Source organism: Gammaproteobacteria bacterium, assembly GCA_013697705.1.
Taxonomy (GTDB): Bacteria; Pseudomonadota; Gammaproteobacteria; order UBA6002; family UBA6002; genus UBA6002.
Map to the genome: position 1 here is coordinate 1 of JACCWJ010000045.1, position 57,671 is coordinate 57,671.

The following is a 57,671-nucleotide window of genomic DNA, read 5'->3' on the forward strand; positions in this document are numbered from 1 at the left end:
TCTAAATGGCTTAGTAACCATTTTAGCGACATGCTCGGGAAGCCCCAATATTTTTGCGGCGGTGTATATATAGTAATTCGTAGTTTCTAAACTCATGATCTTCCCTTCTGAGTTCTACATTAATAAATGTTTAGCTTATTTTTTCATAACTATTCAGTACTAATTTAGAACCTGGCAAGAACGGAGGGATTGGCGCGGGATTTCTAAAGGCGGGGTTAGGCTGAGAACACCTAACCCCTATAGTATTATTTCTTTATTATGGCTTGAACTTTAGTGCCTTGTTTACCAGCACCTGAAGTTCTCGCCCCAAATATGTTACGCACTTCAATTGTGGCATGATTTGGAACGTAATCTCTGAAGAATTCATAGCCTTCCTCATCATATAACACCACTTCCACGGCATCAAAATAAACGTCGGAAAGAATATCATCGACTTCACCAGGGTAAACCGTGTCATTTATTGATGTTCCAGGCACTTTAACAGTGATCATTTGAGAACTGTTATTGAAAACATGGACGTCTGTTTTTACATATGACGCAGAGCGTACCATTTTACTCGATTGGTCGTTGCTGTGTTTGCTGGTTCGAAGACTAGTCAAATCCGGTGCTGCCAATGCACTTACTGAGAAAAGGAGGCCTGCCAGAAGACAGATTGTAATTCTAATCATTTTCATAATTCACCCTATCTAATTATATTTGTATAAAAAGGCTGCCTATCATAGCAAATATAAGTATTTTGCCAAGTGAATTCTCTAGCAACCCCACGACGAGCTCAAATTGCGGGCTTAATTAAAATAGTTTATCTTACGGGCTTGCCCTATGGACATTTACACTACGGAGAAGAAACTTATGCAAGCAGCTACAGAAACACCTTCGGCAATCGTTGAGCCCAACATTCGAATTGATAAACTCCCCGCCAATGAAATTGGAGAGATGGAGGGAGGATTTTCTGCATCTATATTTCTACCGAATGTTACAATACAAAAAATACATACAATTTTTTCTAAAACAAAGATGTGGCATGAGATGTTTGCTCCTGTCACTCTTGCCTTGGAAGAACAGGGAACTATTCCTAAAGAAATCGCTGTTGGATTATCCGGTACTGCTCAATCCTCCCTTGAACCCGTTCCTGCATTTTACGAAATCGAAGTAATTGAAAAAGATGACGATCATATGCTTGTCAAAGTACGATTAAAAAAATGCGAGGCAAATACTCAAAATGACATTTATTTTAAAGACCTTTTAGGGATATTCCTGTTTACCTCTGGCAACCAGGGTGTTAATTATTCCGTCAACATGCAATATCTTCGCAACAATCTCCTTAGTAACAAAGCAAAAGATGTACTGTTAAATTTCGAAAACATTATGCAAGCGGCATTGAAAAATTCCATGCATACAGCATTTAGTAAAATTTGTGACCCCGCCTCTAAGGCACTGCGAAAAAAAATCAAAAACGAACTACAAATTACCCCCATCTCTGCAGGTGATTTGCCACAAGCTTACGCCGGTGGTGTTCAAGGCTCATGGCTAATTCCTACTACTAGTGATAAAGTTTTAGCAGTGCTTTGTGATGTTAAAGAATATAATAAATTACATCCTAATTTTCCAGCGATTGAAAAGAGTCACACTCAAGATGAGCAATCCCAACTAAGTTTTAATTTTATTAAGGTGAACTTTCCGCTGCGCCTCGAGAAAATTAACGAACAAACGATAGAATTAACGTCTCTCGATCAAAACTTTTTAAAAAGCATTTACAAGGGTACTTTTTTTTCCTCCCTGCTGGCGGATTTGAAACTCAAATTTGTAACTCAATCACAAGGTAATGAAACCTTGTTAACCATAAGCTTTATGCATAAGCTCATGTCATCAATAAGAGACCTCACTGGACCCGCGGTGAATGATGCTGCAAGTAAGCTTATCAGGACTATGGAGCGTCGTATGGTTCAGAAATTTATGCACGACCTGACCCCTGACAATAATAACAATAATACTTTACGATTAGAGGATGAAGTAAGTACTCCAAGTTTTACGGGTTAGTATTTGGGTTTCCTGGATTTCGCTTCGCTACATCCAGGCTACATGGCTGCATATTGTAGCCTGGATGTAGCGAAGCGAAATCCGGGTTCCTGGTTAATTAACTACCGTAGCGATATTAATTTGGAGGGGCCTTCTTGAATCTTTGGATATTACTTCACTCTTACCGACCAGATCTCCTTTCGCAGGTAATGCATTACCTGATTTCGACACTCTTGCTTCGACATAAAATTTATTAGCATTTGCTAATGATTTACCAGGTAACATACTTTGCAAGTCACCCAAGGCCAAGTGTACTGGAAACTGCTTAATGTCTAAACGCAGTGCTGCCAAAGGAATTTTAGATCCCCCCGCATCCAGCGCGTATACAAATAAAATATTACTTTGACTCAAATTATTTTTAAAAGTCGCTGACAAATTAATGGTTACCTTTATTTTAGCAAATGCATTATTAATTACAGGGAGTTGATTTTGGGCTTGGCTAATCATAGCTATTAATGATTTTGAATCATCAGAATCTATAGGGAAATATTTCAATAAACTTTCCCAATAACGAATTGCTTTATCAAATTGTTTCTGTTGGAACGCATCCAGCGCTAATAAATTCATTGCATTAATGTTGTTTGGATCGCGTTTTAACAATTTCTCAAGCAGCGTTGCATCTTCGGCGGTGAGTTTGTGGTTAATATAAAAATTGGCGGAGACAAATTGAAGCACATAATCAGGCTCATCAGGCTTTAACAGAACCGCTTGTTTAAATGATTGTAGAGCAGATACGTAGTTTTTTTCATTAAAATAAAGCTTGCCTAATAGATACCAACCTTTGGCGCTATTTTCATCTTTAGGGAGCTGATCCAATTTATGACGCAACGCAAGAATAATTTTATGACGAGAGCCATACTTTGCAATTTCTTGCCGCACATTATCATTGCGGTTTTTTAGAGTTAATTCTTGAGCCACTAATTCACTTTTACCCCAGTAGCTATACATCAACAGAGAAAAAAGTGGAAACAATACAATGATAAAAACTATGCTTAAGCAGAGTGATTTAACTGTTAAATTTTCAGAGGCAAAACGTGGAGAAACTTTCTTATAGCTAAGCAAGGGTATTATTAAAAAAGCGAGTGCGATAATTGTTAAAATAATAATGGCTGACCAAAATAAAATCATTTTCAACCTATCTGTTTGGTATTTTGTTGCAATGTAACACTGTCAATGTCATGGGTCCGTTGTCTTTGTCGATGTATACTCAAAAATAAAATTGCGAAAGCTCCGACTAAGAATATAAAAGGACCCAGCCATAAGATGAAGGTAGTATTATTAATGCTTGGTTTAAATAAAATATATTCCCCATATCGCTGCACGAGATAATGCTTAATCTGCATTTCTGAATAACCAGCACTGACCTGGTTATATACTTCCTTTTTTAAATCTTGGGCAAGTGGCGCGTTAGACTCAGCCAAGCTTTGGTTTTGGCAAACTAAGCATCGAAGCTCGCTAATTAAACGTTTAAACTGTTGCTCTTGTACGGGAGAAGTAAAGTGATAGTTATTTTCAACATTAGCCAATGTTACTGTAAAAAAAACAATGGCAGAAAAAAAGAAAACTACTTTAACAAAAAATTTCATTCCTCCTCCTGCTGTATTTTCTTAATTCTTGGCAGTAAGTCATTATCCAAAATTTCCACTGTCAGGGGGCCTACGTATCGATAGCGAACAATACCCCGCTTATCAATCAAAAATGTCTCTGGTGTACCATAGACGCCAAATTGCATAGCTAATTTTCCTTGAGGATCATAAATGATTTTGTGATAGGGGTTGCCTCGTTTAATCAAATAACTCAGCGCATTTTCTTGCTGGTCTTTATAATTTAAACCAAATAGTTGAATTTGATTTTTTTGGACAAGGTCAATTAATAAAGGATGCTCTATTTGACAGCTTTCGCACCAAGAAGCCCATACATTTAAAATTGTTATTTTGCCCTTAAACTGCCTGCTGTTAATCACCTCATGTAAATCATCTAAAGAAGGAGATGAAAAATTCGGGACAGGTTTGTTAACCAATAAGGAAGGCAATAAATTTGGATCTTTACCCAGCCCTTTCCAGAAAAAAAGAACAATCACCAAAAACACTACTAATGGACCTATAAAGCGCATTCGGAGAGTCATGGAATCACCTCTTTAAAAGGCGAATTTTTAACTCTAAAGGCTGCAATAATACCTCCCAACATCATGAGCAATCCACCCAACCATATCCAGCGTATAAAAGGTTTATAATAAACCCTCATTGACCATGCTTCATTTTCCAACTTTTCTCCCAATGCGAGATAGAGGTCATGAAAAGGATGAATATGTATTGCGGTTTTAGGAAGCGCCATTTGTTGTGCAGTATATCTGCGCATCTCAGGACGTAAAATGAAGTTTTGCTGATGTTTTCGCACCAAAAACTGACCTTGGGAAAAAGAATAATTAGGCCCCTCACCCCCTATCACTTTTTCAAATGTAATAGCGTAAGGACCAATCTTAAGCACATCATTTGGGGACATTCGAATATCACGTTGAACGCTGTAAACCGACGAAACGACTATACCTATGACACAAATTCCGAAACCCATATGCGCGATCATCATTCCCAGTCTTTTCGTAGAGAAATGGGGTTTTGAAACAACTACGCTATGTTGCAGCGTTGCAATAATGACCCAAAAGGCGAGCATCAACCCAATTAAAATACCCACGTGAAATTTGCCGGTCATCCATAGGGGCAGAATTAAAGCGAGCAATAGACTAATGGGTAAAGTGTATTTGAATCGTTTAACCACGAGTGAAACACGTGATTCCTTCCAGTGTAATGCAGGGCCGATTCCCATCATAAATAAAATCGGCACAACTAAGGGGATAAAGACAGCATTAAAATAGGGAGGCCCGACGGATAATTTTCCCAGCCCTAGCCCATCAATAATCAAGGGATAAATAGTCCCCAATAAAACGGTCAGCATGCAAGAGGTTAATAAAACATTATTGGTTAATAACATCGTTTCTCGGGACCATAATTGGAAAACACCACTATTTTGAATGGTATGTCCCCGCCATGCATAAAGCAGTAGCGACCCGCCAACCACAGCCACTAGAAAATATAAAATAAAGGCCCCTCGAGTGGGGTCAATAGCAAAGGCATGCACCGAAACTAATATTCCCGAGCGCACCAAAAAAGTTCCCATTAAGCTTAAGGAGAAGGTACAAACTGCAAGTAAAACTGTCCATGCTTTAAAGACGTTTCGCTTCTCAGCCACAATTAAGGAATGGATGAGAGCAGTGCCAGAAAGCCACGGTAAAAAAGACGCGTTTTCTACTGGGTCCCAGAACCACCATCCTCCCCAGCCTAAAACTCTATAGGCCCACCAGCTTCCCAAGGTAATACCTAAGGTTAAAAAACTCCACGCGATTAAGGTCCATGGGCGCGCAAATCTTGCCCACTTCGCATCAAATTTGCCACTGATAAGCGCAGCAATAGCGAAAGCAAAAACCACGGAAAAACCGACATATCCCATGTAAAGCATAGGAGGATGAATGATTAAGCCGGGATCTTGTAGAAGAGGATTTAAATCTCTGCCTTCCAAGGGAATAGAGGGAAGTAATCGCTGGAATGGGTTAGAAGTCGTTAATAAGAAAAGTAAAAACCCAACGGATATGCTGCCTAAAATTGATAATACCCGCGCTGTCATAACAAGCGGTATCTGGCTAGAGTATTTACCTACTAAGGCGGTCCAAATACTCAGTATTAACACCCATAGCAACAATGACCCTTCATGAGCCCCCCAGGTCGCACAAATGCGGTAAATAACTGGCAAATGAGTATTGGAGTTTTGAGCGACATACGCCACTGAAAAGTCATTAATTGCTAAGGAATAAGCTAATATGGCAAAGCTAATGCCGATGAAAACAAACTGTGCATAGGCAGTTGAAATCGCGAGATTAACCCACAATCCAGATTTATTAAACGACCCCCACATGGGCAGGATGACCTGCACTATGGCTAAGCACAATGCGATAATTAAACAATAATGACCAATTTCAGGTAACATTTGACCTCAACTTGAGCTTAACGATTAACGATGAGCAATAGTAAAAGAAAAGCGCAAACTACTCTTTTTTGATCCCCGGAGGCATATATTTCTCATCATGTTTGGCGAGCACTTGAGTGGCTCTGAAGGTATTAGAAATAAAATGTCCTTCCACTACCACGCCCTGTCCCTCTCGAAATAAAGAGGGTACGATTCCCGTATATTCAATGGTTACTTCTTTGACAAGATCAGTAATAATAAAATGCATTTTCAAACTATTTGGCTCACGATTCAAACTGCCTTTTTTGACTAACCCTCCAATACGAAGGTTGGTCCGGGGCAGCGGGTTCGTGTTCAATTGAGAAGGGGTATAATAAAGATTAATATTCTTATTTAAGGCAAACAGCACTAAGCTCACAGTTACCCCAACGCCCACTACCATCATCGTTAATAATACTAAGCGGTTTCTTCGCTTTGAATTCAATTTTCACTCCGTAACCTAGCCTTTATTCGATGGAACTTTTTAAACGATGACACCAGACTTACCAAAAAAAGAACGAGCATTAAACCATAGGCGGACCAGATGAAGGCGCCGTAGCCGTCCATTTTGAGAAAAAAGACTATATTATCGATTAAATGATGCATTATTTTCAGTAGCTAAGATGTTTTTAACCCAGTGAGAGCGATGTTCCCGAAGTAATAGTTCATTGCGCGCTCGCAACAGAAGAACAATAATATAAAATAGCAAAAAAGCCAATATCATCGCAAGAAGTGGATACAACATTGAAGGAGCGATTGAAGGGGAATTAAATTTTAGGATGCTCGCTTTTTGATGCAACGTATTCCACCAATTCACGGAATAATGAATGATAGGTAAATCCACCACTCCTACAATAACCAAAATACTACTGGCGCGAATCGCCTTTTCTTTTTCGACTATTGCTGACTGCAAAGCGATAACCCCAACATATAAAAACAATAAAATCAGCTCTGACGTAAGACGTGCGTCCCATAACCACCATGTCCCCCACGTAGGAAGACCCCAGAGAGCGCCTGTCACCAACGCTAAAAAAGTAAAGGAAGCCCCTATAGGTGCGCTTACTGCAAATAACACCTCAGCCAATTTCACTCGCCAAATCAAACCGATACTGGCCATTATGGCCATAAAGAGGTACACCCCTAATGAGAGCACAGCACTTGGGACGTGAACATAAATAATTCTAAACGCCTCGCCTTGCTGGTAGTCAGCAGGTGCCAGATATAGCCCTCCGACTAAGCCATAACTTAAAGTTATTCCAAACAGCACCATTACCCAGGGTAAGGATGCGGTACAAAAAGTATAAAAGTTCTTGGGAGCTGCAAATTTATAGAGTGTTGATAGCATAGGATCTCAGCAAACAAAAAAAAGGAGTGTACCATAACACTCCCAAAACGTAATGAGGATATATCCCTTCCCCACCGATTTGGTTCGGGGGACCCCGCAGAACAATGAGTGGAATTAACGTAGGGTAAGAAAACCGCAACGGTAAGCTTAAATCCTAATGCACTTCGTAAGTCTGGAATTTTTCGAAGGTTGCTTCCAGGGTTTGCAACGACCGAGTTTTTCCCGTGCGTTGAAAAAAGAGTTTTCCCGAATTCGTATTCAGCATCTTTGAAGACTTCGACAGTCGCAGAATAACCATCTTATCTTGGCTAGCTATATGACTATTATGCAAAACTTGAAACAAAATTTTGTTATAGGGGGTACCCACTTTAGGTTCAGCGGGAGCCTTGGTGGTAGCAAAAAAACGCGAGGCGATAGTATTTTTGTCAAAATTTTTGTGCATCATCAAACGTCTAAACCGGCTTTCTACTGACTCTAATTGCTGTACCGCTTCCGTATAACCATCAATGGTAGGGTCTTTCATAAAACTGTCTTTTTGGCTATTCAGTTCTATCTTGTATTGTTTTAGTTCCTGTATCTTCTGTTTAATAGCGTATTCTTTAAATAGGATGCTTTCCAATTCGCCACTTGCATTTTTGGCCTCTGCAATAATAATCTTCTTGCCATTTTGAAACATGGCAAATTGGTATAAAAGTTTATCTACTTCTAATTCGAGCTTTATGCGTTCATCACGAACGTATTTAAAGCAGGTCTGCAGGCTAGCTCGGCTAGTAATGTCGTCAGCATTTAGCATGGAAACCGCACTCGCCTGCAAGGAAATCTCCCCTGCGAATTTTTTAAATTCATCTTTAAATTCCAACTCTAACTCAAAAATATTTAAGGCTTTTTCGAATAAATTATTGAATAAGGAAATAGTATTTTCTAATTTATCGGTGGCTCCAGATTCTATTGCCAAATCAAACATTTCATTAGCACAATTTATTTCATCTATATAAGGGGAAAATCGCTGATCCTCTGTCAAAAAACTCGACAATAATTCTATTTCTTGGAGATTTTTTCTGAGTTTGAACTCTTTATTGATTTGAATAAGCGTAGGCAGCTCTGCCTCAGTCCCTTGGCTCAAATGGCTATTCAAAAGCAATTCTTTCTCTTGCAGAAATCGCAATTTAATTTTCTTGTTACAGAGGGTGGTGAACAGATCTCGATTTAAGCTCTCAAGCTCTACTGGATCATTACAATATAAATCACAACTTCTTTTTAGGGCATTAAGTGATTCAACTTTTTCTTTTAAATCAACTAAATGGCCATTGAGTTTATTGTGCTGTGTTAACAATGAGGTTATCTCCGCGTCAACTTCCATCTCAACGCGTAGAAAGACATTTTCAAGTTTTATAAGAATATTATTATAGACACTGTAAGTAGACATGTTGGTTCCCTCGGTATTCCCTTCAAATTAGATTTTGTGACTTGAGTATAGCGGAACAGTCTTTAGGCTCTCGTAGAGGGGATGTAATTAATCGATGAATAAAACAAAAAAAATTTCTTTATTCAAGGAGGTAAGGAAATGTTCTAAGACTTTGCTTACATTACAGCAGCAGTAATGCCTACACACCTTTCCGAGGTCGGCCCTGAGGTCAAAGTGGGGCGGTCGTTCAAATTAATCTAAACTGAGTTTTAAGCCAGCAGCAATTGCCAAGGGCGTGAAGGTTAAGCTAAGGGTCAAAAATGCAGCGAGAAAACTCAGTTGACTAATAACTGGCAAATGCAATGCTGCATTATTGACTGCTCCTGCTCCGAAAATAAGGATAGGGAGATAAAGCGGTAATACCATTAAGATCAGCACTATCCCGCGATTTTTCAAACCTACTGTTAATGCGGCACCCACCCCTCCGATGAGAATCAATGTTGGCGATCCCAACAATAAACTCAAAAAAAGCACTCCAACCACATGATTATTAAGAAAAAAAAGCTTGGCAATCGGCACACTGATGAACAGTAAGGGAACGACAATGGTCACCCAGTGCGCTAAGAGTTTTGCCAACACCAGTAATGAAAAGGCACAAGGCACTAAGGCTATTTGTTCTAATGTGCCATCATCAAAATCAGTTGCAAAAATATTATCAATGGTGAGTAGATGCGCAAATAAGAGAGCAATCCAAATGACGCCAGCCCCCATAAATCTTAATTTGTCAGGATCGGAAGTTATTGCTAAGGGAAAAAGTATAGTTACTAGTATAAAAAAAAGTACGGGATTCAAGAATTCCATCCGGTATCGATAGGCCATGAGTAAATCACGTTTAAGAATTAGCAGAAAACAATGAAACAATGCTCTACCTCTCTTTAGGCTTAAGATCTACCACAAAATACTTGCCAACATCTCGACTCAAAGGGTGATGCGAGGTAAATACAATCATTCCTCCTTTATCTACATGTTCCGCCATAAAACATTGAGCCATATTGAATCCAGCCGTATCCAGAGCATTAAAAGGTTCATCTAATATCCATAGCTTCGAAGGGAAAAGCAATAACCGCGCTAATGCTAATCTCTGCTTTTGACCGGAGGAAAGCTCGCCCGCAAAGACATGGATTTTAGTTTTTATGCCGACACGCTCCAGAGTCTCTAAGATAAGAGAGGTGCCTAGATCACTGTGTAATGAAGGGGATAATTGCAGATTCTCAAACACTGTAAGCATCGATTTGATGGCGTTTTTATGACCTAGAAATAGAAGGCTTTTTTTGTATTCTTCATTTGCAACAACATTTTTGTCTAGCCATGAAATATTGCCCGAATAAGGCGCTGAAAAACCGGCCAAACAACGCAACACTGTTGTTTTGCCTATCCCATTGGCACCACGAAGATGCAGTATCTCACCTGGGCTTAAAGAGAAATCGAGGGGTGAAAATAAAACTCTATCATTACGAGCGCATTCCACACCCTGGGCTAAAAAATATATCGACATGGGAACTTACTATAAACTCTATAAGGTTATTTCGGCGCTTTCATTTAATAAGTCTTTTAAATATCTTTTAAATTCGGCGCTCACTTCGGGATGTTTGAATGCATGGGCGACTGTTGCCTGCAAATAGCCTAACTTGGTACCGCAATCATAGCGTATCCCTTTAAACTGATGGGCATAAACGGTCTCTTCCTTCAATAAGCGAGAGATACCATCGGTAAGCTGTATTTCCCCTCCTGCACCCGCATCGATGGTTTCAAGAAGCTCAAATACTCGGGGGGTGAGAATGTACCGGCCCACCGCTGCTAGCGTTGAGGGTGCCTCTTCAGCGCGAGGTTTCTCTATTATATTTTTAATACAATCCGTGCCTTCCTGTAAATCGATGATGCCATATTTTTCAGTTTCGCTAGGCAACACTTGTTGGGCGGCTATGACACTACTTTGGGTTTGATCATACCTTTTTTTCATTTCGACTAAGCAGTAGGTAGGGCTGCAATCAATTAAATCATCCGCTAATAAAACAGCAAAAGGTTCATTTCCTACTACATTTTTAGCACAGAGAACGGCATGCCCAAGTCCCAGGGGGTTGGGCTGACGAATATAAACACACACTACGCCCCGGGGTATAATTTCTCTTACAATAGAAAGCAAACGAACTTTGCCTCGTTCCTCTAATTTTGATTCTAACTCATAATTGCAGTCAAAATGGTCTTCAATAGCACGCTTACTAATGCTGGTCACAAAGATCAGCTCTGTGATCCCTGCCGCAATCGCCTCTTCAACGGCATATTGTATGAGCGGTTTATCAACAATGGGTAACATTTCTTTAGGATTTGCCTTAGTAGCTGGCAAGAATCTTGTGCCCAAACCTGCTACGGGAAATACCGCCTTTTTAACTGTTGATGTTGCCATCTTTTACCCTTTTGCTGACTTTATATATACGTTAATCATTCTAGCCTAATTTACAAACCTAACAACAAGAAAAGCCAGCGAAACGGAGTAGAGGGAGGATTTAAGAAGTCCCCACAATAATCTTAGGATTTTTCTCCATAATCTTAGCTACCACTTTCCCAGTGAATCCTTTAATTTTCCCGAGCTCATGAATGTCTTTAAAAGGACCATGCAAACTGCGATACTCAATAATAGCCGCCGCCTTTTTTGGACCAATCCCATTCAGTTTCAGCAGTTCTGGCTCTTCGGCGCTATTTAAGTTTATGCAGGCAGGCACCACCACAAACTGGTTCGTCCCTTTGGAATCAACCTTGCGTACTGAAACATTATCTTCCCACCGTATCGGAGAAGCAGATAAATCGAGACTTAAAAAAATGCTAAGCAGTAATGCCCAGATACGCTTCATAAATTACCTTATAAATATATCTTGATGCCTGGAGCTGGATACAAACTTACCTTACGTGGCTGAGGGCTACTCCGCGGGAAACAGCCTGAGACTTCCTGACAATTTAACTAAATGTGATCATTAAAGATATCCGTGAAAATACCGTTATTTTGATAACTCTATGGATGTTATTTAAATTTGCCCCAGAGGAATGCGTGCTTTGAAAGCTAAAAGCTAACCACGCCAGGGATGGGACGAACCGTGGACCAATGCTTACAACCAGGACAATACCAATACAAGTTAAAGGTCGAAAAGCCACAATTATTACAGCGGTAGGTAGGCTTATCTGCAAGTAATGTAGTAACGAGATCTTTCAGCAGCAACAGTTTATCTTTGGTGTCGCCCTCTGAAATCGTCAAATAAAGCTCTATCAGTCGGTCTAATCCCCGCAGGGAAGGCGTTTTGCGTATTTGATCAGCAATAAAATTGATGGCAAAGCGATTGCCTTGTTGTTTTTTAATGTGTTCCGAGATGGCGACAACTATGGAAGTCCTGGGGTTTTTATTCAAATGTAGCCAAAGATAATTAATATATTCATCTTCTTGTTGCAGTTTTTCGTAACAAAAGCGCAAAGGAACGATGGTTTCAGAAAGGAAATCCGGGTCTTGGTCGGCAATATTTTTATAATAAGATACGCCAGTGGCATAGTCTCCCAATGTAATAGCGTATTCAGCAAGCGCTAAACTAGCCCTCACACATTTTTTGTCTATCTTGAGAGCCTTACATAAATATTGCTGAGCGGTTTCTAAATCATTATTTAATCTCTCTTGATCAGCAAGTTCACAGTAGTAATGCGCGATAGTAGATAGCATGGATTCACTGGTTTGTTCTTGCAAAGAGCAGGCAATCTTGATCGCTTGTTGCCAATCTTTCTGTTGCTGATAAATATTCAATAGATAACGTAAACTGGAGATTACTTCTTGATTTTTATTTACTAGTTCTAAAAAAAGACGTTCGGCTTGATCTAACACACCTGCTCTTAAATAATCTTGAGCTAATTCGTGCAATGCTTGCGTTCGCTGGGCATGCTCTAACTGGGGCCGAGTGATAAGATTTTGATGGATACGAATAGCTTTATCTACTTCACCGCGTCTGCGAAATAAGCTACCTAAGGCCAAATGAGTATCAATAGTGTCACGATCAACCGCCAACAGTTTAATAAAGACATCTACCGCTTTATCAGGTTGTTCGTTAATGAGGTAATTAAGGCCTAGAAAGTAGTCTCGATGAAAGGGATTTTTAGTCGGTGGGAGGGGGACTTGCTGACTTTTCCTACCCATGCACCAGCCAGAGACTGACGCCACTGGAAGTAAGAGTAGCAAAAGTTCAATCATTCAACCCTGTCCTTTTTTTCCGGAAGTCTATCTATAACAATTTGCTGTTCTAGTTGTTTGACGCGTTGACGTAAATGATAATTTTTTCTTTTTTGTTTTAAAATGGGACCTATACACGCAATAAGACCAATTACTATTCCTAATCCGACGGTTAATATCAATAATAGAGATAGTGAAAGACTTGTAGTGCCGATGTAGTAATTTAATTGAACAGGACTCGCATTTAATAGAGCAAATGTCAGTCCAAAGATGACAAGTATTATGGCTACGATATAAGAGAGTATTCTCATTAGGAACGTCCACCTTGTTAAAAAATGTAACTGCTCAGGTGCTTTAGTAACGGCGCTTTTTATTTTGATTTTTCGTTGAAATTCAGCCAAATCTGAACGTTCACGCTCAGTTCTAATTAGTGCTGAATAGTTACAAAAAAAAATTAAGGGGTGAATTAGATCACCCCTTAATTAGACCAGTTTAATTAGTCTTCTTTTTTCGCCTCTATTTGTTCCTTGAATAAATCACCAAGGGTTGCCGTAGCAGGTGATTCATTCTTAGAACGGGATTGCTTAGCAGGGGTTGCTGCCTGTTCGACTATTTCGCGCATTGTGAGATAAATCACGCGATTTTTACGGTCGATATTTGCAATCTTGGCCTCAACTTCGTCGCCTTCTTTCAAATGCTCGCGAACGTCTTTTACACGGTCCTCAAGCAGATCAGCAGCGCGTAATTGACCTTGAACGTTCTCTGCTAAATCAATAACAGCATGTTTCGCATCTACTTCAAGCACTTTACCTTTTACTGGAGATCCTTTGTCATGATCGTCAGAGAATTTTCCAAAAGGATCATATTCTAGCTGTTTAATGCCGAGGGAAATACGCTCTCTCTCAGGATCAATTGCTAAAATAATAGCCTCTACTTCTTGGCCTTTCTTATAACGGCGTACTGCTTCTTCACCTATTTCCTTCCAGGAAATATCAGAAAGGTGCACTAAGCCATCAATGCCACCATCAAGTCCAATAAAGATACCGAAATCAGTAATGGATTTAATATTACCTTTAATTTTTTCATCTTTATCGTGATGCTCGGAGAACTCTGTCCAAGGATTGACTTGGCATTGCTTAATTCCCAAAGAAATTCGACGTCTTTCTTCATCAATATCTAAAACCATTACCTCTACTTCATCGCCAATTTGAACGACTTTAGCAGGATGAATGTTTTTGTTAGTCCAATCCATTTCAGACATGTGGACTAAGCCTTCAATCCCATTTTCTATCTCTACAAAACAACCATAATCAGCTAGATTGGTTACTTTACCAAATAGACGGGTTCCAACTGGATAACGACGAGCAATGTTTGACCATGGATCTTCGCCTAATTGTTTCAATCCTAAAGATACACGCTTTTTATCACGATCATATTTAAGGACTTTAACTTTAATTTCTTCGCCAACATTTAACATCTCACTAGGATGCTTGACTCGTTTCCAGGACATATCGGTAATATGTAATAACCCGTCAACGCCGCCTAAATCAATGAAGGCGCCATAATCGGTTATATTCTTAACTACACCTGTTACTTCTTGACCTTCTTGTAAGTTTTCAAGCAACGCTTCGCGTTCTGAACCTGATTCTTCTTCTACTACAGCCCGTCTGGAAACCACAATATTGCTTCGCTTTTTATCCATCTTGATAATTTTGAAGCCAAGCTCTTTACCTTCTAGGAAGGAAGGATCACGCACGGGTCTAACATCAACCAATGACCCTGGTAAAAATGCACGTATGGAATTGACTGAAACTGTAAAACCGCCTTTAACGCGTTCTGTAATAACCCCTTGAACCGTGTCTTTATCATCATAAGCTTTTTCAAGTAATCGCCATGCTTCGGCACGCTTTGCCTTCTCGCGGGATAAGCGGGTTTCACCAAAACCATCTTCAATGGTTTCAACAACCACTCTTACGTCATCCCCCAATTTAACTTGAAGTTGACCACGGTCATCATAAAATTCTTCTATTGGAATAATGGCATCTGATTTTAAACCAGCATTTACGATAATTGTATCGTTACCAACGTGGGTGATAGTAGCAGTTATAACAGAGCCAGGACGCAAATCTGTTTGTTCCAAACTCTCTTTCAGTAATTGTGCAAAATTTTCGTTCATATTAAAAATCCTAACAAGAATCCATTCAAAATGACCATGCTTCCTGCATGGGTTTTATTAAAATTCTCCTATCATCATGTATTAACTAACGATAGAAGTCCCAAAAATCTGTCGAACATGCTCCATAAACTGTTCAAATGTCTGCTCAATATTTAACTGGGTAGTATCTATTGATATTGCATCTGATGCAGGCTTAAGCGGAGAGACTACACGATGTTGATCACGAAAGTCCCGTTCGGCCAGCTCCTCCAAAATGCTCCCCAGGCTAACATTTATTCCCTTTTTTTTCAACTGCATATATCTTCTTTTAGCCCTTTCCTCGCAATCAGCAACTAAAAAAAACTTCAATTTTGCCTCAGGGAAAACGACTGTACCCATATCCCTGCCATCAGTCACCAATCCTGGAGGGGTACAAAAAAAACGTTGCCTTGTTAAAAGCGCTGCCCTTACTTCGGGAATAGCCGCTATTTTAGACGCCAAATTACCGTATTGTTCAGTATGAATTTCATCAGTAATATCATGATCAGACCAAAAAATTTTGGTCATATCATCCGATAAAAACTTAACGGGGAGGTTTTGAGCCAAATCGGCTAAAGCAATGACATTATCTGACGATATATTAGATTGCAAAGCAGCAAATGCGGTAACCCGATATAAGGCTCCACTTTCCAGATAATGCCATTTCATACGTTTAGCGATAAGCCTCGCAATAGTTCCTTTACCCGAAGCACTTGGCCCGTCAATTGTAATTACCGGTGGGCTACTTGACACTGCTGTCTCACTTATTGTTGGGGAAATACTTCGATTTCGATACCCGCTAACTTAGCAAGTTCAACAAAGTTTGGGAAGGAAGTTGGCACATTTTCACAATTAGTGACTATGATCTCATTTTCCGCAACCGTTCCGGCGATGGCGAAAGACATCGCCACACGATGATCTCCATAACTATTGACTGTTCCGCCCACAATCTTTCCCCCTTCAATAGACATACCGTCAGGATGCGTCTCAACACGAATGCCAATGTGCTGTAATCCTTCTGCCATGACCTGAATTCGATCACTTTCTTTAACGTGTAACTCTTCAGCACCTCTTAAGATGGTGACACCTTGAGCACAAGCAGCGGCAATAAAAATGACAGGGAATTCATCGATAGCCAAAGGAACTTGATCTAATGGGATATCTATACCGTGCAGGGAGGCAGATTTAACGCGGATATCAGCCACTAGTTCACCACCCACAATATCTTCATTTTCAAAGCTGATGTGTCCGCCCATCAATCTTAGAATATTTATAATGCCAATCCGGTAAGGATTAATTCCTACATTTTTTAAAAGAATGTGGGAACGCGGCACCAGCGTAGCTGCCACGATAAAAAATGCAGCTGAGGATATATCGCCGGGGACTTCAATATAGGTCGGATAGAGTCGCCCATGTCCTTTGACACGAATCTTAGGTCCGGAGATATGAATATCATAATCGAAAACTTCTAACATGCGTTCGGTATGATCTCTTGTGGAAATGGGAGAGACAATAGTGGTTTCACCCTCTACAAATAATGCAGCCAATAATAAGCAGGATTTAACTTGGGCGCTTGCGATAGGCATGGTGTAGTAGATAGGATTAAGTTGTGCCACGCTATGAATGGCGAGAGGGCCCGTTCCATCTTCGTCGAAGTCAATCTTTGCTCCCATTTCTCTTAAGGGATTTACGACCCGCCCCATTGGCCTTCGAAGCAGAGATTCATCACCCGTTAACATCGAATCAAAATGTTGCCCCGCCAAAACTCCCGTTAAAAGGCGCATTGATGTACCAGAGTTACCGCAATCAATAGCTTCTGCAGGCGGCAATAACCCTTGCAGACCTTTGCCATGAATAATGGTTTCGGGATCAGCGCTATCTACCTTTATTCCCAGGCACTGAATCGCCCGTAGCGTGGCCAGGGTATCTTCGGCTTGCAGAAATCCTTTAATCACAGTGGACCCCTCTGCCAAAGCGCCCAACAGGGCGGCACGATGAGAAATCGATTTGTCTCCGGGGAGAAGAAGTTCTCCTGTGATAAGACTAGAACGAGAAACGTGGTAACATAATTTAGCTTTCATCTAGCATGCTCAACCATAACGCTTTGAAAAATCATTCATAAAACTTATTAAACAATCAACGCCTTCTTCCGGCATCGCATTGTAGAGACTGGCGCGCATTCCACCAACAAGTTTATGACCCTTAAGATTAGCTAAGCCATTAGCTGTTGCAGTTTCTAAAAATTGATCATTGAGACTCTCGTCCTTTAAACTGAATACTACGTTCATTCGTGACCTATAGTGAGCAGCAATTGAATTGTAATAAAAATCGTTGTTATCGATACACTGGTACAGCTTTTTAGATTTGGTTGCGTTGGCTTTAGCTAGAGCCTCTACCCCACCCTTTGCCTTTAACCATTTGAAAGTTAATCCCGCCACATACCAAGAAAACGTGGGGGGAGTATTATACATAGAGTTTTCTTTTGCATGTAATGCATAATTAAACATGCTCGGCGTTATTGATAAGGCCTCACCGAGTAAGGCTTCATTAACGATGACGATGGTCAGACCCGCGGGGCCAACATTTTTTTGAGCCCCGGCATAGATTAGACCAAATTTGGGAATATCAATGGGGCGGGATAATATATTAGACGACATATCTGATACTAAGGTGAGCGCACCCACCTCGGGTACCGAGGGAAATTCAAGCCCATTGATCGTTTCATTATCGACATAATGAAAGTAAGCAGATTGTGGATTTAGTTGCCACGCCTGCCTTTCTGGTATGGTGGTATACTTTGACTCTTTACTAGAAGCAACGATATTTACCTGCGCATACCGCTCTGCTTCTTTAATGGCTAAGCCCGACCATATCCCTGAGTCTAAATAATCTACAGTGTTTTTGTGACCCAAGAGATTCATAGGGACCATTGCAAATTGACTACGTGCGCCGCCTTGTAAGAACAAGACTTTGTAATTGTGCGGAATAGTAAGTAAGTCACGAAAATTAGCTTCGGATTCTTCAGCAACCGCTAAGTAATCTTTTCCACGGTGGCTAATTTCCATCACGGACATGCCAAGGTTATTCCAATCAAGAAGTTCATCTTTGGCTTGCTGTAAAACTTCAATGGGCAGGGTAGCTGGCCCCGCACTAAAGTTGTATACCCTTTCCATGCTGCCTCTTTATCAAAAAGGAGTTAGTTATTCAGCTTCAGGTGCAATTTCTTCATCAGAAAATTTTTCTACGACTGGTTGAATGCCGACTAACTTTTCATCATTACTTAGATTAATTAATCTAACACCTTGAGTATTCCGACCCAGGAGAGAAATTTCACTTACTCGCGTTCGAACCAATGTGCCTCTGTTACTAATTAATAGAATCTCATCTTCATCAGCGACTTGTACTGCGCCGACAACTTGACCATTACGCTCATTGACTTGAATCGAAATGACGCCCTGGCCGCCGCGTCCAGTACGACGATACTCATTGATATCAGTGCGTTTACCGTAACCGTTTTCAGTGGCAGTCAGAATAGACCCTTGTGCTTTCGCTACAATTAATGCAATCACCTGTTGGCTTGTCTGAAGTCGCATGCCTCGCACCCCGCGGGCACTTCTACCCATGGGCCGCACCTCTCCTTCATGAAAACGTATTACTTTTCCGGTATCGGAAAATAGCATTACATCCTGGTCACCGTCTGTTAAATGGACACCTACTAAATCGTCTCCGGAATTCATGTCAATCGCGATAATGCCGTTTGCTCGCGGTCGCGAAAATTGTTCGAGGGAGACTTTCTTAATAACACCCTGTGAAGTTACCATCATGACATATTGGTCAGCTGCAAATTCACGCACTGAAAGTATGGCGCTAATTCGTTCATCGCCTTCTAGGGGTAATAGATTGACTAAAGGACGGCCTAATGCAATGCGGCTCGCTTGAGGTATTTGGTATACCTTTAACCAATACACTTTCCCGCGATTTGAAAAGCAAAGAATATTATCGTGAGTGTTAGCGATAAGTAGATGAGATATATAATCTTCTTCTTTTACTTGTGCCGCAGACTTTCCACGTCCCCCACGACGCTGAGCATGATAAGCATCAAGAGATTGAATCTTCGCATAGCCTAAATGAGAAATAGTCACCACGACATCTTCTTCACTAATTAAGTCTTCTAAAGATAAAACTTCTTTGCTATCGATGATTTCGGTTCGTCTTGCATCACCAAACTCATTTTTAATCTCGTTCAGTTCGTCACGTATCACATTCATAAGCCGAGTAGGGTTCCCTAAAATATCAAGCAAATCAACTATGATTTTCAGTAAATTTTCGTATTCGGAGAATATTTTTTCTTGCTCTAACCCTGTCAAACGATGTAAGCGTAACTCTAAAATGGCCTGAGCCTGAGCGGGCGAGAGAGAGTATCCCTCGCCAGACAATCCATAGTGGGGCTCTAAATTGATAGGTCTGGAAATGGGATTATCTGTGCGACTTAGTAAGGTACTGATATTACCAATGGGCCACGTGATGGCTAATAGCTGTTCCTTTGCTTGCGCTGGGTTTGGAGACGCTTTAATGATTGCAATCATTCGATCGATATTGACCAAGGCGATGCCTAATCCCTCTAAAAGATGGGCTCTTTCACGTGCTTTTTTTAGCTCATACACTGAACGCTTAGTGACCACTTCTCGGCGATGGCGAATAAAGGCTTCCAGCAAATCCTTAAGATTTAAAACGCGGGGTTGGCCTTGATCTAAAGCGACGATGTTAATACCAAACACAGTGGCCATTTGAGTATGCGCATAGAGATTATTAAGGACAACTTCGCCATTCTCGCCTCGTCGTAACTCAATGACGACCCGCATACCATCTTTATCAGATTCATCACGAATCGCAGTTATGCCTTCTAGCTTTTTCTCTTTAACCAATTCACCTATCTTCTCAAGAAGACGAGCTTTATTGACTTGATAAGGGAGTTCATGAATAAGAATGGTTTGTTTATTAGAGTCTTCATCTGTTTCTATTGATGTTCTTGCGCGAAGATAAATCCGGCCACGTCCGGTTTGATAAGCCTCTAAAATACCTGCTCGTCCGTTGATAATGGCGGCAGTAGGAAAATCAGGACCCGGAATATATTGCATAAGATCGGTCGTAGTCAGATTTTGATCATCTATTAAAGCAATACAAGCATCGATAACTTCATTTAGATTGTGGGGAGGTATATTCGTTGCCATGCCCACTGCTATGCCGGAGGAACCATTCACCAGTAAGTTGGGTATCCGGGTGGGGAGAACGGTAGGGGCTAGTTCTGTTTCATCATAATTGGGTACAAATTCGACAGTTTCTTTTTCCAAGTCAGCCAATAAGCTATGGGCGAACTTAGACATCCGTATTTCGGTGTACCGCATGGCCGCAGGTGCATCACCATCCACAGAACCGAAATTACCTTGGCCATCGACTAACATATAACGCAAGGAGAAAGGTTGAGCCATTCGAACTATCGTATCGTAAACAGCCGTATCACCATGAGGATGGTATTTACCAATAACATCACCCACAATTCGAGCTGATTTTTTGTAGGCTTTGTTCCAGTCATTGCCTAATTCGCTCATCGCAAATAAAACACGTCGATGGACGGGTTTCAACCCATCTCTGACGTCGGGCAATGCCCGCCCTACAATCACACTCATTGCGTAATCTAAATACGAGTGCTTTAGCTCTTCTTCAATATTGACTGAAGTTACTTCTTTAGCGAAATCTGTCATAAAATAGGACTCAACTTTTTACCAGGAGAATCTCGGAATTTTACCCTATTTTTGAAAAATTAAGTAGTAGTGATTAGGAGCTTTTAACCTTTTCCCTGCTGGCGAAGGCAGGGAGATGGACTTATTGTTGATTAGATTTGACTTATAAGATAAATAATTCAACAATGCCGATTTCTAAAATGCTAGGGAATAATGCATGAATCAGGTAGATACCATAATAAATTGCCGTTGGTTAATACCCATTGAGCCCGATAACGTCGTTTACAACGATTATGCAATCATTATCCACCAGGGGAAAATCAAAGATATTCTTCCTCAAAAGCAGGCTGCCAATCATTATCAAAGCAGCACCACCTTAAACCTAACTAGTCATGCAGTTTTACCTGGTTTTGTGAATGCCCACACCCATAGCCCCATGACTTTATTCCGTGGATTAGCGGACGATCTCCCCTTAATGGAATGGTTGCAAAATCATATTTGGCCTGCTGAAAGTAAATGGCTAAGCGATGAATTCATTGAGGATGGGACTGAAATTGCTATCGCCGAAATGATTAAATGCGGCACCACCTGCTTCAATGAGCACTTCTTTTTCCCAGAAGTGATTGCGAAAGTGGCTGCGCGCGCAAAAATACGCGCTTGTATTGGCCCTACTTTGATAAATTTCCCCACCAATTGGTCACAAGATGAAAATGATGGGTTTGAGCGATTTACTCGCCTTTATAAGGAACATGGCAATCAAGGGCTAATCACTTGGAGTTTAGCCCCCCACGCTCCTTATACGATTACGGATAATCTCCTAAAAAAGGTCAGAGATTTTTCCCAACACCATGATCTGCCCATCCACATGCACGTTCATGAGACGGCGAATGAAATACAAGAAAGTCTCGAAAAATACGGCAAACGTCCCTTAAAACGTCTCCATGATTTCGAGCTTCTTTCTAGCCGATTCCAAGGCGTTCATATGACACAAATGAATGATGAAGACTTGGAGCTATTAACATTAAGTAAAGCCAATGTAACACATTGTCCCGAATCTAATTTAAAATTAGCAAGTGGCTATTGTGAAGTTGAGCGCTTGTTGAATAACGATGTTAATGTCGCGCTCGGCACAGATGGCGCCGCCAGTAATAATGACTTAGATATGATGGGTGAAATGCGTACTGCAGCATTTATCGGCAAAACAATAGCCAACGACGCGACAGCAGTTTCAGCAACGCAGGTGCTTCGCATGGCAACATTAAATGGTGCCAAATCCTTAGGACTCGAAAAAGAAATTGGTTCTCTCGAGGTCGGGAAATCTGCGGATATAATTGCTATTGACTTAATGCATATTAATACCATGCCTATCTATAACCCTATTTCTCAAATTGTGTATTCTGCTTCAAATAGGCAGGTCACTGATGTGTGGGTTGCAGGTTTGCAGCTGTTAAAAAATAGTAAGCTTTTAACCATGGATGAAGACAACCTATTTGAGAAAGGAAAAAAATGGCAGAAGAGAATTGGCTCACAATAAACACGTTGCAAACTTTACCTAGCCGCATCAAAATCGTTGAAGTTGGCCCTCGGGATGGCTTACAAAATGAAATACAAATTATTCCAAGCGCCATTAAAATAGACTTCATTAACCAACTTTCAGAAACAGGATTATCTGCGATCGAGGTTACTAGTTTCGTTTCCCCCAAGTGGATTCCTCAACTTGCCGATAATTTTGAAGTATTTACCACTATAACTAAAAAACAACAGGTTCATTATTCCGCATTAGTTCCCAATCTACAGGGTTTGGAAAGAGCGATACAGGCAGACACAAAAGAAGTCGCTATTTTCTGCGCTGCATCTGAAACTTTTTCACAAAAAAATATTAATTGTACGATTGCAGAAAGTTTCAAACGCTATGAAAAAGTGATTGAGCTGGCTAAACAAAATTCTATAAGAGTTCGTGGTTATATTTCATGTGTTTTAGGGTGCCCCTATGAAGGCACTATATTGCCAGACAAAGTGGCTCAGCTCGCGGCTGAACTTTACGCAATGGGATGTTATGAAATTTCATTAGGGGATACTATTGGCATCGGCACACCCTTGCAAACTAAAATTTTAATTGAACAAGTAGCGCTTCGCCTTCCCCTACCAACTATCGCGGTGCATTTTCATGATACCTACGGGCAAGCCTTAGCAAATATTTATGCCGCCTTACAACAGGGCATCGCGGTCATCGATGCTTCTGTCGCTGGATTAGGAGGCTGCCCCTACGCCTCGGGCGCAAGCGGAAATGTTGCCACTGAGGATGTGGTTTATTTACTGCAAGGACTGGGCATTGATACCGGGATCGATCTTGTTAAGTTATCTAAAGTGGGCATATTTATTTCGGAGCAATTGCACCGCACAACCCAATCTAAAGTGGCAATAGCATTGGCCGCCAAAAATTTTAAGTATTGAGGGTAAACCTATGACACCTAAAATAATGTGGCAACCCTCCAAAGAGTTTCAAGCAGCGACTGAAATGAATCATTTCATGGCAATCGTAAATAGTTCCTTTAATTTATCTTTATCGTGCTACGCTGACCTTTACGATTGGTCCATTTCACATAAAGCATTCTTCTGGAAAGCCTTATGGGATTTCTTCTCAATTCAAGCGGGTAAGCCTGCGGATAAAATTTTTGTACCTGGCAATTCAATGTGGGATTGTAACTGGTTCGAGGGAGCCACATTAAATTTCGCTGAAAATTTAATGCGAAGGCGTGATGATAAAATAGCCATCGTATTTAATAACGAAAAAAATCAACGCAAAACACTTTCATATTCTCAGCTCTACACTGCAGTAGCAAAGACAGCTGCCTACTTTAAAAAGCTAGGCATTAAAAAAGATGACCGGGTCGCTGCTATCTTACCCAATGTGCCGGAAACGATTATTTCTATGCTAGCCACAACAAGCCTGGGCGCGATATGGTCATCCTGCTCTCCCGACTTTGGCAAAGAAGGGTTATACGATCGATTTCATCAAATACAACCTAAAATTTTAATCGTATGTGATGGCTATAATTACGCTGGCAAAACTTTTACTAGTCAAGAAAAAATAGCATGGTTATGTAAACAGATTCCTTCAATTCAAAAAATAATTTTGGTGGTTAATACCAACGATGGCTTTTCTCTAGAAGCAACCCCGTTTGCCGCCATTCTGTCTGGACCGGAAACCACTTTAGAATTTGAACACCCGCCTTTTAATCATCCTGTTTATATTATGTACTCCTCCGGAACGACGGGCATTCCCAAATGTATCGTTCATGGCGCAGGTGGAACATTACTGCAACATTTTAAAGAACTCGCTTTACATAGTAATGTAACTCAAAACGATACTCTCTTTTATTATACGACGTGTGGCTGGATGATGTGGAATTGGTACATCAGTAGCCTTGGTTTGGGAGCAACCGTGGCGCAATATGACGGTGCTCCTTTTTATCCCAGCCCTACCCGTTTGCTAGATTTTGTTGATGAAGAAAAAATCACTATTTTTGGCACGAGCGCTAAATACATTAGCGCGCTAGAAAAGCACAATATTACGCCTAAACTGAGCCATGATCTCGGTTCCTTGCAAACCATTTTGTCCACGGGCTCGCCCCTGATTCCCCAAAACTTCACTTACATTTACGAAAACGTGAAATCAAATGTCTGCCTCTCTTCAATTTCAGGTGGCACAGATATTATTTCTTGTTTTGCATTAGGCAATCCCACCCTACCCGTCTACCGCGGAGAATTACAGTGCATAGGTCTTGGGATGGCCGTGAAAATATTTAATGATGCAGGCAAATCAGTGATTAATGAAAAGGGGGAGCTAGTGTGTACTAACGCCTTTCCAAGCATGCCGATTTATTTTTGGAATGATTCAAATGGAGAAAAATATCAGCAGGCCTATTTTAATAAATTTCCCGGAGTGTGGGCGCATGGTGACTTTGCTGAAATTACTGATCGTGGAACCCTCATAATATATGGTAGATCAGATGCCACCCTAAATCCTGGAGGTGTGAGAATTGGCACAGCTGAAATTTATCGTCAAGTAGAAAAAATTCCCGACATCATTGAAAGTCTTGCGGTGGGCCAAGAGTGGAAGGACGATACCCGGGTAATCTTATTTGTAGTGACCAAGGAGAATCTACCCGTTACCGAAGAATTGGAAAGCGACATTAAAAAAACCATACGTGAACATTGCTCTGCACGACATGTCCCCGCCAAAATAATTAAAGTTCCTGATATTCCTAAAACTATAAACGGTAAAATTGTAGAGCTAGCAGTGCGTGACGTTATCCACAATCGACCTGTCAAAAATATAGCCTCGATAGCTAATCCGGAGTGCTTGGAATATTTCAAAACCCTAATCATTCTCGAGTAATTTACCTCACTACGGTTAATAACTAACTAAACAGTAAGCCCCATTTCATCTTAATATTCATTTAAAAATCTAAAAATGGATTTTTGTCTATAATTGGACTACTATGGAATAAAGGGGGATTTTATGCACCGATCAGCACTATCTGCAAAATCAGTTTCTGACAAGATTGCCTGGAAGGCTTTACAAAATTTAGTGCGCAAATTCAACTTTAATGAAATTGAAGGCATGACTTTGTTAGGCGACATGAAAAGATCTTCTTATTATAAAGGGATAAGCAAGCATGAGGGCGGATTAAGTAGAGACGAAAAAGAAAGGATATCCTTATTACTCGGCATTTATAAAGATTTGCGCACCTTATTTGTCGATAGCGCTCAAGGAATGTCATGGATTGATAGACAAAATAGCCTCGCGCCTTTTAAGGGGATAACGCCGAGAGAATATCTGATGGAAGGAAGTTTGATGAGACTGGCTGAGGTCAGAAGATTTCTAGATTTTTGGCGGGGATATTAATGTTTGCTTACCTTAGTTATAAATCTAAAACTCACCGAATTATTCCTTCTCGATATCCTACGGTCAGTCCGTTTGATTGGGCAGAATCCACCGAGGAGATTGAACAACTTGCAGTCTTAGAAGGTTTAACTAATGACCGGATTAAAGGAGCATTAGGGAATATAAATTTGGTGAATAAGGAGGATTGGATAGCAGCAGAAGGCGCGTCCCCTTTGATGTCTCCTTTTACTCACCCGGGCTATTCAAGATTTAGTGACGGTAGCTTTGGTATCTATTACACGAGTGACTCCCTTAAAACGGCAGTCACTGAGACTAAATTTCATCGAAAAAGATTTTTGCAAGCTTCAAATGAACCTCCCTGCCAAGTACAGATGCGGGAATACACTGCGTATATTGTTAAAAAAATGATTGATATACGTGATAAAAAATATTGCGCCTATTTGAATCCCGATATAGCGTCTTACCCACAAAGCCAGCAATTTGGCAAAGAAATGAAACTCCAAAATGAATGGGGATTAATGTACTCCAGTGTGAGAAAAGTTGATGGCATCTGTTTCGCTATTTTACGACCTTCGGCTTTAACAATACCAGTGCAAGGATGTCATTTGGAATATATTTGGGATGGCACGGAAATCATTGAGACGAATGTGTTAAAAGTCATTTAATAGAGCGGTTTATTCGCCACACACATAATGTGATCCGCAGCCCATGTCAAAGGCTTCCATGGAGGTAGTACCCGGTATTTTCTCAAACTTCGTCAATGTTTCAATGGAAGTATTGGGGAAACGAGCATCAAACATTGTTTGATTTAAAGTTTGTTCTAAATGCGCTATTTCACTGATTTTTTCTGGCGCTAAATAACTAAGCTCTTGTAGCTGACTGTGGATGCAAGGATTGCATTCTAGACTTCGACTATTTAATACTTTCAATCCTGCTTGTTTAATTAAACTATTCCGTTCTTGCTGGGTAGTATTGAATAATGGATACCACACCTTGCGATCGCCGTAATATTGACTTTGCTCAATAAACTCAGGCAAATTTTGTCTCGCTCTGGAATCTTCTCGTCGCGATCCTAATATTATAATTTCTTCACAACGATCATCCACGATATCTAACCATTCGATGAAGGGTATTGCCTTTAAAAAGGTAGAACACCATTGGTATTTTGCATTAGGAAAACTTTTGCGATCAATAATCAACTGAGCAAAATTGTGGGAAGCTTTGATAGTGGTCACTTCAAAACCACATTTTTTTGCGAATGCCTGACCCTCAAGAACGCGCTGTTGCCAACGCGAATCACTCCAGCCAGTATCAACGTGAGCCACTACCACATCCCTCAAATTATTCAGTGATGCCCACTTAATTACCGCAATGGTGTTATCACCATAATTGCCAAAAATAAAATACATACCTCAACCTGGATGGCTATCTTGTTTATATAGTCAGTAGATTCATTAAATCTGTAATTGGCATTGTTAAAAGTGAGGTCTTGTCCTCAAATATTTGCTCTAGGTTTTTAGCTCGCTCTTTAGGAAATCGCGTTGCTAAATTATTTTTGAATTTCTTACGTAACAGAGGGATCCCTTCTTGTCGTCGCTGCTTATGTCCTAGAGGATAATCTATACGCACCTCCTCAGTGCTCGTCCCATCTTTGAAGAAAATTTGAATGGAATTCGCAATGGAGCGTTTTTGAGAATCTAAATAGTCCTTTGTGAACGCTTGCTCTTCTCTCACTTGCATCTTGGTGCGTAACTCATCAATTAAAGGATTGGTGGCTATGCCATCTTCATAGTGATCAGATGTCAATTCACCATAAATCAAACCAATGGCGATCATATATTGCAAAGAATGATCTCGATCTGCTGCGTTGTGTAATGGACCTTGCTTATTAATAATTCTTACTGCGGATTCTTGGGTTTTTATCTCTATTTTTTCAATGTCTGGAAGTTTATTTTTTACTTTATCATGCAGTTTAAGCGCACATTCAACTGCGGTTTGACCATGAAATTCTGCAGGATAGGCAATTTTAAATAAAATATTTTCCATCACATAGCTCGTATAATCTCGAGTAATTTTTAATGGCTGACCATCAAAGTAAATATCACAAAACCCCCATGTTTTAGCGGATAAAACACTGGGGTAGCCCATTTCGCCTTTCAATGCCAATAGCGCAAGAAAAACCCCGCGACTAGTCGCATCTCCCGCCGCCCAAGATTTTCGAGAACCCGTATTAGGGGCGTGGCGGTAAGTCCTTAAACTTTGGCCATCTAGCAATGCTAATGAAATGGCATTACATAAAGTATCTACATTGCCCCCTAATAAGTGGGTAATGACACTGGTAGTTGCCAGTTTGACTAAAATCACATGATCCAAGCCGACACGATTGAAACTATTTTCCAGCGCTAATATGCCTTGAATTTCATAAGCTTTAATCATTGCAGTTAACACATCATAGACGGTAAGCGGCGCTTTACCCGTTGCTAGATTTTGCCTTGAAATATAATCACAAACTGCAAGAATACCGCCTAGGTTGTCGGAGGGATGTCCCCATTCCGCGGCCAACCAGGTATCGTTATAATCCAACCATCGAATCAGAGCGCCATTGTTGAAAGCAGCCGTTACAGGATTTAATTCGAATTGAGTTCCAATGACGCGCGCCCCATTCATTAGAGTGTCATGCGGGACGATTGGACCTAAGAGCTTGGTACACTCGGGGAATCGATGCGCTAGCAGAGCACACCCAATAGAATCCATTAAACAATAGTATGCGGTCTCATAAGCGACTTCTGAAATAATATTAAAATTACTAACATAATTCGCAATAGCCACAATCTCAGGATCAAAATCAGGGCGCACATTAGACTCTGCAGTCATATTTTCTCCTAGCAAGCAGAATAATTAGCAATGACATAGTTATTAATAATATTTTTGAACTCATCAGTGATCATTGGCCCACGCAGGGTGGTAAATTTTTTGCCATCAACAAAGACCGGAGCCGAAGGTTCTTCACCGGTACCAGGCAAACTTATACCAATGTTGGCGTGTTTGCTTTCACCAGGACCATTCACAATACAGCCCATGACCGCCACGGTCATATTCTCCACCCCGGAGTAAGATTCCCGCCAGATTGGCATATTTGTATGCAGAAAGGTTTGAACCTCTTGAGCCAACTCACGAAAAAAGGAGCTTGTTGTTCTGCCACACCCAGGGCATGCAGTTACCATGGGATTGAAATAACGCAAGCCCATTGTTTGAAGTATTTCTTGAGTAACCATCACCTCTTTTGATCTTTTTGCCCCAGGTTCAGGTGTTAAAGACGTGCGGAGGGTATCGCCAATTCCTTGTTGTAGCAAAATTCCCATGGCGATACTCGAGGCCACGATGCTTTTTGATCCCATTCCAGCTTCGGTTAATCCCAAATGAAGTGCATATTCACATCGATTTGCTAACTCAGAATAGACCGCTATCAGATCTTGAACAGCACTTACTTTGCAGGACAGAATGATTTTGTTTGCAGGCAAGCCAATTGACTCTGCAAATTCAGCACTGTGAAGCGCAGAATGAATCAATGCTGCATGGGTCATCTCACGAGCACTTTTAGGATTTGCTGTTTTTGCATTTTGATCCATTAACTCTGCCACAAGGGCCTTATCAAGGCTGCCCCAGTTGACTCCAATACGCACGGGTTTGTCATTCTCTATAGCAACTTCGATCATTGTCGAAAATTGTTTATCCCTTTTTTCTCCAAAGCCCACATTCCCAGGATTAATACGATATTTATCCAAAGCCTTAGCACATTCAGGGTATTTGGTGAGCAGTAAATGTCCATTGTAGTGAAAATCGCCAATGAGAGGGACCTGACAATTTTGCTCGAGCAATAGCGCCTTAATCTTAGGCACTGCCCTAGCCGCTTCTTCAGTATTTACGGTATAACGGATAAGTTCAGTTCCCACATTGACACACTCGAGCGTTTGTCTAACCGTTGCGGGGATATCCGCCGTATCGGTATCCGTCATACACTGGACAGCGATGGGAGCATTTCCTCCTACTGTAATGTTTCCGACAGTTACTGGGATACTTTTACGTCTTTGGTACATTATTGCCTCTGTAACTATTCACTGGGTTCGGGAGCGATTGAATCCCTTTGACTAACGGGGATAAAAGGTCTAGTTGACGGTCCCGTATAATCTGCGAGAGGCCGAATCAATTTATTATTTTGTCGTTGTTCTATGATATGCGCAGCCCAACCCGCTGTTCGTGCAAACACGAAAAGTGGGGTAAACATCTTAGTGGGAATGCCGCAAAAATGATAAGCAGAAGCACTGTAAAAATCGAGATTTGGAAATAAGTTTTTGGTATCCCACATGATTTTTTCAATGCGTTCAGAGACAGGGAATAAAACTTTATCGCCAACGTCGTCCGCTAATTGTTTTGACCATGTTTTTATCACATCGGAACGAGGATCTGATGTTCTATATACCCTATGGCCAAATCCCATAATTAGTTTTTTGTTGGCCAACATTTCCTGTAGTGCAACTTCCGCCTGCTCAGGAGAGGAGAACGTTTCAAGAAGCTCCATCGCTTGCTCATTTGCACCCCCGTGTAAGGCGCCACGTAACGTGCCTATCGCAGAACAAATCGCAGAATAGAAGTCCGTGCCGGTAGAAGCAGTGACCCTAGCCGCGAAGGTGGAAGCATTAAACTCATGCTCTGCATAGAGGATCAATGATACATCTACAGCGCGTACCTGTAATGGCTCAGGTTGTTTTTGGTGGAGAAGATGTAAAAAATAGCCCGCGATTGTTTCTTCAGGAACATGGGTATCAATGCGGATACCACTTTTATGAAAATGATACCAATACAGTAACATTGACGGGAAAGCAGCGGTAAGACGTTCTGCTATATAATATTGATCATACTGAGTAGTAGATTCCTGTTCAAGGGTGCCTAAAACAGAACAACCCGTTCTAAGAACATCCATGGGATGCGCATTTGCCGGGATTAATTCAAGCACCTTTTTTAATGCTTCTGGTAAAGCGCGTAGAGAAATCAAATGACGAAGAAAATCTTTAAGCTCCCGTTGTGAAGGCAACTTTCCTCTTATTAATAAGTAGGCCACTTCTTCAAAGCAAGCATGCTCCGCTAATTCATAAATGGAATAGCCTCGATAATTGAGTCCCATCCCCTCTTTACCAACGCTGCTAATGGCGGTTTCTCCCGCCGTAATACCTGCCAACCCTGAAACTTTTGTTGTCACTTGAAAAACTCCTCAAAATAAAAAAAGTCCACCTTACTTTCCTCCATGCGGCGGGAGAAGCGCCTTTAATACAAAATAATTTTAAATGGTTTCATCCACTAATTTTTCATATTTTAAATAGTCGAGATAATCATATAACTCTGTTCGCGTTTGCATAAGGTCTACCACATTTTTTTGGGTGCCCTCTTTTCGAATCGTTGAGTAGACTTGTAATGCAGCAGCACTCATTGCTCGAAAAGCACTTAATGGATATAAAACCATGGCTATGCCCGCCTGTTGTAATTCTTGAACTGTAAAATAGGGAGTTTTCCCGAACTCAGTGATGTTGGCTAACACCGGGACATTAACGCTAGAGGTAAATTCTTTATACTGCTTTAAATCTGTAATGGCTTCTGCAAAAATCATATCTGCACCACTAGCAACATAAGCATTTGCTCTGTCTATAGCAGCCTGCAATCCCTCACCTTCAAGACTATCTGTTCGAGCCATTATAACAAAATCAGGGTCATATTTTGCGTCCACAGCGGCTTTAATACGGTCGCTCATGGCTTCTTGACTGACTAAGGATTTCCCAGGACGATGACCACACCGTTTAAGATCTGTTTGATCTTCAATATGTATCCCTGCGGCCCCCGCCTTGATCATCTCTTTTACCGTTCGCGCAATAGATAAGCTTCCTCCCCAGCCGGTATCGGCATCTACGAGTAAAGGAACAGGGGTAGCGGAGGTAATTCTACGAACATCTTCAAGAACATCATTCAATGTCGTGATACCCAAGTCAGGTAAGCCAAATGATGCGTTGGCCACACCAGCGCCTGACAAATAAAGCGCTTTGAAACCACATTTCGTCGCTAAAATACCCGTATAAGCATTGATGGTTCCCACGATTTGTAAGGGGGTTTCTTCACTCAGAGCAAGACGAAAATATTTTCCCGCAGAAACATTTTTCATAATAGTCTTCCTAAGCAGATCATCCGATGGATTGTTTAGCGCGTAATTTTTGTTTGAGGATTTTACCCACATTACTTTTGGGCAAGTCAGAACAAAACTCAATTAGGCTAGGTCTTTTATAGCCAGTTAGCTTTTCTTTACACAATGCCCTGATGTCTTCTTCAGTGAGTTCAGGGTCTTTCTTTACAATAAAGGCCTTAACGCTCTCCCCCGATTGTGTATCAGGAACGCCAATAACTGCGACCTCCTCCACTCCTGGATGACTCGCAATTATCTCTTCCACCTCAATAGGGTAAACATTAAAGCCAGAAATTAAAATCATATCCTTTTTGCGATCGATTAGATAGATATATCCTTGATCATCCATAAGAGCAATGTCACCTGTCTTGAGCCAACCATCATCACTAAGGGTCTCTTTAGTTTCTTTCTCATTATTCCAATAGCCTTTCATCACTTGAGGGCCTTGAACACAGAGTTCGCCCGCGCTACCCAGGGAGACGCTTTTGTTGGCGTCATCTCTAATCTCTACATTGGTGGCTGTAATGGGGAGACCGATACTTGCGTTGAACTTAGTTAAAGAAAGAGGATTAATACTTACTACAGGACTCGCCTCTGTTAAACCATACCCCATGATAATGGGCATGTTCGTAGCGGCTTGCCATTTTTCGGCGGTACTCTTGAGAACCGCCATTCCACCTGCGAGTACTAAGTTTGTGTTAGACCACTCTATTTTGTCGAAGCCCGGTTGTCTTAATAAAGCTTCGAATAAAGTGTTCACGCCCACGAAAATTGTAAATTTCTGTTTACATAATTCTTTTATAAAACCTTTAAAGTCGCGTGGGTTGGTAATTAACAAACCTTTACAGCCTAACTTGATAAAGGTGAAACAACAGACCGTCAATGAAAAAATATGATACAAAGGGAGTGCAGTAACAATTACTTCTTTGCCTTCTGTTAGAACGTGCCCTATCCATCCCGCACTTTGTAGAATATTCGAAATCATGTTTCGATGAGTTAGCATCGCTCCCTTAGGGACGCCCGTTGTTCCTCCCGTATATTGTAGAAAAGCAGTATCGCTTGACTCAATATGAACAGGATCAAGCGTCAGCTTACTTCCTGCATGTAGCGCATTTTTGAATGATAACTTTCTGAGGAGGTTAAAAGGAGGGATCGCTTTTTTGATATAGCGCAGAACAAAATTAATCATCCATCCTTTAAGAGGAGTTAAGAGATCACCGAGGTCGGTCACTATCACATGTTCTAATTGGGTCTCAGAAATGATATGGGATAAACTAGCCGCAAAATTGGTCAAGACAACGATTGCTTTAGCACCCGAATCTTTAAGAGGAATAGTAAGCTCTCTTTCTGTATACAAGGGATTAATATTTACAATAACTAAACCTAAGCGTAAAGCGGCCAGCAATACCAGGGGATATTGCAAACAATTAGGGAGCATTATTGCTATGCGATCACCTTTTTGTAATTTGAGCACTTTTTGTAAATAAGCCGCGAAATGTTGCACCTTATTCTGTAGCTCTTGGTAACTCAGCTGCACCCCGAAATTTTCAAATGCAGGCTGGTGAGCATATTTTTGAAAGGTTTCCTCTAATAATTCACTTACCGAAGAATACGCATCAGGATTGATAGTAAATGCTACATCCGGCGGATAATTCTTTTCCCAAATTTTTTCCATGACCTATTTCCCTTGACCAATGTTTAACGACTCACTATCCTCAATCATTTTTTAGAGGGATTGAATAAAATGAACTCGAAGAGTCCACAAAATTCCCAACCCGCCTTTCAATTAAAGGGAAGCGTTCTTACCCTGAGTGTTCTACAGCTTCTCTCTCTAGATTATGGCGCATTCCAACAACAACTAGAAGAAACCATCAAAAAAAATCCTAACTTTTTCGAACACATGCCTATTATTATCGACCTGCAGAAATTATATGCGTTAGATAATGACATTAATTTTGTAGAAATCAATTCACTCCTTAGAAAACATGGCCTGGTTCCTGTTGGAGTCACGAATGCAAATCCTAAACAAGTTGCTGAGGCAACTCAAGTAGGATTAGGAATTTTACCCAATGTAAAAACCACACAATCTCCCAAAGTGGCCAAGATTAATGAAAATGCAAAGATAATTTCTCAGCCAGTCCGCTCAGGCCAACAAATTTACGCTAAAAATTGTGACCTCATTATTTTATCCTCTGTCAGTAATGGCGCCGAAATCCTTGCAGATGGGAACATTCATGTTTATGGATCGTTACGGGGGCGCGCTATTGCAGGAGCAGCGGGCGAAGCAAATGCACGAATTTTTTGTCATAAGCTTGAAGCAGAATTGGTTGCCATTGCAGGTCACTACAAACTTCAAGAAGATATTGAAGCCGGAAATCATGTTTCCAGCACACAAGTATTTTTAGAAAACGATCAACTCGTTATTGCGTCAATTAGCTAATTTTTAACTCCCTGCGACTTGACCATGACGACGAGCAATAGAGCTAACTTTGCCCAGCTCAAAAATTGTTCAACTCAACTTGGAATTTATCTTCCCCTCGACTTAAAAAGGAAGTAAAATCCGGCAACTTAAAGTGAAGGCTCTCTTTGGATAAAAAGGATCGAAATGGCTGAGATAATTGTGGTAACTTCAGGTAAAGGTGGGGTTGGCAAAACGACGACCACCGCTGCTTTTGGAACTGGTTTAGCAGTTCGTGGATTCAGGACTGTCCTCATTGATTTTGATGTGGGTTTGCGAAATTTAGATCTGGCAATGGGATGCGAGGGTCGTGTCGTGTATGACCTTATCAACGTCATTAATGGAGAAGCCAAACTACGCCAAGCCTTGATCAAAGATAAAAGAAATGAAAATCTATTTATCCTGCCTGCTTCTCAAACACGTGACAAAGATGCCTTACATATTGAAGGTGTTGAGTTAATTTTAGAAGAATTAAAAAAAGAATTCGATTACATCGTTTGTGACTCCCCTGCTGGAATTGAAAAAGGGGCACTAATGGCAATGCGGTTTGCAGATCAAGCGGTTGTCGTGACTAATCCTGAAATTTCTTCGGTTCGTGACTCTGATCGCATTCTTGGCATTCTTGCAAGTAAAACCAAACGCGTAGAGGAAGGTTTAGAACCTCCCCCACAACATTTACTTTTGACTCGTTATTCTGCCAATCGTGTTGAACGTGGTGACATGCTCAGCGTTGAAGACGTTAAAGAAATCTTGGCTATTCCTCTGCTAGGTGTGGTTCCCGAGTCACCTGCGGTACTCAGAGCATCAAATGCTGGCGTCCCAGTAATTTTGGATCAACAAAGTGATGCTGGACAAGCTTATACTGATGCTGTATCTCGCTTTTTAGGTGAGAAAATCCCTCATCGGTTTTTGACCTCGACCAAGAAAGGGTTTCTTAAACGACTATTCAATAAAGAGAAGGACACAAGTGTCGTATGAGTATACTGGATATTTTTAAAAGCCCTAAAAAGACATCAGCCAATATTGCTAAGGATAGACTATTACAATTGATTGTTGATGAGGGGATTCACTCAAGAATCAATAAGCTTGATCTGGTTAAGTTGCAAGAAGAACTCATTGAAGTAATCTCTCGATATTTGCCCATTAAAGCACATGAAGTTACTGTAGAGGTGGAACGTGACGATAATCGCTCTATACTCGAGCTTAATGTAATTCTACCCGAAGATATTTAATTTTTAGTTGGGCTTTACGCCTTCCTTCCAACTGGAATCTTCATGGATTGTAGAAGAAGGATGAATTTCTGCTGAATGAGCGTGCAAACCCTCCAATTCTTCGGGTGCAAAATCATCTACAGCAAGAATTTCTCTTTTACTCTGATAGCCATCGAGTAATTGCGCAGCCTCAGCCTCCGTTAATATCTCCTTCGCTATCCCTTCTTTCACTTTCTGCTCAAAGGTATGGCCTTTTATTTTTTTGTCACGCACCGCCTCATAAAGACGCTGCTCTAAAGGCTCCGCTAAAATCACTTTTTTCAGCACCATTTCTATGTAGCCTACGGGATTATTGGGACGCTGTTCTAGATAAGCATCTTTGGCAAGAATATGGCGAAGAGCATTCGGGTTTAACATTAATCTAGCGACTCTATGCCCTAATTTATCGGTCGGTTCCTTATGTGACATCCCCCACGGGAAGACCCACGCTTTAAGCAGCGCCCCAACAATAGGATTAGGGAAATTAACCAGCGCCGCATGGAGTTGTTGTTGAGCGGTGAAGATAATTTCTTCACAAGCCCACATCACAACATCCCGCTCTTCTTCGCTCGATTGGTGATCTTCATATTGTTTTAAAACAGCAGACCCGAGATATAGCATACTCAATACATCCCCCAACCGAGCGGACAATTTTTCCTTACGCTTTAAACTCCCCCCTAATAGGATCATTGAAACATCTGAAACCAACGCTAGAGCAGCACTAAATCGTGTCAAATATTGATAGTAACGTTTAAATTCTTTGTGAGGTGCACCCGCCCATCTCGCATGGGTTATCCCTAAAACAAAGGTGCGCATAATATTGCTAAGCATAAATCCAACATGAGCAAAAATGGCATTATCAAAAACTTTCAAACCGCGTTTTTTATCTTCCAGTTGCACCGCTTCCATCTCTTTCAATATATAAGGATGACAACGGATTGCGCCTTGACCAAAAATAATCATACTGCGTGTTAAGATATTGGCCCCTTCTACCGTAATGCTAATAGGGGTTTCTTGATAATTATTGGCTAAATAATTTTTTGGTCCCATACAAATACCTTTGCCACCATGAATATCCATCGCATCATTGATAACTTTCCGACCTAATTCGGTTACATGATATTTGCTAATGGCAGCGGGAACAGCGGGTTTTTCTCCGCGGTCAATTGCTGCTACGGTGAAAAGCCGGGTTGCTTCCATAATATAAGTATTACCCGCAATGCGAGCTAACGCCTCTTCCACACCGCCAAATTTACCAATGGGCAAATGAAATTGATTTCTAATTCTGGAGTAGGCACCGGTTGTATAGGAGCCTATTTTTGCGCCTCCTGTCGCCATTGAAGGTAATGAAATGGCGCGCCCAGTTGCGAGGCATTCAACTATCATTCGCCACCCCTGCCCCGCCATGTTTACGCCACCAATAATCCAATCTAAGGGAATAAAAACATCTCTTCCTTGAGTGGGCCCATTGGGAAAAGCGCAATTTAAGGGATAATGGCGTCTACCGATGGTAATTCCGGGTAGATTTGTGGGTATTAATGCACAGGTAATGCCTAAAGATTCCTTACCGCCAATCAAATGGTCTGGATCATACAATTTGAACGCCAGCCCAAGAACGGTTGCTATTGGAGCAAGCGTGATATACCGCTTATTCCAATTGATACGTATTCCTATGATTTCTTTATTCTCAAACGTTCCTTTACATACCACACCATAATCTGGCATAGCACTGGCATCAGAACCCGCCTCAGGCCCGGTGAGAGCAAAACAAGGTATTTCTATGCCTTGTGCCAGCCGGGGCAAATAGTAGTTTCGTTGTTCATCTGTACCATAATGCAATAAAAGTTCCGCCGGACCCAAGGAATTGGGCACTGCGACCACACTCGCCACACTGGAGCTCAGGCCGGCTATTTTGGTCAAGATAGTGGAATGCGCGTAAGCAGAAAATTCTTTGCCACCATATTGCTTAGGAATAATCATGCCGAAGAAACGATTTGTTTTTAGAAATTGCCACATTTCATCTGGCAAGTTAAAGCGGTTGTGCGTTATATCCCAATTATCAATCATGGCACACAACTCAGAGACAGGGCCGTTAAGAAAATCAAGTTCTTCTGGGGTCAGTTGAGGCGAGGGATAAGCAAGACATTTACTCCAATCTGGCATACCTGAAAATAATTCACCATCCCACCCCACTGTGCCAGCCGCTAAAGCTTCTTTTTCAGTCAGAGATAACGCGGGCAAAGATTTCTGAAAAGTTTTAAAGAGGGATTGCGTGATTAGCATTCTTCGAACCGGCTTCACATTTAGTATAAAAGCTAGCACAAGAAAGAATGCTCCGATCATACTGAGAGTGATTGGAGATAAGGTACTAAAAGCGACCAAAAATACTAGATATAAGCCGTAGGTAATGGTCCAAACGATTAAAGACGCCCGGTGATAAGAGAGTATTCCTAATAGAAGGATGGGTAATGCTATCCATAGTATTGCCATAATCAACCCTTAGTAAAAAAAATCCGTCCTCTCATGAGGGCAATCATTATAGTAAAGCCTTACCCCAAAACACCTCCCTTTCACCCATGTGAAAAAAATAATGCTAGGCGATGACCTTCAAAATTCGATCAGGGTAGTCACTAAAAACTGAATCCACTCCCCAGTCAAATAACTGCTGTGCTCTTTCAGGTTCATTAACAGTATATGCCAAAACAAAAGGCACTACTTTCTTAATGCGTTTCACTATTTCCAGTGTTAACAGGTGGTGATCAATGTGTAACGAGATGCAACCATAATTGCGTAACACTTGTTCCCAATTTCCCTCTAAGCTATCAATAATATACCCTAATTTATATTCTCTGCTAAGTTCAAATAATTTTTTTAGAACCAGAGGTGAAAAACTTGATATCAATGGTTCCGGGGAACTTTTTGGCCAATGGGATTGTAGTACCTCCAAAGTGCGGATGGCAGTCTGTTCCTCATAACCTGGGTACGGCTTAATTTCAATGTTAATTGCCAAATTCAGCGGGATGATGTGATCGAGGAGGTTTTGAAGGGTGGGGATTCTTTGATCAGAGAATTCTGCCCCGAACCAACTACCGCAATCCAAACACGCTAACGTTTCAAAATCAATATCAGCTACTTCACCGGTGCCATTGGTGGTGCGACCTAACGTTTCATCATGAATGATGATGGGTTCACCACTGCGTGCCAGCATCACATCGAATTCCACCCATTCGGCTCCGAGCTGGTGCGCTTTAGACATTGATATACGTGTATTCTCCGGAGCGTGACCTGATGCCCCTCTATGCCCAATCACTTTTGATAATCGAAAAGTCATATTATTCCATTTATATAATGCAGGTGATTGAGCTCTGCTTGCGAAGGTAAACAACCTTTGGTATGTTTGGCCCTACACGTCGGCGAATTGAGCTAAATTTTTGTATAGACTAGGATTTATTCGCTTGCAAAATGATGTCGCTAAGAGACAGTTAAACAACCACTTGCGATAATAAACTCGATTCGTTAAAGTTCGCTCATTATGAACTAGACCTTGGTGGTTAACAATTCTTAATCTTCGGAAGAGATGATATGGAAATTAAAAATCTTTCTGGTGGCCTTTCTTTAAATCCGAACAATGAGGATTTTTTGGCAATGCAAACGCAAAACGATAATACTCCCCCATCCTATGATGACGTTTTTCAATACGCCAAAGATTTAAACTACGGTGAATTACATTTCAAAATAGATAAAAAAACCGGGCTATTCGCCGTGGTCGCAATCCACAGCACTAAATTAGGTCCTGCAATTGGCGGCTGTCGCTGTATTCCCTATGCTTCCACTCAGGCTGCAATCACTGACGCTGTTAGATTAGCCTATGGCATGAGTTATAAAGCGGCAATTTGTGAATTACCTCATGGTGGCGCAAAGGCAGTATTGATGAGACCCCCTGTCATTGCTAACCGACAAGCTTACTTTCAATCTTTTGCTGAATTTGTAAATGAACTAAATGGTCGCTATGTGACTGCCATGGATAGTGGCACAGATGTCAATGATATGGACATTATTGCGACCAAAACACGTTATGTGACATGCACCTCAGAAGGCGGCGGCGGGGATCCCTCTCCATTTACAGCATTAGGTGTTAAACGGGGTATTGAAGCCGCAGTCAAGTTCAAGCTAGGTCAAGATAATCTGCGTGACGTTCATGTAGCAATTCAAGGGGCGGGTCACGTGGGTTATTATTTAGCGCGCGATTTGGTTGAAGCAGGTGCGCGTGTAACAATGGCGGATATCAATACAGCCAACTTAGAACGCTGTAAAAATGAATTTAAAATCGAAATCGTGTCTCCTGAATCCATCTACGAAATCAACTGTGATGTGTTTGCCCCTTGCGCACTAGGAGCAGGTTTAAATGCAACAACAATTCCTCGATTGAATACCACCATCGTTGCTGGAGCGGCGAACAATCAACTAAAAGATATCGATGAAGATGATAAGCTCCTATTTGAACGCGGCATTTTGTATGCACCCGATTTTTTGATCAATTCGGGAGGTCTCATTTATGCCGCTTCCGTTTATGATCATGGTAATTTTGAACAAGCTAAAAATCATATTTTGAATATCTATGATGCTTTAATCAAAATTTTCACCCGAGCAAAAGCAGAACATAAACCTACCAATCATATCGCTCAAGTTATTGCTGATGAACGATTGTATTAAGGGACACTGAATGACAACTGTTGCTGAGTTTAAAATTGAATTTCTCCAATATTTAGATAGTGAAGGAAAGCCTATTTCCACCCTCCCTGATTTCGCCAATGATTCCAACATATTGCTTTCCCTCTATAAAGAGATGGTGAAAACTAGACTATTTGACGCCAAAGCCGTGGCGCTTCAAAGAACAGGCAAAATGGGTACTTTTCCTTCGTCTCTCGGCCAAGAAGCGGTCGCTGTTGGAATGGGTCATGCCATGGCTCAAGAGGATATTTTTTGCCCTTATTACCGTGACCAAGGTGCGATGTTTATGCGTGGAGTCTCCATGCAAGAAATACTCGCGTATTGGGGCGGCGACGAAAGAGGCAGTGATTTCAAAGGGCCCCGGCAGGACTTTCCCATTGCAGTACCCGTTGCGAGTCAATGCTTGCATGCGACTGGTTGTGCTTATGCGATAAAATATCGCAAAGAAAAACGTGCAGTAGTGACGACTGTCGGTGATGGCGGTACCTCGAAAGGTGACTTCTATGAAGCGATGAATTTGGCAGGTGATTGGAATCTTCCCGTCGTATTTATAATCAATAATAACCAGTGGGCGATATCCGTTCCTTTGGCTGCTCAAACACACACCAAGACGTTGGCTCAAAAAGCCATCGCTGCAGGATTTGAGGGAATTCAAGTAGATGGAAATGATGTTATAGCCGTAAGAGAAGCAGTGGCAAGAGCACTTAAAAGAGCAAAAGAAGGGAATGGCCCTACCTTGATTGAAGCGATTACCTACCGATTGTGTGATCACACCACTGCGGATGATGCCAAACGTTATATAGAAGGTGCTTGCATTGAATCAGCCTGGATAAATGAACCCATCAAGCGTCTTTACAATTACTTAATGGAACACAACCTTTGGTCCAAAGAACAAGAAGAAGAACTTAAACAAGGTTTTTCGGAAGAAATTGATGCTGCGGTGTCAGAATATCTTAACATGCCCCCCCAACCAGCCACCTCCATTTTGGCTTACCATTACGAATCTTGGCCCACCAATTTGCAAGATCAATGGGATGAATTAGGAGCCATAGACAATGCCTGAAATTACACTTATACAAGCCGTTACCCAAGCGCTCGCATATGAAATGTCTGCAGACAAAAATGTGGTGGTCTTTGGAGAAGATGTCGGCGTCAATGGGGGCGTGTTTCGCGCTACAGCAGGACTTTTTGATCAGTTTGGTCCCGAGCGGGTTCTCGATACACCCCTCGCAGAATCCATGATTGCGGGCATGGCAGTTGGAATGGCCGCTCAAGGTTTAAAACCTGTAGCAGAATTTCAATTTATGGGTTTTATTTATTCAGGTCTTGATCAAATTCTTTGCCATGCAGCCCGGCTTAGAAATCGAACTCGCGGTAGGTTAACTTGCCCGATTGTTTTTCGTGCTCCTTTCGGAGGGGGCATCCGCGCGCCCGAACATCATTCTGAAAGCACTGAGGCGATTTTCGCGCATATTCCCGGATTAAGAGTCGTTATCCCCTCTTCTCCTGCACGCGCTTATGGACTCCTATTAGCTGCAATTCGTAATCCAGATCCTGTACTCTTTTTAGAGCCTAAGCGTATTTATCGATTGGTGAAACAAGAAGTGCCTGATGATGGCAAAGCGCTACCCTTGGATAAATGCTTTGTTTTACGAGAAGGTTCGGACATTACCCTAGTCACTTGGGGAGCAAGTACTCACGAAACATTACTCGCTGCCGACGCATTAGCAGCAGAGGGGATAGAAGCCGAAGTGATAGATGTCGCCACTATCAAGCCGCTCGATATGGAAACCATACTTAACTCCGTCGCTAAAACAGGGCGCTGCGTGATCATTCATGAAGCCGCCAAGAGTGGTGGTATAGGAGCTGAAATTGCTGCTCAAATCGCTGAGCATGGTCTGATGTACCTCCTTGCCCCTATACAACGTGTTACTGGTTACGATGCAGCCATGCCTTACTTTAAGATGGAAAAATTATACCTTCCAAGTGTTGAAAGAATTATTAAAGCAGTATCGAACATAATGGAGTATGCATGAAGATTTTTTACTTACCGGACCTCGGTGAAGGGCTACCTGATGCAGAAATACGTGAATGGCTAATTCAAGAAGGTGATGAAGTTAAAGTTGATCAGCCGATTGTTTCTATGGAAACAGCGAAAGCATTAGTCGATGTACCCTCTCCTTATAAAGGCAAAATTTCCAAACTATATGGCAATGCCGGAGATATTATTAAAACGGGAAACCCATTAGTTGGCTATGATGAAGGTGATTCCCCTAAAACAGATGCAGGTACAGTCGTCGGCAGCATAGAAGTAGGCAGCAAAGTGATTAGTGAATCTCCTACCGGCATTCAGCCTCGCAATACCTCGCAAAGTATTCGTGTCACCCCGGCAGTTAGAAGTCTCGCTAAGCAGTTAAATGTTGATCTTGAAAAAATTACGCCTACGGGTCCCGGTGGCACCATTAGCGTTCAAGATGTAAAAGCAGCTGGTGAAAACTCTCCCAGCTTAGCTGAAGGCTTTGAACCTTTGCACGGCGCACGCCGTTCTATGGCAACGATTATGGCATTAGCACATTCAACAGTCGTCCCGGTAACCTTATCCGATGATGCCAATATCCACCACTTCGATAAAACCGAAGATATAACTCTGCGCTTGATTCGCGCCATCGTGCATGCCTCAAAAACTGAACCGGCCTTAAATGCGCATTTTGATGGTAAAAACATTAGTCACAAATTATTTGCCGAAGTGAATATTGGGCTAGCAGTTGATACCCCTCAAGGTTTATATGTACCGGTCATCAAAAAAGCTGAATCACAATCGAGAGAACAACTTCGCGCAACCATTAACTCCTTCAAGCAACATGCTAAAGAACAAAATTTTCCAAAAGAAAGTTTGCAGGGTGCAACTATCACGCTCTCTAATTTTGGCGTGTTCGTTGGCCGCTATGCTAATCCTATCGTGGTACCGCCTACTGTCGCCATTATTGGCATCGGCAAATTACGTGACGAGGTAGTGGCCATCGAGGGACGTGCAGAAATACAACGCATTATGCCAATCTCTTTAACGTTTGATCACCGCGCAGCGACGGGCGGCGAAGCAGCCCGATTCCTGGCAGCCTTGATTGAAGATCTGCAAAGTTAAATTGTGGCTTGCACTTCTTGATTTCGCTTCGCTACATCAAGGCTACATTACTTAAAATTGTGGCCTTGATGTAGAAGCCTTATTTCCAGATAAAATTTCCTCGGCCTCTTTTCTTAATTCAGGAATAGTTTGCCCTAAATTATTTTGGAGGCTGTCATTTATAGGAACCAATGTATTTCCCACCAATTCATCGAAAACCTTAAAGTCTTCTGTAACACCCTCAATAACATCAAGCAAAGCGAGATGGGCAGGGGTGTTACCGTTTTCATCTTGATGATTGAGGATATCCGGTACTAGCCCCTTAACTTCTCCGCGATGGGTATTGATGTCAGCTTGAACATCTAACAAGAAATTAATAGCTGCAAAAGCCTGACCTTTAACAGCAAAATGTAATGCGTTTTTGCCACTTGCGCCAGCTCCAATAAAAACTTTACCTCTACGCCGCAAAATTCCTTCTATTTTATCAGCGTCATTTGACCTTGCAGCTTTGCACAACGAAATTCTGTCCTCCAAAATCGTATTTGTTTCTCTCTCTGTAGTCCGCTGATATTGCTGCTGTTGAAGGTTTTTTTCCTGATTGTAGGAGAGAAAAAGCCACGTCAGCAGCAGTGCGGCAAGAGCACGACTATAATTTTCTTCTCTATATTCCCCGTAAATGGCCCAACCAATGATAAATAAAAATTTTATCGCTGCATGTAATTCGCTTCTACCTACAGCAGCTTGATATTGATTTTGTTGCATTTATTCACCCTCTTTTGTAATTGTTTTTATTAGGATATTCATCTCAATTGGAGAATATCACCTTTATAAAAAGAGGAAACAAATTTTGTTATTTAGCCTGCATCCTTAAGCCACCATCTAAACGAAGCACTGCACCATTAATATACGAATTTTCAATGATGTGTGAGGCTAGCATTGCATACTCTATAGGCTGACCAAAACGTGGGGGAAAGGTGATATTAAGTGCCAGTCCATCTTGGACTTCTTGAGGTAAGCTTTCTAATAAAGGAGTTTGGAAAAGTCCAGGGGCAATTGTTACAACGCGAATATTGTGTTGGCCAAGCTCTCGAGCAGCTGGCAGAGTTAAAGAGCAGATACCCCCTTTAGAGGCGCTGTAAGCACACTGACCAATTTGACCTTCATAGGCCGCAATAGATGCAGTATTAATGATCACGCCACGTTCTTGATCGCTATCGATAGGTTCTACTTCCATCATTAATGCAGCTGCAACACGTAATACATTAAATGTGCCTATTAAATTAACCTCTATTACTTTTTTGAAATCACTCAAGGGCATAGGACCCTCGCGTCCCACAATGCGTTTAGCAGGTGCAATCCCGGCACAATTGATGCAGATTTGAGGAATACCTATGTTTTCCTGAATCTGTTTGAAGGCTTCTTCTACTTCTTTTTCATCGACTATATTGCATTTAACTGCGAGACCATGAATTTGCGAGGCGATTTTTTGAGCAGCCTCTTCGTCCTTGTCTAGAATAGCTATCTTTGCTCCTCGTTCACTCAAATAGAGTGCAGTTTGGGCACCCATCCCAGAAGCGCCTCCCGTAATGACTGCAATCTTTCCTACTATTTGCATATATTATTCTTCCTTGCGTTGCTCATAATGATTAAATTTTATGACCTCTTCCCACAGCAAAATAGTGTAACCCTAATGACGATAATCGAAGTGGTTCATAAAGATTCCGTCCATCAAAAATAGCAGGATGGCGTAGACTTTCTTTGATTAAATTAAAATTGGGAGAACGGAATATATCCCACTCAGTCACAATGACTAATACATCTGCATTCGCCAATACCGTTTCATGAGTCTCACCTAGACTGAAAGCAGGATGGCTGCCATACAACTTTCTGGCTTCTTCCATTGCCACTGGGTCATATGCTTGAATTTTTGCTCCTAACGATAACAAGTTTTCGATCACAATTTTACTGGAGGCTTCGCGCATATCATCTGTATTGGGTTTAAACGACAACCCCCATAAGGCGATTGTTTTATCCTGTAATCCATCTTTGAAAAATTTATGTAATTTATTAACCAATATATATTTTTGATCTTGATTGACGGCTTCTGTGGCAGAAAGTATACGCAGCTCCTGACCAAAATCCTTAGCTGTGCGGGTAAGGGCCTGCACATCTTTTGGAAAACACGAACCACCATAGCCACATCCTGGAAAAAGAAAATGTTCTCCGATGCGGGGGTCCATGCTCATGCCCACGCGAACGTGTTCAATGTCAGCGCCCAGTTTTTCAGCAAGATGGCTCATTTCGTTCATAAAACTAATCTTGGTCGCTAAAAATGCATTAGATGCATATTTAGTCAACTCAGAGGAGCGGGTGTCCATTACAACAAAGCGTTTACCAAGATCGATGAGAGGCATATAAAGTTCACGCAGATAGTCAAGCGCGCGCACATTGTCGGCTCCCACAATTATTCTATCCGGATTCATGAAATCGCTTATGGCGGCGCCTTCCCGGAGAAATTCAGGATTGGATGCGATATCAAAATCAATACTCACATTGCGTGTTGCAAGCGATCTTGAAATTATTTCTCTGACTTCATCGGCAGTACCCACTGGAACGGTGGATTTAGTAATGATTAAACAATAGCTCTGCATCATTTTACCGATTTTATCCGCCACATCGTGTACGGCTCGCAAATCGGCAGCGCCATCATCATTAGAAGGTGTCCCTACAGCAATAAATTGAAACAAACCGTGTTTCGCACCCATTTCAAAATCAGTGGTAAATTTAATGCGTTCCATACTGAGGTTGTCTTGTAACATCCGCTCAAGACCCGGCTCAAAAATGGGTGCAACCCCTTGTTGCAGTTGCGCCACTTTAGCGTGGTCAATATCCACACATATGACATCATTACCTAAATCAGCAAGACAGATTCCTGTTACTAAACCTACATACCCGGTGCCAAATACAGTCACTTTCATTTTGAGTCCTTTATTCTTAAAGGTAATTAGCCGCCTATCCTATCAAAAATAATTCATCAGCAGAATGACTTTTTAAATCCTTACAATCGTCATAATCCATTCATTTTGAACCTTTAATAATCAATTATCAGCCACGCGTTAATTATTCCGATTTACAGCAATCAATAAACTCTGCGGTAATCTTGTCCAAATTGTAATATTGCTCAGCATATTTACGTCCATTTCGCCCCAACTGCTCCCGTTCTTGCGGCGATAACGATCCAATTTTTAAGATAGCTTGTGCGAGTAAATGTGGATTTTCAGGTGGAACGGTCAAGCCGGCATTTGCTTCCGTAATTGGACTATAAGGTGAATCGAGCGCAAACACCACAGGACGAGCTATGGCCAAATAATCCGTAATTTTATTGAGGCTAGTACCAAATCGGTATAAATTCGTTTTTCTAACCATTCCTACACAAATGTCTGCGGTACCTAAGATAGGATAGATTTGATCCTTACCCACAGAAGGAAAAAATTCAACGTTATTAATTTTTTCGGATGCAACGAATTTTTCAAGCAGAGCTCTTTGTGGCCCCTCGCCGATTAGCTTAAACTGAAAGTGATTAGCTTCTTCTTGTACTATTTTTGCTGCTTTTAACAGAGTTTCGATATCGTTAGAAACATTAAAAGCACCGGCGTAAAAAATAGTAATTTCATTTTTAATAGTACTGGGTGAATAGGAAATATGATTTAAATCGACAGCATTAGGTAACCATTTTATTTTATCTTTAGGGATTTTTTTATTCAGCAAATAATCACTGGCTCCTGGCAAAACGGAAATAATTTTCACCGCCTTTGATAATAGAAAATTTTCAATGCCAGCCAAAATTTTTGCCAATGGATGGTGCTTCGAAAAACTACCCAGGGCGAGCAAAGTTTCTGGCCATAAATCTCTAATCTCGTAAATAAAAGGCACACCGTATCGCGATGCCAATCGCTGTGCAGCCCATGCAGCAAAAGGTGATGGTGAAGAACCTAGGACAATGTCAGGTTTAGGCAAAAATTTCAGATCTTTATTCGTCAGCAATCGAAATGCAAAAGCCAACATATTATACAAACGTTTGATTGAATTTTTAGTATATGCCGGAACATCAATCCAGATAAAAGGCACTTTAAAATAGTAGGCAATCTTTTTTGTAACACTATAAGGCTCACCAATATAATGGAAACTATTATGACAATAATTTCCCGCAAAAATATAAACTTCATGACCTTGCTCAATAAGTTTTTTTGCGAGATCAAAATGCCGGGTGGGACCCATTCCAATCGGAGGAATAGCGTGTTGATGAACAATCCATATTCTCATTTCAGCCCCAAACAAAATGATTTTTCTTAGCCAACCAAGCAAGCGTTATTGCTTCTGCTAGCCTATAAGAATCAGTAATTAATTTTTGATTACTAAATAAAATATTAACCTTATTGGAGATACCCATTCGTTTCAGTAAGTGCGGATTTGAATGGAGTGTCGCGCGCAAATCTTCTCCTATTCCTGACGCAATCCAGTTCTGACTCTTTACGTCAAAGCCGCGTTTTTGACGGGAAAAAGCTATATCTGAAGGAATATATTGTTGAGATATTTTACGCAATATCCACTTAGTATAACCACGGTGCAGTTTTAAAGTGTCGGGCAGTGCGAGTGCTAGCTCAACTAAACGGTAATCTAAAAAGGGTAAGCGGCTCTCGATACCATTCCCCATTGAATTGCGATCTTCATAGCGTAATAACGTGGGTAAACTAAACATTTGGATATCTGCAAGCTGACGTTGCCACAATGATTTTCTTTTATCTATAGTGATATCTAAGGTTGGTGTAAATGCTTTCCAAACTGGATCCACTAAATTATTAGTATAACGTTTGAAACTAAATAAATTATTTTTAAAATTATGCAATTCACCCACTAAGCTGGGTATTAACTGTGCCATAAAGGTAATTGTTGACAGTGATTTTTTTGTATATAAAAGCTGGGACAAATAAAATAATAAATATTTTCGATAACCCATAAATATTTCATCGCCCCCCTGCCCGCCTAACATTACTTTTATCCCTTGCTGTCTTGCATGATCAAAAACAAGGTGTTGCGCCGGAATGCTGAAATTAGGATAAGGCGCATCTTGTAGTTGCAAGGTTCTCCAAAAAGAATCTCGCATTTCATTGGCAGAAGGATTTACAAAATGAACATTACAACCTACTTTATCAGCAGTCATTTTAGTATTGAGCGCTTCAGAGTGCCGATCATTCAACGACCCAAATGAAAATGTCGGGAGAAAATCAGCATTTTTTTTTGCCAAACCTGCCACTGTTCCCGAATCAATACCACCACTTAACGAAAGTCCGACCGGCACATCTGATTGCAAACGCAGAGCCACTGCATCTTCAAGTAGAAATTGAATTTTTGCAGTTATTGTTTGATGAGATTCAGAAAGTTGCACATCGATCAATTGCTGTACTTTTTCAGACAAGCAATAGTATTTTTGGGTTTTAATATGCAGCTCATTTTTAAAATTGACAGTGACGATTTCGCTTGGCGCCACCATCAATAAATCTTTATACGCCGACTCTGATTCAAAGTCATAACACCAATAAGCAAGACCTTTTGCATGATAGGCCATGTTAGGTTGTAAATGTAATAATTCAGCTATTTTTGAACTGGTAGAAGCAAAATAAACTTTATCGCGCTGATAGAAATAGAAAAGCGGCTTGATGCCGTATCGATCCCTGATTAAGTAGAGTTTTTCCTCTAAAACGTCAAATATTGCTACAGCAAACATACCATTAAAACGTTGAAATGCATCATGACCCCAATGCATAAAAGATTTCAACACTACCTCAGTGTCACCTTGCGTTGTAAACTGATAACCGGCTGATTTAAGTTGTTGACGCAATTCGAGATAATTATAAAGCATGCCGTTATAGGAGATAATATATCGTTTTTCATCCTCCCACATAGGCTGATTAGAATTTACATTTAAATCGATAATCTTTAAACGATTGTGACCAAGAGTTAAAAAAAGGTTAGGTGTGTTGACGCATTCAATTTGGTGGTGATCAGGCCCACGGTAAGCTTGGTCAGCTAACATTTTTTCTACGTGGCTGTAATCTTCTCTCTCACTTAGGTGCTTTGTTTTCGTACTAAGGAGACCTGCGACACCACACATGAATGATTCCTACTGAAGTATTTGTCGATAAAGAGTCGACAGTTTAGCAAACTCTGTTTGCCAATTATAATACTTTTCTACTGCTCTCCTGCCCCGCTCCCCCATCTCATGAGCGAGCGTAGGATTATCTCTAAGATAATGTATTTTTTCGCTAATTAAGGCAATATTGGTGGGATCCACACAAAAACCACAGTGGTGGGTTTCAATTATTTCACGCCACAACGGAAAATCAGAAGCAATAACCGGAATACCCGCCGCCATATATTCGAATAATTTAATTGGCAGGGAATCAGGGAAAGTAGGCCCGGGCTGTAATAAGGACAAGCCTACGATAGCTTGGTCAAAAACCTCCATTACGCTGTGTCGGTTTAGATAGCCGGCATATTGGGTATTATTATTCAATAAAACTTCAGCTTTTACGTTTTCACAATTAAAGCTACCCGCCAGAAGTAAGGGCATATTAGCCATTTTAGCTACTTGTAGCATTTGAAAAACACCCCGTTCGGGCGTAATCAATCCCACATAGCACATCATCGAGGCCTTACTTTTACGGGAGACTTGTTGAAATTCAGCTAATACTGGGTAATTTCGTACTTCCGTAATTAACGGATGAGAAAATCGTTGTTTGATTCGTGGAGTAACTGTCACTAAGCCACTAAAATAAAAAGCGGCAACGCGCTCAAATATATTAAAAAAGGTAGAGAGTGCGTGCCGAAAAATGGAGGGAATCCATGTCTTGAGTAGAATGTCTCGGGGCACATCTTCATGAATGTCATACACTACCCGTTTACCTCGTAAGCGAAGCAATAAACCGATTATGATTAATTCGGGATCATGGAAATGATAGAGATCCGCTTTTACTTTGATGGCCTCACGATAAATTTGCCATGGCAATTTAGTCATCCGCCGAAAACGTGAATTAATTTTTTCTACTGCAACAACTTTAATTCCTTCAAGAATTCTATCTGCATCATCTTGAGCAATGAGCGTTACATCATACCCTTGTTGCTTAAGCGACAAACACTGCTTGTAAAAGATGCGCACATCTTGCACTGAATGGACGGAAGTAAGATGAGCTACTTTAATCATGAATCATCGTCTCTCAAATTGTTGATAAAATTCTCTAAGCACCTTGGCTTCAAACTCCCAATTGTATAATTGTTCAACCGCATGACGCCCTGCGCTTCCCATGCGTTCTGCTTCATCAGGGTTATCAAAAATATAGGTCATAGCTTTTTTAATGGCCGATATGTCAAGAGGATTAACGACAAATCCGCATTTAGCTTTAATCACAATTTCACGCCATAATGGAAAGTCAGACGCTACCACTGGTAAACCTGCTGCCATATATTCGAATAATTTTATCGGAAGTGCATCAATAAAATTTTTCTCTGGATGCAATAAGACCAACCCCACTTTTGCACTAAAAAAATGCGGGATTAATGCTTTTCTATCTAGCCAATCGACATGAGTAATTTTTTTGGACCCGCCCTGCGCAACAACCTCTTGCTGCAATTTTTCGGGGAAAAACTTGCCGATAAGTTTTAGTTGAGGGTTATATTCATCTCTAAGAGTATGGATAGCTTGGACCATCTCGCTTACGCCTCGGATGTGCATTATGCCGCCCACATAAAGAGCGATATTAGAGCGTTCACGAAAGGGGGATATCCTCTCTAGAGGATTAAATTCATCTACATTCACAAGATTTCGCACCGTTACTGACTTCTTGATAGGAAAATTTTTGGTTATATGAGGTGTCGCACAAATAAATCCATCAAATAACAATTTTGCTAATGATTCCAATGCAACCCAGCGTGTGTATTTGAAATAGGCTGCAATAGGTTTTCCTTTATTGAAGGAAAGTGATTCGAGTGGCGTATCTTCGTGTACATCGTAGATAATTTTTTTCCCGGATATTTTTAATAACAGGGCAAAGGGGATGAATTCAGGATCATGAAAATGGTAGATATCTGCAGAGATCGATTTGGCGAGGGCGTAGATATTAAATAATCGCCGCCACCGCGAAGTTGTTTTTGTTAAATTAAGAGGATGGATTATTACACCCTCATAATGCGTTATAGTCGAAAGAGGAACAATCAAATGCACTTCATGTCCTGCCTTGAATAAGGTCACACATTCTTTAAAAAAAATACGTATATCTAACGCGGGATGGGCAGAAGTAATATGGACTATTTTCATTTGTTTCTCGATATTAATTCTTGTCTGTTAAAACTCGACACCGTGCATCTCTGCCCACTTAATAAAATTAATCCATCGCCAGAAACGAAAATCAAATTGTCCTTTGCCGGCAAGCATTTGCTGCCAATCCGCCCATAATTCCTTATGATTAAACATAGGCAAATGGTGCATATAATCGCTGCGTAATATTTTTTCGACCCAAGGCCTCAGGGTCTGCAGCCAAATTTTTTCAGGTGTAGCAAAACCAATTTTATCGCGTCGATCTAAAATAGATTGCGGAACAATACCTCGCATTGCTTCGCGAAATACAGCTTTACTTAACCCTTGTTCTGAGATGATAAAATTAGCCGGCAATGAAAAAATAAAATCAACCATATCTACGGTCAAAAAAGGTACACGGCTTTCAATGGAATGCGCCATGGAATTTCTATCTTCATAACGCAGCAACATAGGTAATGAAGAATGATTAAATGTGCTGAGGAGTTCTTCATGTAAAATGTTTTTTCCATAACGTATTTTTTGAATCGCAAAATTCATCCCCTGTTGGACAAACCATTTTGAATTCAGCCAGACCGGGCAATACTGATGGTTGAACAACTTTCTAAAAATTGGCTGTAATAGGGGGGGTAATAGGTAATAAAATGAACGGAGCAACATATTTCTTCGAGGAGAAGGAGTATGTAATAATAACTGCCATGCTTCTTTAAATCTAAATTGTTTTATCAATGCCCCGAGATAAGCAGCAACGTAAAAACTATAACCGCCCAACATTTCATCTGCACCTTGTCCATCGAGCATAACTTTAACGCCCATATTTCTCGCATGTTGAAAAACTCGATGTTGCGCATAAATACTGGTACTGCCAAAAGGTTCATCTTGGGTAATCATCAATTGTTCTAAATCAGAAATTAAGCTCGCGGAATCAGCGAATACTTTATAGCTGGAGGCATTCGCTTCAGCATTTATCTTATCCACCCATTTTTCTTCACTCAAGCTAGGATGGTCTGCTATATAGCTAAAGGTTTTTATTTCGCGTTGCGGATATAAATGGCGGATTCCCATCACGATAGACGAAGAATCTATGCCACCTGATAATGTAGCACTCACAGCAACATCACTTCTTAGATGGAGCGATAAATTATTAAGAAACATTTTTTTAATGTGATCAGCAGCCTCGATGAAAGTGATGTCATTATTAATGTTTATCGTCGGTCGCCAATAATTTTTTAGCACGCAGTGCAATGAATTTTTTAGATTGATTTCAAGCAGGTGTCCAGAGGGAATTTGTTTTATCCCAGCAAAAAGTGTTTCATCAGCAAAATCAGTGAGGCCGGAGCGCAGATAATGAAATAAACGTTCTGAATTAATTTTATTTTTCGGCAAAAAATTAAGTAATGATTTTATTTCTGAAGAAAACAAAATTCTCTGGTCATCAAGATAATAATAAAAAGGTTTTATACCGAATGCATCGCGCGCAATAAAAAATTTCTCTTGGGCGCGATCAAAAATGACAAAGGCAAACATACCGACTAATTTTTTAAGACAATCATTTCCCCACTGGATATAGGCCTTTAGAAGTACTTCACTATCACTTTTAGAGGTAAAAGTTACACCACAATTTTTAAGCTCTTCTTTAAGCTCAAGATAGTTGTATATTTCACCATTGAACAAAATATAGTATCGCTGGTCATCACAACTCATAGGCTGCCAGCCCTGATCACTTAAATCCAAGATGGAAAGTCTTTTATGCAACAGAAATACTTTGGCGTCTATCGAAGGCAGCTGTGATTTACCCGTTTTGACTTGATTATCGTTATACAATAACCATCCAGAGTCATCTGGGCCGCGATGTTGTAAGATGGAATTAATATCAATTTTATTGAGGGCAGGAATTTTATGTCGGTGAATGTAGCCGAATATTCCACACATCTCTGTCCCTCATCCGAAAAAATTAGTATAAACCGAGGGTCGATTGAAGCAAGTCAACCAATCAATGTCAAGGGTTAAGATTCTTTGTAGCAGCTTCGCGGGCCTGCAATTCTTGGTCTATCTCCTCTTTATTATTGTCATACTCCCTCACAAAATTTTTCAATTCAAAATAGGTTATATCTTTTTGTTGCTGGAAAAGAAGGTCTCGTTTAGGAAGGGTAATAAAGCAAAATTGCACATGAAAAACCTCGGGATTATTCTCATCCTGTTCTATAGCCACCTCAACATAACCCCCTTGGTCAGGAAAGGCGATTTCCGGAAAACTGGAATCATAATGCATTACTTTAATTAAATTAACTGCCTTAGCTATTTGTTCTTGCAACAGCTGTAGGGTAATTTCTTCATTGTCATCGGTATCATTATTTTTACGATGAAATGGATTAAAGAAATTTAATATGGCCATTTCCACCTCAAAAAGGAGGTTATTTTTTTAATTATAGCAGAGAATTACTCCCTCTCGGGAGGAGAGGTTATTTAAGGACAAGTAGGTTTTCACTTAAGACATAACAATCTTGGGTATGGGAGCAAACAACTTCTTGCTCACCCCTAAGAGGCAGCTCAAGACGTTCTCCAAAACGGCTCATCCAACCGACTTGTCGCGCTGGAACGCCCATCATTAAAGCATAGTCAGGCACATCATGCGTCACCACACTGCCCGCCCCTATAAAGGCATATTTGCCGATGTAATTACCACAGACAATTGTACAATTAGCGCCTAGCGTAGCGCCTTTTTTGACCAGGGTATTCAGATATTGGTCTTTGCGACTCACCGCAGACCGAGGATTATATACATTGGTAAAAACCATACTTGGACCACAGAAAACATCGTCTTCTAACGTAACATTATCGTATACAGAAACATTGTTTTGGATTTTAACATTGTTACCGATGATGACTTTATTACCCACAAAAACATTTTGCCCAAGAGAGCACTTTTCTCCAATCTTGGCCCCCGCAGACACATGCGTCCAATGCCAGACTCTCGTCTCATCACCTATTAACGCTCCCTGATCAACAATTGCAGTGTCATGGATAAAGTAGTTTGCCATGGGTTCTCTCTTGTATTTTCATAATATCAGCCATTAATTTCACTACATCGCGACCTTGGATGCCACAACTTCGGGGTGTCTTACGCTGCTGTATACAGTCTAAAAAATGCTGTAATTCTAGTGTCAAAGGCGGCGTACTATCCTCAAAAATTATTTCATGATCAGGTGCTGTGACGGTTGCGTCTTTATTGGCGTATTGTTTGTAATAAATTACTTCCTGACGAAGCTCATCAAAATGTAAAGATCCTCTTTCACCCAAGATCATGAGCTGCCTATCTTTAACAGGCCACAACCAATTTAAGTGTAAATGCGCTTGAATACCTGAACGGTAATGAAAATGGACTGTCATATCGTCCTCTATACCTTCAGAGATAACAATCTGAGAAGTGGCTAAAATAGCTTCGATGGGTTCCTTGATCAAGTAATGCAGAACAGCTAAATCATGTACCCCAAAGGAATAGAGAACATTCTCTTCTTTACGAATGGTGCCCAAGCTTCTTCTAATTTGTCTAATAGAATGAATTTGTCCTAATTTACCTTGATCCAAAAATTCTTTAATAAACTGGATGCCTGGCTGATAGAGTAGAAGATGCCCAACCATTAAAATGCAGCCATTATGGTTAGCCAGCTCAATAAGCTCTTCCGCTTCCTCGGGCCGTGTAGTCATGGGTTTTTCGACAAATACATCTTTACCTGCCAATAACGCTTTTTTAGCTAACTCATAATGACTAAAAACAGGTGTTGCTATAGCTACTGCAGCAATATCTGTACTCAGCACGTCCTCTATTTCGGAATAATATTCCACACCATATTGAGTCGCGAGGGTTTGGCCTTTCAAATCATCAGACTCTACAATAGCAGCTAACACATCAAGACTATGAAATGTCTTGATAAGATTCTGGCCCCACTTGCCGGCACCAACTACCGCAACAGTTGCACTCTGAGTCATTTTCCACCTCTATAATAAGACAATTTTTTCCTCGGTGATGCCCCTTGTAGCGTAACGCGTATCGAGGATCAATTTAGATAGTTTTACAATACGATGGTAATTAAGGTGAGTATGATTGGTCGTAATCAATACCAAGTCAGCCTGCTCCAAAACATCATCCGATAATTCACAACTGGTCGCAGTGAAATCTGTTTCAACGATTTCATCCACCCACCGATCATGGTAGGAAACGTTAGCTCCAGCATTCTTTAATAAGCGAAAAATTTCAATAGCTGGGGATTCGCGATGATCTGCAACGTCAGCTTTATATGCCATTCCCAATAATAATATCTTTGAACCTTTCAAGGGTTTTTGGGCTGAATTCAGCACTCTTGAAATCTTACTTACTACAAAATCTGGCATCTTACGATTTGTTTCACCTGCGAGGGCAATAAAATGCATATGAAAATTATACTCTCTTGCCTTCCATTCCAAATAATGAGGATCAATTGGAATACAATGTCCCCCTACGCCCGGCCCTGGATAAAACGGCATAATACCAAAAGGCTTAGTAAAGGCAGCATCCAACACTTCCCATACGTTTAAGTTCATTCGGTCACACAGCAGCGCCACTTCATTCGCTAATGCAATATTTACCGCGCGAAAAGTGTTTTCATATATTTTAACCAGCTCGGCTGCTTTAGCACTACTGACAGCAACCACATCCTGAATGGCAAGTTTATAAAATGATTCTGCCGCCATTAAACTATTAGCATCGACTCCACCAACCACCTTGTTAGTGTTTTTAGTGCTGTAGCGTTTATTGCCAGGATCCACCCGTTCGGGAGAATGCGCGAGAAAGAAATCTTCCCCAGCCTTAAGACCGGATTGTTCTAAAATTGGCTGAATAATTTCTTCAGTAGTCCCAGGATAGGTGGTTGATTCTAAGCTTATAAGCTGGCCTCTTCTTAGGCACCGCGCTATTTCTTCTGAGACAGAAACCACATAACGCAGATCAGGACATAAATTTTTATCGAGAGGCGTAGGAACACAAATGACAATAACATCGGCCGTGCTCAATGCTTGTATATCGCTGGTTGCCGTCACCAGACCTTGGTGAACGATATTTTTTAATTCATCGTCATCGACATCATCGATATAATTTTCTCCCCTCGCCAGCTTGTTCACGCGTTCAGGATTTTGATCGATACCGATGACTTTTAGGCCAACTTTAGCCTTCTCTACCAAAAATGGCAGACCGACATATCCTAAGCCCACCACCCCTATCGTGATGGTTTTCGCGGAGATTTTATCTAATAGTTCACGAAGCGTTTGGTTCACTTCTTGATCAATTGTTCCATTAACGTCATACACAAAAAAACTCCTTCATTCAGTAACGGTATCAAGTAGATCGTAACCTTCATGAGAAACAGAAATACCTGCCTTAAGCAAAATACACAAAACTATTAAGGGGGAGATAGCTAGAATCGTTAAAAATAACGTCCATCGTGGAAAGTAAATGCTTAATATTGCAATGGGCAATAACCACAGAATATTG

General features: G+C 40.9%; 54 protein-coding genes (1 of these 54 running past the window's edge). 13 read left to right on the plus strand and 41 right to left on the minus strand.

The window, feature by feature from the left end; all coding sequences use genetic code 11:
* Window positions 1-245 precede the first annotated feature (245 nt).
* Window positions 246-668, minus strand: a complete 423-nt coding sequence (locus tag H0U71_08435) for a hypothetical protein (GenBank protein MBA2655073.1) — start codon at window positions 666-668, stop codon at window positions 246-248.
* Between the two features lie 181 nt (window positions 669-849).
* Here H0U71_08435 and H0U71_08440 point away from each other — a divergent pair, with 181 nt between their 5' ends.
* On the plus strand, window positions 850-2,037 hold the full coding sequence (locus H0U71_08440) for a hypothetical protein (GenBank protein ID MBA2655074.1): 1,188 nt from the start codon (window positions 850-852) through the stop codon (window positions 2,035-2,037).
* 93 nt (window positions 2,038-2,130) lie between these two features.
* On the opposite strand, the gene H0U71_08445 is transcribed toward H0U71_08440, so the two are convergent.
* The 19 genes from H0U71_08445 to gyrA form a co-directional block, all read right to left on the minus strand.
* The gene (locus H0U71_08445; GenBank protein ID MBA2655075.1) at window positions 2,131-3,204 is read right to left on the minus strand and encodes a tetratricopeptide repeat protein; all 1,074 of its coding nucleotides are present in this window, start codon (window positions 3,202-3,204) and stop codon (window positions 2,131-2,133) included.
* Window positions 3,205-3,206: 2 nt separating this feature from the next.
* Window positions 3,207-3,662, minus strand: a complete 456-nt coding sequence (locus H0U71_08450; GenBank protein ID MBA2655076.1) for a cytochrome c-type biogenesis protein CcmH — start codon at window positions 3,660-3,662, stop codon at window positions 3,207-3,209.
* Window positions 3,659-4,201, minus strand: coding sequence for a DsbE family thiol:disulfide interchange protein (locus tag H0U71_08455; GenBank protein MBA2655077.1), 543 nt, complete (start codon window positions 4,199-4,201; stop codon window positions 3,659-3,661). Before H0U71_08455 ends, H0U71_08450 begins: the two co-directional genes overlap by 4 nt.
* On the minus strand, window positions 4,198-6,114 hold the full coding sequence (locus tag H0U71_08460) for a heme lyase CcmF/NrfE family subunit (protein MBA2655078.1): 1,917 nt from the start codon (window positions 6,112-6,114) through the stop codon (window positions 4,198-4,200). Before H0U71_08460 ends, H0U71_08455 begins: the two co-directional genes overlap by 4 nt.
* 58 nt (window positions 6,115-6,172) lie before the next feature.
* Window positions 6,173-6,577, minus strand: a complete 405-nt coding sequence (ccmE, locus tag H0U71_08465; protein ID MBA2655079.1) for a cytochrome c maturation protein CcmE — start codon at window positions 6,575-6,577, stop codon at window positions 6,173-6,175.
* Complete coding sequence (gene ccmD / locus H0U71_08470; GenBank protein ID MBA2655080.1) at window positions 6,574-6,738, minus strand: heme exporter protein CcmD; 165 nt, start codon at window positions 6,736-6,738, stop codon at window positions 6,574-6,576. Before ccmD ends, ccmE begins: the two co-directional genes overlap by 4 nt.
* Window positions 6,719-7,477, minus strand: coding sequence for a heme ABC transporter permease (locus H0U71_08475; GenBank protein ID MBA2655081.1), 759 nt, complete (start codon window positions 7,475-7,477; stop codon window positions 6,719-6,721). The genes ccmD and H0U71_08475 overlap by 20 nt, the downstream gene beginning before the upstream one ends.
* Before the next feature lie 154 nt (window positions 7,478-7,631).
* Window positions 7,632-8,903, minus strand: coding sequence for a hypothetical protein (locus H0U71_08480; protein ID MBA2655082.1), 1,272 nt, complete (start codon window positions 8,901-8,903; stop codon window positions 7,632-7,634).
* A 231-nt stretch (window positions 8,904-9,134) separates the two neighbouring features.
* Window positions 9,135-9,761, minus strand: a complete 627-nt coding sequence (gene ccmB, locus H0U71_08485) for a heme exporter protein CcmB (GenBank protein MBA2655083.1) — start codon at window positions 9,759-9,761, stop codon at window positions 9,135-9,137.
* 46 nt (window positions 9,762-9,807) lie between these two features.
* Window positions 9,808-10,437: a cytochrome c biogenesis heme-transporting ATPase CcmA gene (gene ccmA, locus H0U71_08490; protein ID MBA2655084.1), complete on the minus strand. Its 630-nt coding sequence runs from the start codon at window positions 10,435-10,437 to the stop codon at window positions 9,808-9,810.
* 18 nt (window positions 10,438-10,455) lie between these two features.
* Complete coding sequence (gene galU / locus H0U71_08495; GenBank protein MBA2655085.1) at window positions 10,456-11,346, minus strand: UTP--glucose-1-phosphate uridylyltransferase GalU; 891 nt, start codon at window positions 11,344-11,346, stop codon at window positions 10,456-10,458.
* Between the two features lie 100 nt (window positions 11,347-11,446).
* Complete coding sequence (locus H0U71_08500) at window positions 11,447-11,791, minus strand: helix-hairpin-helix domain-containing protein (GenBank protein ID MBA2655086.1); 345 nt, start codon at window positions 11,789-11,791, stop codon at window positions 11,447-11,449.
* Between the two features lie 206 nt (window positions 11,792-11,997).
* On the minus strand, window positions 11,998-13,164 hold the full coding sequence (gene lapB, locus H0U71_08505) for a lipopolysaccharide assembly protein LapB (protein ID MBA2655087.1): 1,167 nt from the start codon (window positions 13,162-13,164) through the stop codon (window positions 11,998-12,000).
* Window positions 13,161-13,454, minus strand: a complete 294-nt coding sequence (locus tag H0U71_08510) for a LapA family protein (GenBank protein MBA2655088.1) — start codon at window positions 13,452-13,454, stop codon at window positions 13,161-13,163. The genes lapB and H0U71_08510 overlap by 4 nt, the downstream gene beginning before the upstream one ends.
* A 185-nt stretch (window positions 13,455-13,639) precedes the next feature.
* Entirely contained in the window at window positions 13,640-15,319 is a 1,680-nt protein-coding gene (gene rpsA, locus H0U71_08515; protein ID MBA2655089.1) for a 30S ribosomal protein S1, read from the minus strand.
* A gap of 81 nt (window positions 15,320-15,400) precedes the next feature.
* The gene (locus tag H0U71_08520) at window positions 15,401-16,090 is read right to left on the minus strand and encodes a (d)CMP kinase (protein MBA2655090.1); all 690 of its coding nucleotides are present in this window, start codon (window positions 16,088-16,090) and stop codon (window positions 15,401-15,403) included.
* Between the two features lie 11 nt (window positions 16,091-16,101).
* Window positions 16,102-17,418 carry a 3-phosphoshikimate 1-carboxyvinyltransferase gene (aroA, locus tag H0U71_08525; GenBank protein ID MBA2655091.1) on the minus strand — a complete coding sequence of 439 codons (1,317 nt, stop codon included), beginning with the start codon at window positions 17,416-17,418 and terminating at the stop codon, window positions 16,102-16,104.
* A gap of 9 nt (window positions 17,419-17,427) precedes the next feature.
* Entirely contained in the window at window positions 17,428-18,510 is a 1,083-nt protein-coding gene (serC, locus tag H0U71_08530) for a 3-phosphoserine/phosphohydroxythreonine transaminase (GenBank protein MBA2655092.1), read from the minus strand.
* 27 nt (window positions 18,511-18,537) lie between these two features.
* Window positions 18,538-21,099 carry a DNA gyrase subunit A gene (gene gyrA / locus H0U71_08535; GenBank protein ID MBA2655093.1) on the minus strand — a complete coding sequence of 854 codons (2,562 nt, stop codon included), beginning with the start codon at window positions 21,097-21,099 and terminating at the stop codon, window positions 18,538-18,540.
* A 196-nt stretch (window positions 21,100-21,295) separates the two neighbouring features.
* On the opposite strand from gyrA, the gene H0U71_08540 reads away from it, so the two are divergent.
* From H0U71_08540 to H0U71_08560, 5 genes are all read left to right on the plus strand, one after another.
* Window positions 21,296-22,612 carry a TRZ/ATZ family hydrolase gene (locus H0U71_08540; GenBank protein MBA2655094.1) on the plus strand — a complete coding sequence of 439 codons (1,317 nt, stop codon included), beginning with the start codon at window positions 21,296-21,298 and terminating at the stop codon, window positions 22,610-22,612.
* A complete protein-coding gene (locus tag H0U71_08545) occupies window positions 22,585-23,532 on the plus strand; it encodes a hydroxymethylglutaryl-CoA lyase (protein MBA2655095.1) in 948 nt (315 codons plus the stop codon). Before H0U71_08540 ends, H0U71_08545 begins: the two co-directional genes overlap by 28 nt.
* 10 nt (window positions 23,533-23,542) lie before the next feature.
* The gene (locus tag H0U71_08550; GenBank protein ID MBA2655096.1) at window positions 23,543-25,480 is read left to right on the plus strand and encodes an acetoacetate--CoA ligase; all 1,938 of its coding nucleotides are present in this window, start codon (window positions 23,543-23,545) and stop codon (window positions 25,478-25,480) included.
* Window positions 25,481-25,603: 123 nt separating this feature from the next.
* Window positions 25,604-25,990, plus strand: coding sequence for a DUF2384 domain-containing protein (locus H0U71_08555; protein ID MBA2655097.1), 387 nt, complete (start codon window positions 25,604-25,606; stop codon window positions 25,988-25,990).
* Window positions 25,990-26,655 (plus strand): RES family NAD+ phosphorylase, encoded by a 666-nt coding sequence (locus tag H0U71_08560; GenBank protein ID MBA2655098.1) that lies wholly within the window; start codon window positions 25,990-25,992, stop codon window positions 26,653-26,655. Before H0U71_08555 ends, H0U71_08560 begins: the two co-directional genes overlap by 1 nt.
* A gap of 9 nt (window positions 26,656-26,664) precedes the next feature.
* Here H0U71_08560 and H0U71_08565 read toward each other — a convergent pair whose 3' ends face one another.
* From H0U71_08565 to H0U71_08590, 6 genes are all read right to left on the minus strand, one after another.
* The gene (locus H0U71_08565) at window positions 26,665-27,399 is read right to left on the minus strand and encodes a phosphoadenosine phosphosulfate reductase family protein (GenBank protein MBA2655099.1); all 735 of its coding nucleotides are present in this window, start codon (window positions 27,397-27,399) and stop codon (window positions 26,665-26,667) included.
* Window positions 27,400-27,424: 25 nt separating this feature from the next.
* Window positions 27,425-28,864, minus strand: coding sequence for a bifunctional 2-methylcitrate dehydratase/aconitate hydratase (locus H0U71_08570; protein MBA2655100.1), 1,440 nt, complete (start codon window positions 28,862-28,864; stop codon window positions 27,425-27,427).
* An 8-nt stretch (window positions 28,865-28,872) separates the two neighbouring features.
* On the minus strand, window positions 28,873-30,087 hold the full coding sequence (gene ispG / locus H0U71_08575; protein ID MBA2655101.1) for a flavodoxin-dependent (E)-4-hydroxy-3-methylbut-2-enyl-diphosphate synthase: 1,215 nt from the start codon (window positions 30,085-30,087) through the stop codon (window positions 28,873-28,875).
* Window positions 30,088-30,101: 14 nt separating this feature from the next.
* Window positions 30,102-31,247 (minus strand): 2-methylcitrate synthase, encoded by a 1,146-nt coding sequence (gene prpC / locus H0U71_08580; protein ID MBA2655102.1) that lies wholly within the window; start codon window positions 31,245-31,247, stop codon window positions 30,102-30,104.
* Window positions 31,248-31,328: 81 nt separating this feature from the next.
* Window positions 31,329-32,198, minus strand: a complete 870-nt coding sequence (gene prpB / locus H0U71_08585; protein MBA2655103.1) for a methylisocitrate lyase — start codon at window positions 32,196-32,198, stop codon at window positions 31,329-31,331.
* A 19-nt stretch (window positions 32,199-32,217) separates the two neighbouring features.
* Complete coding sequence (locus H0U71_08590) at window positions 32,218-33,891, minus strand: AMP-binding protein (protein ID MBA2655104.1); 1,674 nt, start codon at window positions 33,889-33,891, stop codon at window positions 32,218-32,220.
* A 69-nt stretch (window positions 33,892-33,960) separates the two neighbouring features.
* Here H0U71_08590 and minC point away from each other — a divergent pair, with 69 nt between their 5' ends.
* From minC to minE, 3 genes are all read left to right on the plus strand, one after another.
* Window positions 33,961-34,656, plus strand: coding sequence for a septum site-determining protein MinC (gene minC, locus H0U71_08595; GenBank protein ID MBA2655105.1), 696 nt, complete (start codon window positions 33,961-33,963; stop codon window positions 34,654-34,656).
* Window positions 34,657-34,821: 165 nt separating this feature from the next.
* Window positions 34,822-35,652, plus strand: a complete 831-nt coding sequence (gene minD / locus H0U71_08600) for a septum site-determining protein MinD (protein ID MBA2655106.1) — start codon at window positions 34,822-34,824, stop codon at window positions 35,650-35,652.
* Window positions 35,649-35,906 carry a cell division topological specificity factor MinE gene (gene minE / locus H0U71_08605; protein MBA2655107.1) on the plus strand — a complete coding sequence of 86 codons (258 nt, stop codon included), beginning with the start codon at window positions 35,649-35,651 and terminating at the stop codon, window positions 35,904-35,906. Before minD ends, minE begins: the two co-directional genes overlap by 4 nt.
* A gap of 3 nt (window positions 35,907-35,909) precedes the next feature.
* On the opposite strand, the gene H0U71_08610 is transcribed toward minE, so the two are convergent.
* A complete protein-coding gene (locus H0U71_08610) occupies window positions 35,910-38,414 on the minus strand; it encodes an acyl-CoA dehydrogenase (protein MBA2655108.1) in 2,505 nt (834 codons plus the stop codon).
* A gap of 103 nt (window positions 38,415-38,517) precedes the next feature.
* Window positions 38,518-39,255: a glycerophosphodiester phosphodiesterase gene (locus H0U71_08615; GenBank protein MBA2655109.1), complete on the minus strand. Its 738-nt coding sequence runs from the start codon at window positions 39,253-39,255 to the stop codon at window positions 38,518-38,520.
* 251 nt (window positions 39,256-39,506) lie between these two features.
* Here H0U71_08615 and H0U71_08620 point away from each other — a divergent pair, with 251 nt between their 5' ends.
* Genes H0U71_08620 through H0U71_08635 form a run of 4 tightly spaced genes read left to right on the plus strand, consistent with a single transcriptional unit; the run spans window position 39,507 to window position 43,797 of the window.
* Entirely contained in the window at window positions 39,507-40,637 is a 1,131-nt protein-coding gene (locus tag H0U71_08620) for an amino acid dehydrogenase (protein MBA2655110.1), read from the plus strand.
* Between the two features lie 10 nt (window positions 40,638-40,647).
* On the plus strand, window positions 40,648-41,718 hold the full coding sequence (gene pdhA, locus H0U71_08625) for a pyruvate dehydrogenase (acetyl-transferring) E1 component subunit alpha (GenBank protein ID MBA2655111.1): 1,071 nt from the start codon (window positions 40,648-40,650) through the stop codon (window positions 41,716-41,718).
* On the plus strand, window positions 41,711-42,691 hold the full coding sequence (locus H0U71_08630; GenBank protein ID MBA2655112.1) for an alpha-ketoacid dehydrogenase subunit beta: 981 nt from the start codon (window positions 41,711-41,713) through the stop codon (window positions 42,689-42,691). The genes pdhA and H0U71_08630 overlap by 8 nt, the downstream gene beginning before the upstream one ends.
* Entirely contained in the window at window positions 42,688-43,797 is a 1,110-nt protein-coding gene (locus H0U71_08635; protein ID MBA2655113.1) for a 2-oxo acid dehydrogenase subunit E2, read from the plus strand. The genes H0U71_08630 and H0U71_08635 overlap by 4 nt, the downstream gene beginning before the upstream one ends.
* A gap of 51 nt (window positions 43,798-43,848) precedes the next feature.
* On the opposite strand, the gene H0U71_08640 is transcribed toward H0U71_08635, so the two are convergent.
* The 13 genes from H0U71_08640 to H0U71_08700 form a co-directional block, all read right to left on the minus strand.
* The gene (locus H0U71_08640) at window positions 43,849-44,538 is read right to left on the minus strand and encodes a hypothetical protein (GenBank protein MBA2655114.1); all 690 of its coding nucleotides are present in this window, start codon (window positions 44,536-44,538) and stop codon (window positions 43,849-43,851) included.
* Window positions 44,539-44,626: 88 nt separating this feature from the next.
* The gene (locus H0U71_08645; GenBank protein ID MBA2655115.1) at window positions 44,627-45,391 is read right to left on the minus strand and encodes an SDR family NAD(P)-dependent oxidoreductase; all 765 of its coding nucleotides are present in this window, start codon (window positions 45,389-45,391) and stop codon (window positions 44,627-44,629) included.
* A gap of 31 nt (window positions 45,392-45,422) precedes the next feature.
* Window positions 45,423-46,754: a UDP-glucose/GDP-mannose dehydrogenase family protein gene (locus H0U71_08650; GenBank protein MBA2655116.1), complete on the minus strand. Its 1,332-nt coding sequence runs from the start codon at window positions 46,752-46,754 to the stop codon at window positions 45,423-45,425.
* Window positions 46,755-46,896: 142 nt separating this feature from the next.
* Window positions 46,897-48,099, minus strand: a complete 1,203-nt coding sequence (locus H0U71_08655) for a glycosyltransferase family 4 protein (GenBank protein ID MBA2655117.1) — start codon at window positions 48,097-48,099, stop codon at window positions 46,897-46,899.
* A gap of 1 nt (window position 48,100) precedes the next feature.
* On the minus strand, window positions 48,101-49,948 hold the full coding sequence (asnB, locus tag H0U71_08660; protein MBA2655118.1) for an asparagine synthase (glutamine-hydrolyzing): 1,848 nt from the start codon (window positions 49,946-49,948) through the stop codon (window positions 48,101-48,103).
* Window positions 49,949-49,957: 9 nt separating this feature from the next.
* Window positions 49,958-51,037 carry a glycosyltransferase gene (locus H0U71_08665; protein MBA2655119.1) on the minus strand — a complete coding sequence of 360 codons (1,080 nt, stop codon included), beginning with the start codon at window positions 51,035-51,037 and terminating at the stop codon, window positions 49,958-49,960.
* A 3-nt stretch (window positions 51,038-51,040) separates the two neighbouring features.
* A complete protein-coding gene (locus H0U71_08670; protein ID MBA2655120.1) occupies window positions 51,041-52,147 on the minus strand; it encodes a glycosyltransferase family 4 protein in 1,107 nt (368 codons plus the stop codon).
* Between the two features lie 27 nt (window positions 52,148-52,174).
* Window positions 52,175-54,076: an asparagine synthase (glutamine-hydrolyzing) gene (gene asnB / locus H0U71_08675; protein ID MBA2655121.1), complete on the minus strand. Its 1,902-nt coding sequence runs from the start codon at window positions 54,074-54,076 to the stop codon at window positions 52,175-52,177.
* Between the two features lie 67 nt (window positions 54,077-54,143).
* Window positions 54,144-54,539: a hypothetical protein gene (locus H0U71_08680; protein ID MBA2655122.1), complete on the minus strand. Its 396-nt coding sequence runs from the start codon at window positions 54,537-54,539 to the stop codon at window positions 54,144-54,146.
* A gap of 67 nt (window positions 54,540-54,606) precedes the next feature.
* Window positions 54,607-55,185 carry an N-acetyltransferase gene (locus H0U71_08685; protein MBA2655123.1) on the minus strand — a complete coding sequence of 193 codons (579 nt, stop codon included), beginning with the start codon at window positions 55,183-55,185 and terminating at the stop codon, window positions 54,607-54,609.
* The gene (locus H0U71_08690; protein MBA2655124.1) at window positions 55,163-56,134 is read right to left on the minus strand and encodes a Gfo/Idh/MocA family oxidoreductase; all 972 of its coding nucleotides are present in this window, start codon (window positions 56,132-56,134) and stop codon (window positions 55,163-55,165) included. Before H0U71_08690 ends, H0U71_08685 begins: the two co-directional genes overlap by 23 nt.
* 9 nt (window positions 56,135-56,143) lie before the next feature.
* Complete coding sequence (locus H0U71_08695) at window positions 56,144-57,454, minus strand: nucleotide sugar dehydrogenase (GenBank protein MBA2655125.1); 1,311 nt, start codon at window positions 57,452-57,454, stop codon at window positions 56,144-56,146.
* 45 nt (window positions 57,455-57,499) lie between these two features.
* Window positions 57,500-57,671 carry the 3' portion of a glycosyltransferase family 4 protein gene (locus H0U71_08700; protein MBA2655126.1) on the minus strand. The gene runs 881 nt beyond the window's last position, so the window shows 172 of its 1,053 coding nt (coding positions 882-1,053); its start codon lies beyond the right edge, outside the window; it ends in the stop codon at window positions 57,500-57,502.

What these genes read in the sequence shown, in the direction of transcription:
- H0U71_08435 (MBA2655073.1), bottom strand. Translation starts at nt 668, where the DNA reads ATGATTAGAATTACAATCTGTCTTCTGGCAGGCCTCCTTTTCTCAGTA.
- H0U71_08440 (MBA2655074.1), top strand. Translation starts at nt 850, where the DNA reads ATGCAAGCAGCTACAGAAACACCTTCGGCAATCGTTGAGCCCAACATT.
- H0U71_08445 (MBA2655075.1), bottom strand. Translation starts at nt 3,204, where the DNA reads ATGATTTTATTTTGGTCAGCCATTATTATTTTAACAATTATCGCACTC.
- H0U71_08450 (MBA2655076.1), bottom strand. Translation starts at nt 3,662, where the DNA reads ATGAAATTTTTTGTTAAAGTAGTTTTCTTTTTTTCTGCCATTGTTTTT.
- H0U71_08455 (MBA2655077.1), bottom strand. Translation starts at nt 4,201, where the DNA reads ATGACTCTCCGAATGCGCTTTATAGGTCCATTAGTAGTGTTTTTGGTG.
- H0U71_08460 (MBA2655078.1), bottom strand. Translation starts at nt 6,114, where the DNA reads ATGTTACCTGAAATTGGTCATTATTGTTTAATTATCGCATTGTGCTTA.
- ccmD (MBA2655080.1), bottom strand. Translation starts at nt 6,738, where the DNA reads ATGCATCATTTAATCGATAATATAGTCTTTTTTCTCAAAATGGACGGC.
- H0U71_08475 (MBA2655081.1), bottom strand. Translation starts at nt 7,477, where the DNA reads ATGCTATCAACACTCTATAAATTTGCAGCTCCCAAGAACTTTTATACT.
- H0U71_08480 (MBA2655082.1), bottom strand. Translation starts at nt 8,903, where the DNA reads ATGTCTACTTACAGTGTCTATAATAATATTCTTATAAAACTTGAAAAT.
- ccmB (MBA2655083.1), bottom strand. Translation starts at nt 9,761, where the DNA reads ATGGCCTATCGATACCGGATGGAATTCTTGAATCCCGTACTTTTTTTT.
- ccmA (MBA2655084.1), bottom strand. Translation starts at nt 10,437, where the DNA reads ATGTCGATATATTTTTTAGCCCAGGGTGTGGAATGCGCTCGTAATGAT.
- galU (MBA2655085.1), bottom strand. Translation starts at nt 11,346, where the DNA reads ATGGCAACATCAACAGTTAAAAAGGCGGTATTTCCCGTAGCAGGTTTG.
- H0U71_08500 (MBA2655086.1), bottom strand. Translation starts at nt 11,791, where the DNA reads ATGAAGCGTATCTGGGCATTACTGCTTAGCATTTTTTTAAGTCTCGAT.
- lapB (MBA2655087.1), bottom strand. Translation starts at nt 13,164, where the DNA reads ATGATTGAACTTTTGCTACTCTTACTTCCAGTGGCGTCAGTCTCTGGC.
- H0U71_08510 (MBA2655088.1), bottom strand. Translation starts at nt 13,454, where the DNA reads ATGAGAATACTCTCTTATATCGTAGCCATAATACTTGTCATCTTTGGA.
- rpsA (MBA2655089.1), bottom strand. Translation starts at nt 15,319, where the DNA reads ATGAACGAAAATTTTGCACAATTACTGAAAGAGAGTTTGGAACAAACA.
- aroA (MBA2655091.1), bottom strand. Translation starts at nt 17,418, where the DNA reads ATGAAAGCTAAATTATGTTACCACGTTTCTCGTTCTAGTCTTATCACA.
- serC (MBA2655092.1), bottom strand. Translation starts at nt 18,510, where the DNA reads ATGGAAAGGGTATACAACTTTAGTGCGGGGCCAGCTACCCTGCCCATT.
- gyrA (MBA2655093.1), bottom strand. Translation starts at nt 21,099, where the DNA reads ATGACAGATTTCGCTAAAGAAGTAACTTCAGTCAATATTGAAGAAGAG.
- H0U71_08540 (MBA2655094.1), top strand. Translation starts at nt 21,296, where the DNA reads ATGAATCAGGTAGATACCATAATAAATTGCCGTTGGTTAATACCCATT.
- H0U71_08545 (MBA2655095.1), top strand. Translation starts at nt 22,585, where the DNA reads ATGGCAGAAGAGAATTGGCTCACAATAAACACGTTGCAAACTTTACCT.
- H0U71_08550 (MBA2655096.1), top strand. Translation starts at nt 23,543, where the DNA reads ATGACACCTAAAATAATGTGGCAACCCTCCAAAGAGTTTCAAGCAGCG.
- H0U71_08555 (MBA2655097.1), top strand. Translation starts at nt 25,604, where the DNA reads ATGCACCGATCAGCACTATCTGCAAAATCAGTTTCTGACAAGATTGCC.
- H0U71_08560 (MBA2655098.1), top strand. Translation starts at nt 25,990, where the DNA reads ATGTTTGCTTACCTTAGTTATAAATCTAAAACTCACCGAATTATTCCT.
- H0U71_08565 (MBA2655099.1), bottom strand. Translation starts at nt 27,399, where the DNA reads ATGTATTTTATTTTTGGCAATTATGGTGATAACACCATTGCGGTAATT.
- H0U71_08570 (MBA2655100.1), bottom strand. Translation starts at nt 28,864, where the DNA reads ATGACTGCAGAGTCTAATGTGCGCCCTGATTTTGATCCTGAGATTGTG.
- ispG (MBA2655101.1), bottom strand. Translation starts at nt 30,087, where the DNA reads ATGTACCAAAGACGTAAAAGTATCCCAGTAACTGTCGGAAACATTACA.
- prpB (MBA2655103.1), bottom strand. Translation starts at nt 32,198, where the DNA reads ATGAAAAATGTTTCTGCGGGAAAATATTTTCGTCTTGCTCTGAGTGAA.
- H0U71_08590 (MBA2655104.1), bottom strand. Translation starts at nt 33,891, where the DNA reads ATGGAAAAAATTTGGGAAAAGAATTATCCGCCGGATGTAGCATTTACT.
- minC (MBA2655105.1), top strand. Translation starts at nt 33,961, where the DNA reads ATGAACTCGAAGAGTCCACAAAATTCCCAACCCGCCTTTCAATTAAAG.
- minD (MBA2655106.1), top strand. Translation starts at nt 34,822, where the DNA reads ATGGCTGAGATAATTGTGGTAACTTCAGGTAAAGGTGGGGTTGGCAAA.
- minE (MBA2655107.1), top strand. Translation starts at nt 35,649, where the DNA reads ATGAGTATACTGGATATTTTTAAAAGCCCTAAAAAGACATCAGCCAAT.
- H0U71_08610 (MBA2655108.1), bottom strand. Translation starts at nt 38,414, where the DNA reads ATGGCAATACTATGGATAGCATTACCCATCCTTCTATTAGGAATACTC.
- H0U71_08615 (MBA2655109.1), bottom strand. Translation starts at nt 39,255, where the DNA reads ATGACTTTTCGATTATCAAAAGTGATTGGGCATAGAGGGGCATCAGGT.
- H0U71_08620 (MBA2655110.1), top strand. Translation starts at nt 39,507, where the DNA reads ATGGAAATTAAAAATCTTTCTGGTGGCCTTTCTTTAAATCCGAACAAT.
- pdhA (MBA2655111.1), top strand. Translation starts at nt 40,648, where the DNA reads ATGACAACTGTTGCTGAGTTTAAAATTGAATTTCTCCAATATTTAGAT.
- H0U71_08630 (MBA2655112.1), top strand. Translation starts at nt 41,711, where the DNA reads ATGCCTGAAATTACACTTATACAAGCCGTTACCCAAGCGCTCGCATAT.
- H0U71_08635 (MBA2655113.1), top strand. Translation starts at nt 42,688, where the DNA reads ATGAAGATTTTTTACTTACCGGACCTCGGTGAAGGGCTACCTGATGCA.
- H0U71_08640 (MBA2655114.1), bottom strand. Translation starts at nt 44,538, where the DNA reads ATGCAACAAAATCAATATCAAGCTGCTGTAGGTAGAAGCGAATTACAT.
- H0U71_08645 (MBA2655115.1), bottom strand. Translation starts at nt 45,391, where the DNA reads ATGCAAATAGTAGGAAAGATTGCAGTCATTACGGGAGGCGCTTCTGGG.
- H0U71_08650 (MBA2655116.1), bottom strand. Translation starts at nt 46,754, where the DNA reads ATGAAAGTGACTGTATTTGGCACCGGGTATGTAGGTTTAGTAACAGGA.
- H0U71_08655 (MBA2655117.1), bottom strand. Translation starts at nt 48,099, where the DNA reads ATGAGAATATGGATTGTTCATCAACACGCTATTCCTCCGATTGGAATG.
- asnB (MBA2655118.1), bottom strand. Translation starts at nt 49,948, where the DNA reads ATGTGTGGTGTCGCAGGTCTCCTTAGTACGAAAACAAAGCACCTAAGT.
- H0U71_08665 (MBA2655119.1), bottom strand. Translation starts at nt 51,037, where the DNA reads ATGATTAAAGTAGCTCATCTTACTTCCGTCCATTCAGTGCAAGATGTG.
- H0U71_08670 (MBA2655120.1), bottom strand. Translation starts at nt 52,147, where the DNA reads ATGAAAATAGTCCATATTACTTCTGCCCATCCCGCGTTAGATATACGT.
- asnB (MBA2655121.1), bottom strand. Translation starts at nt 54,076, where the DNA reads ATGTGTGGAATATTCGGCTACATTCACCGACATAAAATTCCTGCCCTC.
- H0U71_08680 (MBA2655122.1), bottom strand. Translation starts at nt 54,539, where the DNA reads ATGGCCATATTAAATTTCTTTAATCCATTTCATCGTAAAAATAATGAT.
- H0U71_08685 (MBA2655123.1), bottom strand. Translation starts at nt 55,185, where the DNA reads ATGGCAAACTACTTTATCCATGACACTGCAATTGTTGATCAGGGAGCG.
- H0U71_08690 (MBA2655124.1), bottom strand. Translation starts at nt 56,134, where the DNA reads ATGACTCAGAGTGCAACTGTTGCGGTAGTTGGTGCCGGCAAGTGGGGC.